Source organism: Enterocloster sp. HCN-30185, from assembly GCF_037890305.1.
GTDB lineage: Bacteria > Bacillota > Clostridia > Lachnospirales > Lachnospiraceae > Enterocloster.
Map to the genome: position 1 here is coordinate 346,029 of NZ_JBBKBT010000001.1, position 57,671 is coordinate 403,699.

Below are 57,671 nucleotides of genomic sequence, written 5' to 3' on the forward strand. Positions count from 1 at the left end.
TTCTCTCAGAATCCGGGGGATTTTGTCCGCAGCAGGAATACATACCTCACGCTCTTTCGTCAGCCGCTCTACATCTTCGGGATACCGCTCTTGTGGAAAGGAAAGCGCCGTCAAAGCATCCTCTGAAGCTGTAAGAGTCAAAGCACCTACAGGGGACTCATACACTGTCTGATAAATGATTCTTCCTTTGTCATCCATCCGCTCAAATTCTCCTGCTCTCCCAGATCATACCGTTTTTCGTGCCGCTCCCGCCATCTGTCCGATCAATCCCGGCCCAGAGTCCGGTCCGCCTTCAGGCAAAGAAAAAGGAGCCCTGCGGCTCCCTTCCCTTCTTATCACCTGCAGGCAGATTACTTTACTGCGATTGCCTCGATCTCACATAAAACTCCCTTTGGAAGAGTCTTTACTGCTACGCAGCTTCTTGCCGGCTTGGAGGTAAAATACTTTGCATATACTTCATTAAATGCTGCAAAGTCGCCCATATCTGCTAAAAAGCAGGTGGTCTTGAATACCTTATCGAAGCCGCTGCCTGCTGCCTCCAGGATAGCGCCTACGTTCTTACAGCTCTGCTCTGCCTGAGCGGCAATGCCGTCTGCTACTGTACCGTCTGCCGGATTTACAGGAATCTGTCCGGAAGTATAGATTACCCCATTTACCTCAAATGCCTGAGAATAAGGTCCGATTGCACCTGGTGCGTTCTTTGTGTCAATTACGTTCATTCCGAAAACCTCCTAATACCTTAATAAGGCCTATTATAGCCGACTTTTATACATTATGCAATGTTTTATTCTTAATGCAGATCCTATGTTTATGCATCACTTACAGAGGACAACAGAGACAGCAGATATTCCTTCGTATTCCTCACCGGATCCTCCAGCACCAGTTCCAGAAACTGCTGCAGCCGGGTTCCAACCTCTTTTCCGGGCTTCATCCCCGCCTTTATAAGATCATTCCCCGTAACTGCCAGCATTTTAAGGCTTATGCAGTCGCCATCCCGGCGGATCTCATCTCTGAGACAGCAAAGTGCTCTCAGGCACTCCGCCGCAGGCGGACACTCCTCAGCCAGACACAGCTTTACTCTAAGGAGATCGTCAAACAGCTCCGGCTCCATCCGGCTCATAGCCCGGCGCAGTCCGGTTTTTATCCTGTCATTATGCTTGGAAAGCTCTTTTTTTAAATAACCAGCCTGTATAGCTGCACCGTCTTTATCGGACTGTATACTGTCCTCTGTCGGCTCCCCGCACAGGGAAACTTTAATCCACTGAACCAGAGTCTTTACCCTGTAAATAGTATCATTATCCAGCTTCAGCGCCTTAAGCACCAAAACAGCCTCTTTAGGCTCGCATTTCCGCATAAAAACCGCCCAGCGCAGTGATTTTTCCGCCGGAACAGAGGACGGTATGTGAAAGCAGGAGCCGCCGGAAATCTCCGGGATCCGGTGAAAGGTCTCTGATACCCAGGGGCTGATCCCTGTCTCGTAAACCTGCCGGATGCGTCCGGGAAGGGGGCTTATAAGAAGCTTTGTAAGCTCCACCTGAACCCGCTCCCGGCTTACATGGACCAGATTGGAAGCAATTTTTTTTATGGCATTTTCCGTATGCTCCTCAATTTCAAACCCAAGCTGGGCGGAAAAACGGATGGCTCTTAAAATGCGCAGAGCGTCCTCTGTAAAGCGCTCCTCTGCCGCTCCCACACAGCGGATCACACCATCCTCCAGATCCTTCCGGCCTCCAAAGGCATCCACAAGACCGCGATCCCGGTTATAAGCCATAGCATTGATGGTAAAATCCCGGCGCTTTAAGTCCTCAATGAGATCCGGCGTAAAGGTCACGCTGTCCGGATGACGGCCATCAGTATAATCGCCGTCAATCCGGAAGGTAGTAACCTCGTAGCCTTCCTTTCCCATCATTACAGTCACCGTGCCGTGCTGGATTCCTGTATCCACGGTTCTGCGGAATACAGCCTTGACCTCCTCCGGTTTTGCACTGGTGGTAATATCCCAGTCTCCCGGCTCCCGTCCCAGAAGCATATCCCGTACGCAGCCGCCTACCAGATACGCCTCATATCCATGCTCACAAAGCTTTTCTACAATCTCCTGTGCAGCAGCGGGAATCTGTATTTTCATCAATATGCCCGTCCCCAGTAAACCATCTTTTTCGCCGGCTTGCCGCAGCATACGCAGTGGTCGGAGAGATTCTCCTGCTCAAAGGGCATACATCTGGAGGTAGCGCCTGTCTCTTCCTTAATCTTATCCTCACACTCACGGCAGCCGCACCACATAGCCTTTACAAAACCTGGCTTATTGTTAATGGTATCCACAAACTCATCCCATTCTGTAGCAGTATAGGTATGAGCCTCTCTGTGAGCTCTGGCCTTTTCCAGCATATCCTTCTGAATGGTTTCAAGCAGTTCACCGGCCTTTGCCTCCAGCTCGTCCAGGCAAACAACTGTCTTTTCGTGGGTATCTCTGCGCACCAGAACGGCCTGATTCTGCTCCATATCCTTAGGACCGATCTCCACACGCAGAGGAATACCTCGCATCTCGCAGTCTGCAAACTTCCAGCCGGGGCTCTTGTCCGTATCATCTACCTTTACAGCATAGCCGGACTTCACCAGCCGGTCTCTCAGCTCAAACGCCTTGTCTAAAACGCCTTCCTTCTTCTGCTGGATCGGTACAACCATGATCTGTACTGGAGCAATTCTCGGAGGCAGAACCAGGCCGTTGTCATCGCCATGTACCATGATAATAGCGCCGATCATACGGGTTGTCATACCCCAGGAAGTCTGGTAAACGTGCTTTAAGGTATTGTCCTTATCTGCAAACTGGATGCCGAAGGCCTTTGCAAAACCGTCGCCAAAGTTATGGCTGGTACCGGACTGCAGTGCCTTTCCGTCATGCATCAGAGACTCGATGGTATAGGTAGCCTCTGCGCCTGCAAACTTCTCCTTGTCTGTTTTCTGTCCCTTTACAACAGGGATCGCCAGAACCTGCTCGCAGAAGTCAGCGTACACATTTAACATCTGTACGGTTCTCTCCTCTGCCTCTTCCGCTGTGGCATGAGCCGTATGGCCCTCCTGCCATAAGAACTCTCTGGAGCGCAGGAACGGACGGGTTGTCTTCTCCCAACGGACAACAGAGCACCACTGGTTGTAAACTCTCGGAAGATCTCTGTAGGAGTGAATGTCCTTTGCGTAAAAATCACAGAATAACGTCTCAGAGGTAGGTCTTACACACATACGCTCCTGAAGAGGCTCCAATCCACCGTGTGTCACCCATGCAACCTCAGGCGCAAAGCCTTCTACATGATCCTTCTCCTTCTGAAGAAGGCTTTCCGGAATAAATACAGGCATATATACGTTCTGCACGCCTGTTTCCTTAAATCTGCGGTCCAGCTCCTTCTGGATATTCTCCCAGATCGCATAGCCCGCAGGCTTGATTACCATACAGCCCTTTACGCTTGCATAATCGCAGAGTTCTGCTTTCTTTACCACATCCGTATACCACTGGGCGAAATCCACGTCCATGGATGTGATGGCTTCTACCATTTTTTTGTTGTCTGCCATGATGATTCTCCTTTTCTTTTCTATATAACAAAAAAGCCATCCAATCCCATGCATCTATGCGCTCTGCAAGGGACCGAACAGCTCGGCGGTACCACCCTGATTAGTCTTTATGACTCTCTCTTTTATCCATTAACGCCGGATCTGCGCTGTATTCATCATACAGGGCTCCAGGGCCGGTTGGGTCCGGGCTTTCGTAAGGAACTTCCACCTTTTGTTCCTCTCTCTGCAACGTGCTCCGGGCTTACTATTCCCCTTCTTAGCCTTTCTCATGTATCTATGTCGCATCATGGAAAGTATGTCTTTCGTCATTGTAAATTCTACGACGGATTGTGTGGTTTGTCAACATGGATATTTTCCCGACGCTTGAAAAAATATGCCGCAGATACCAGATGAATCCGGCTCCTGCGGCATATCGCTGTTCATTTATGTTACAACACATTTCTTAAAGCAGATTATTAACGATACCATGGTACAATCTGAATACGAAGCTCAGAACCACCATCATAGTAGAAATCTCCTACTTCCTTTAACTTATAGCCTTCCGGTACATTGGTCAGCTCGCTGGAATTTACATTTCCCTTTCCGTCTACAAGACCCGCTGCCCAGATCTCTCCGTTCGCCCATACATGGTTTTCTTCCTCGCATACATACACTACATTTACCATTCCACCAAGTTTCTGCTCCGGTACAATCTGAACCCGAAGCTCTGCGCCGCCGTCATAGTAGAAATCTCCTACTTCCTTTAACTTATAGCCTTCCGGTACATTGGTCAGCTCGCTGGAGTTTACATTTCCCTTTCCATCTACAAGGCCCGCTGCCCAGATCTCTCCGTTCGCCCATACATGGTTCTCTTCCTCGCATACATACACTACGTTTACCATTCCGCCATACTTATGCTCTGGCACAATCTGAATACGGAGTTCTGCGCCGCCGTCGTAGTAGAAGTCTCCTACTTCCTTTAACTTATAGCCTTCCGGCACATTGGTCAGCTCGCTGGAGTTTACATTTCCCTTTCCATCTACAAGGCCCGCTGCCCAGATAACGCCATTGGCCCAGACGGTATTATCCTCCTCACAGAAGTAAACTACATTTACTGCTCCGCCTGCTGCCGGACGGTGCTCGCTGTTATTACCACCTCCATGATTCCCATTTCCATGACCGTGTCCGCCTTCCCAACGATCGTCATCATCGTCATCGTCCCAACGGTCATCATCCCAGCGATCATCGTCGTCATCGTCATCGTCCCAGCGATCGTCATCATCCCAACGATCTTCCCATCTGTCCTCCCAATCCTCTCCATGGTGAGGTCTTGCCTGAGCTTCTACACTGCCGAACTGGGTTCCTGCCATCACGAATGCTGCTGCAAATAATAAACCGGTTAAATTACGTTTTCTCATATAGGAAACCTCCTTTTATACATATTGTTTGTTTTATCTGTTTTTTATGAGCAGATTATAGCTAATTTTTCACCATGAATCAATAGATTTTAAAAAAAGTAAGAAAACGTATAGGAAATGTAAACAAGACAGAAAAATGTAAGAAACCGTTATGAAACTGTTACTTTTTCTGCATGTCCTTTCCCTGATGCAGTGACAGAAAGCAGTTTTCTTCATGCCCCCATACAACGCCAACCGCCTGCAGATAGGCATATACAACTGTAGTTCCCACAAACTTCATTCCGCGCTTTTTAAGATCTTCTGAAATCCGGTCAGACAAAGCAGAGTTTGTCTTGCCTGTCTCGCAGATTACCTTTCCCTCTGTCCAGTGCCACAGATAACAGTCAAAGCTTCCGTACTCTGCCTGAATCTTTCTAAATATACGGGCATTGGTGACAGCGGCAATTATTTTCAGAGAATTACGCACAATTCCCGCATTTTCTTTCAGTTCCTGAAGCTTCTCCTCTCCATACCCGCAGACAGTTTCCAGCTCAAACTCATCAAATGCCTGTTTGAAGGCCTCTCTCTTATTTAAAATGCATTCCCAGGAAAGCCCTGCCTGAAAACACTCCAAAACCAGCATTTCAAACAGCTTTCTGTCATCATGAACCGAGCGTCCCCATTCCTCATCATGGTAGCGGATATACCGCTCATTCTTTGGATTGGCCCAGCAGCACCTGCATTTTCCATCCTTCCATTTCACCCTGTCTTCCTCCTGTATAACAGAAAATGCTCCCGAAAGCCCCATACAGGGATTCCGGGAGTACATTTTCCTCTCATCATTTCACCTTTATTTTCTCAGAATAGTTACAGAATCTTTTCACCGCAGGCATATTTTCCATATACCTCCCGTTCGTCGCCCAGATAGATCACTCGCTCCAGACGCTGCTTCACCGTCAGCGGTTGGGGATGGATCAGGCGGCTGTCGTCAATGATAACCGCATCAAATTCATATCCCGGCTCAAAGCTTCCTGTCTTTCCAAAGAACGCTCCGCCGCCCTTGGAAGCCATATAAAAGACCTCCTCTGCGGTAAGAGGCTTTAAGGAGTCATCCTGCAGCCTCCATCTTAATTTGGATGCCTGGATGGCCTGAGACATGGCGGTAAAGAGATTTTCTGTAGAACCTCCTGCCACGTCGCTTCCAAGACCCACATGAAGGCCCTCCTCCAGATACCGCCGCACCGGTGCGACGCCGGAAGAGAGATTGGTATTGGATTCCGGACAATGGGCCACAAATACGCCTTTCTCCTTCATAAGAGCCATTTCCTCTTTTCCGGAATAAACGCAGTGAGCCATTACAGTGGGGCAGTCTCCTCCGAACAGTCCAAACTTATCATAAGCATCGCCATAAAATTCAGACCAGGGACAAAGCTCCTTCACCCAGGCAATTTCCCCCGGATTTTCTGATAGATGAGACTGCATCGGAAGATGGGTTTCCGTCTGAATCTCTTTTAAAAGCTCCATCAGCTCATCTGTACAGCTGGGAGTAAAACGCGGAGTCAGAATCGGTCTGGTATTCTTATACTTCCGGTCAGCTACGGCCTTCAGCCACTCCCTGGTAGCCTGAGCGGAAGCCTCAGCTGATGGCTCACATAGATAATCCGGGCTGTTGCGATCCATATTTACCTTTCCAACCATGGTGTGAAGCCCGGCCTCCTCTAAAAGATCCATCAGAATCAGCGTGGCCTCATTGTGAATGGTCCCGAAAATGCAGGCCCGCACGGTAGCGCTCTTTTTCAACTGCTCTGCAAACATTTCATAGGCCTTTTTGGCATACTCCGCATCCTTATATTTGGACTCCTCCGGAAATGTATTTGTTTCCAGCCACTCCAACAGCTCCATGTCCATTCCAAGGCTGCGGAATGTATACTGAGGAGCATGGATATGGAGATCCGTCAGTCCGGGGATAATCAGGCGGTCCTCCATATCCTCCACGGGTATGCCCTTTAATTCCTCCGGAAGCACCGAATACACATCCCGAACCCGGCCTTCTTCACATACCAGCCAGCCCTGTTCCATCACTTCAAATCGGGTTCGCTCCTTTGTATAAATGATATTTCCCTTCAGTGCAAATGTTTTCTGTTCCATAGATTCCATCCTCCTTACAATTCCCTTTTATCTAAGGGTCATAAATGCATAGCGGAACACAAATACCACAGCGATCAGTCCTGTCAGTACTTCTACCTCCTTCGGTCTTCTTGCAAGGATCTTCAGAATGCAGTATGTAATAAGCCCCATTGCAATCCCGTTTGCAATTGAATAGGTAAAAGGCATAAATACAACGGTACAGAAAGCCGGAAGTCCGTTTGTCATATCCGAAAAATCAACATCCTTGATATTGCTCAGCATCAGAACGCCCACAAAGATCAGAGCCGGTGCAGTTGCCGCTGCCGGCACAATGCTTACAACCGGGGCAAAAATAATGGCTCCAAGGAAAAGAGCTGCTGTTACCAGGCTGGTCATTCCAGTCCGTCCTCCTGCTGCAATGCCTGCGCTGGATTCCACTACAGTCGTTACGGTAGAAGTACCCACTAATGCTCCTGCTGCTGTGGAAATCGCATCCGCCATCAGTGCTTCCTGCATATGAATCACTTCTCCGTTCTCGTCGATCAGGCCGGACTGGCGTCCTGCTCCCATAAGTGTTCCCATTGAGTCAAACATATTTACCAGTGAAAAGCTGAGTACCAGCATAATAATAGTAAAAATGGCATCTGTAACGCTCTTTCCCTCAAACAGGCCTGCCACATCCATTTTAAACAGAGAAACCTCACCAAAATCTCTGAATTTTGCAGCCAGATCCAGGTCAAAGGCAGACAGCTTTGTCACTCCCAGAGGGATTCCTACCACTGTGGCTGCTACAATTCCCCAGAGAATCGAACCCTTTACATTCTTTGTGTGAAGAACTCCTATGACAATCAGTCCGATCAAAGCCACCAGAGCGCCGCAGATCAGCTGTGTATCCACGCCATTTCTCCACTGGGCAAAATCAACCATGCTTACAAGCGTAGAGGGATTGCTTACAACCAGCCCCGCATTCTTTAATCCCACAATGGTGATAAACAGGCCGATTCCCGGCGTGATCGCCATTTTAATCGGCTCCGGTATGGCCCGGATAATCGCCTGGCGCAGTCCCACTGCCGTGATTACGATAAACAGTACGCCTGAAATAAATACAATTGTCAATGTCTGATGATAAGTATACCCCATTCCCAGCACAACCGTATAGGCAAAAAATGCATTCAGCCCCATACCGGGAGCCTGAGCTAAAGGCACCTTGGCATATACCGCACACAGAATCGTACCAATAAAAGCGCCGATGCAGGTTCCAATAAATACGCCGTTGGAGATTTTAGAGGCCATATCCATGTCTCCCCCGATGACAAATGGATCAGCCAGGATCTGAGGATTCAGGATCAGGATATACGCCACCGTGATAAAGGTGGTGATCCCTGCCAAAACCTCTGTGCGCATATTAGAGCCGCTTTGTGAAATCCCAAAAAACCATTCGAAAAAACCTTCCCTTTTTTCCAATGTTATGTCCTCTCTTTCACATTTTTCTTCATCAGCAGCCAGTCTGCGTGCGTTCTGCCTCATCCCTCCTTTCTCTACAGATAATCTCTGCTTGTGTAACCCACTGAATTTCATAGGATGCTCTTTCCTATGAACTAAAAAAGGTTCCGCCAACGCGGAACCTAAATCTGCTCATATCTGCCCCAAAGACCGCGCACAGCTGCATGGCGGCCGCCCAAAACCAGCCCCATGAAACTATGTAGTCAACTATTTACGGCAGTTGGTAGAAACTCTGGACCAATCTCCAGGATATACATAAAAAATCTGCTTTTATGAAGTTACTTTCATTATAAGCATTCCCATTTTATTTGTCTATCCTAAAAAGTATCGAAAAACCAAGCTCTTTTATAGGTACTTTATACAAAAACTTTTGTGGTACCTTTTATTTTTTGTATTTTCTAAGTGTTTATAAATACTCCCCATTGCTTCGGATTACATCCTGATACCAGTAAAAGGATTTCTTTTTCTGTCTCTTAAGACTTCCTTTTCCTTCATCATCTCTGTCTACATAAACAAACCCATATCGTTTGCTCATCTCCCCTGTAGATGCAGACACCAGGTCAATACAGCTCCAGACAATATAGCCCATAAGCTCTACTCCGTCTTCCATTGCCAGCTTCATCGCCTCAATGTGCTTTTTCAGATAGTCGATCCGGTAATCATCCTCAACCGTTCCTTCCGGTGTGAGCACATCTCTTGCGCCAAGACCATTTTCTACAATAAAAAGCGGTTTCTGATAGCGGTCATAAAGCTGATTCATTGTGATCCGAAGACCAAGAGGGTCAATGGCCCATCCCCACTGGCTTGTTTTCAGCCAGGGGTTTTTCACGGATTTCACCACATTTCCCTCATTTGACGTCTTATCCGCCATATCCGCAGCCACACAGCGGCTGGAATAATAGCTGAAGGACATAAAATCAACTGTATTTTTTAAGATATCCGAATCTTCCGGCTCCATATTCAGACAGATACCCTTTTCCCTGAAAAGCTTTTTGGCATAGCTGGGATAATGTCCGCGAACCTGCACATCAATGAAAAACAGATTTTCCTGTTCTTTTTTTACAGACTCCCATACATCCTCCGGATTACAGGAATACGGATAAAAGCTTCCTCCGGCCAGCATACAGCCCACTTTATTTTCTGGATCTGTTTCATGGGCTGCTTTTGTGACAAGAGCGCTTGCTACAAGCATATGGTGAGCCGCCTGATAAATAACCTGATTTCTGTTTTCTCCCTCTGCAAAGGCAATTCCTGCCCCTGAAAACGGACTGTGCAGCACAATATTGATTTCATTAAATGTAAGCCAGTATTTTACCAGTCCCTTTAATTCCCTGAAGCATGTTTTTGCATACCGTACAAAGCAGCCGATCACCTCTCTGCTTCTCCAGGAGCCATATTTCCGGATCAGGCCATACGGCACATCAAAATGGCACAGCGTAACCAGAGGCTCCATCCCATATCTGCGGCATTCCTTAAACAGGTCTTTATAAAAAGCGATTCCTTCCGGATTGGGGAATGCCTCATCTCCCTCAGGAAACAGTCTGGACCAGGAAATAGAGGTGCGGAATACCTTAAGTCCCAATTCCCCCATTAAGGCCAGATCCTCTTTATAATGATGATAAAAATCAATCGCCTCATGGCTGGGATAAAAGGCATCTGTCTGCAGCTCAGGATCAGAAACCTTTCCCAGCTTCACATCCATACGACTGGAACCGTGGGGGATCAGGTCGATATTGCTGATCCCACGGCCTCCTTCCCGATAAGCTCCTTCTGCCTGATTGGCAGAAATGGCTCCTCCCCATAAAAAATTCTCCGGTACTCTGAAATCACTCAATGTTATTTCTCCTCTTCTGGAATATCCTCAAAACCGATCACCAGTGTCAGCACAAAGGACAGGACAATGGATAAAATGGTGATGCCTGCAATCCACGCAATACTTCTTCCCGGATTCGCCGGATCGATAAACTGTACTCCGGTGAGAACGCTGGGCGATACCATGGAACGGCTGGCAAGCCCTCCGATTCCGGCCAGACAGCCACAAACAAAGCCTGTGATCAGAGAAGCCAGAAGAGGACGCTTTAAGCGCACTGCAACGCCATAGAGAGCAGGCTCTGTAGTTCCTGCGATCAGAGCAGAAGATGCTGCCGCAAGAGCCGTCTGTCGAAGCTCACTGTTCTTTGTTTTTAATGCAACTGCAAGAGATACGCCGCCCAGTGAAAGATTTGCTCCGATCTCAGAGGGCATTACTGTACCCTCCATTCCCGTCTCGGAAATAGTCTGTAAAATAGTTGGCGTAAATACACGGTGCATACCGGTAATTACAAGGAGCGGCCAGATCGCGCCCATGATTCCTACTGCCACAAAGCCAAGCTTGTCCTGAACTGCGAAAACGAATGAGGAAATGCCTTCTCCTACATATATACCTGCCGGCCCAATGATTAAAATAGCAATGGGAGCCGCAATCAGAAGAATCAGCATGGGCTTTAAGAAGTTCTTTGTCACAGCCGGAGTGATCTTATCAACGCCCCGCTCAATATAGGACAGGATCCATGTCATACAGATTGACGGGATAACGGTATAGGTATACTTTACGGAAGCAATGGGGATTCCCATAAAATGAGCCGCTGTATCGCCTACTGTAACTGCCTCCATCATGCTTCTGAAATCCGGATGGATCAGAACTCCTGCAATGGAAATTGCCAGAAACATATCCGTCTTAAATTTCTTTGCTGCGGACGCTGCTACCAGCATCGGAAGGAAGTAGAATGCTCCGTCGCCAATGGTATTGATCAGCTTATAGGTTTCTGAATCAGCAGACAGGATACCTGCCATTCCAAGGAGCATAACCAGAAGCTTTACCATGGAGCCGCCGATGATAGCCGGAATCAGCGGGGACATGGTTCCCACAATCGCATCCAGAATGTTATTTCCCACTTTTTTCAGTGTCAGAGGTTCTTTCTTCTCACCTTTGGCAATTTCACTCTGCTCGCCAAAATTTCCCAGTTTTAAAACCTCCTGATAAGCGGTTCCTACATGGTTGCCGATGATGATCTGGTACTGTCCTCCCTGTTTTACCAGACCCATAACACCGTCAATTGCTTTTACTGCCTCATCATCTGCCAGTGTTTCATCCTTTAACACAAAGCGGAGACGGGTCATACAGTGAGTAACGTTTGCAATGTTGTCGATCCCACCAATCTGCTCTACGATTTTTCTGGAAATAACCGTATAATCTTTTGCCATTTTCTTTTCCCCCTTAAGGATTTTGATAGATACATTATACGAAGGGAATCATCTACTGTCATCGCTTTCAGGGCCTAAAAAAACAAGTGACACCTTTAATCACTTGTTTTTTATATGTAACAGGATGTTTTATCAAATAGCTCCTGGCCCTTTAGAGGTATAGCGGTACAGCTTCTTGCCCAGACGTTCCACAATACTCACCGCCGGGATCTGGGTTGTAACATCATAATCACCCAGCCGCATATAGCTGACATAATATGCAATATTATGATCAGACAGCTTTGCTATGGTGCAGTTTTCCGTATTCGTGATGCTGAGGATCCGGCAGTTCTGCTCCTTAAACCGCATAACATGCCGGATGGTATCTCCGGATTCCCCCGATACAGAAAATACGATCACAAGACTGTCCTTTAAAAAACTGCTCTCTGTAGGATAGTGCGGTTCATCAATATACAGGCAGAATTTACCCATACTTGAAAAATACCGCGCTCCATATTTTGCCACGATCCCCGACATACCGCTGCCTACCAGAAAAACATGGTTTGCATGAAAAATAACCTCTGCCAGCATTTCCAGCTTATCTTCAAACTCCTGCGCTGCGGTTTTTTTAAGAAAGTCAACGACTTCTGAAATATCATCCCTTACGTTTGCCTGATCCTTCCTGGTCTGACAATCCCGAAGCTGCAGCTTAAATTCTGAATAGCCGCTGCATCCCATTTTTTTACAAAACCGCAGAATGGTAGACGTTGAAACATGTACCTCATCAGCCAGCTCCCGAATCCTCATATATTTCACCTTTTCAGGATCTTTTACAACATATTCATAGACCATTCTCTCCAGATCATTTAAGGCTTTTACCTGCTCCACATCAAACATTTTCATGTCCTCTCCCATCATTTCTAACACCAGTCTATCAGCCAAAGCTTCTGCCTGTCAAGTAAGTTTCCCTCTGTCTGCTCCTCCTTCCCATATCTCTGTCAGATCCTCGATCAAAAGCAGTCCCAGAGGCCCTAAAATAAATCCCAAAATACCAAATAATTCCATTCCCACATACACTGCCGCCAGTGTTTCCAGAGGAGATAAGCCAACCTCACTGCCCATATACTTCGCTTCCAGATACTGGCGCGCAAAGTAACAGGCCAGATAGAGAGCCGAAAGGATCAAAGCATCCTTCCACTGTCCTCCCAGCACGCACAAAAAAGCCCAGGGCAGAAGGACAGCCCCTGCTCCCAAAAGAGGCAGGGCGTCCAGAAGAGCTATGGCTGTGCCTGCCAAAACAGCATATGGATTTCCCATCCAGATCATGGCTCCTATACTCAAACCACAGGTTAAAAGAAGGATGATGCCCTGGCTTTTAAACCATGCCTTCCCAGTCTGTACCAGGCGGCTCCCGATAAGATTAAACTCTCTGCGAAACAAGGACTGATCCCGCCTGTGCCGAAGCTCTTCCATCTCCTGAAGACTCAGGACGGCCGCCAGAAAGGAAACCAGGCAAACGAGAGTCAGACGTATAAAAAAAGCCGCTGCAGGCAGGGAATTTGTCATAAGAAAAGGCATCAGGCTTTCTTTCGCCTTCTCCCCCAATGTGGCTGTCATTTCAGCTGCTGTTTCAAACAGACAGCCGGACTTTAAGCCTGCTGCCCGTTCCATTTTCATACAGTATTCCGCCATCCGGCTGTCAAAATCCATGATCCACAGGGGCAGACGGACTGCCAGAAGCTGCAGTTCCCGGCACAGGCGCAGGATTCCCTGCCAGACCAAAATCCCCAGACCGCCAAATATAATCCCTATTTCTGCTGCTCCGATCAATCCAGAGGGAATTTTCCATGTTTTTCCAAATGCAGAAAACTGAAAACGATACCGGATAAAACGGACCGAAGGGCGCAGGATCAAGGCCAGCGTATAGCCAATGAAAAAAGGAGCCACAAGAGGCAGCAGGTACTTTAAACCTGCATAGACCAATCCTGTGGTTCCTGTTATGATTAAAAATTTCTTCAGTTTTTTACCGGGCTTTTCCATGGACTCACCTGTTTTTTGATTTGTACTTCCTTTGTACACTCCTAGTATGAGCCTTTGGAAAAATAATATTCATAAAACATATATTTTCTTTTTTTAAGACAGATCCCGGCACAACTCTCCCAGATATGCCGTCACTGCTCTGAGACAGCCGTCCACTCCTACGAGTCCGCTGTCTACGCACAGATGATAATTCTGCGCCTTTCCCCAGGTATTTCCAGTATAATACTGATAATAATCCTTCCGCTTCCGGTCTACCTCACGGATCCGGCGCTCCATTTCCTTTTCATCCGATCCCGGCTCCAGCTCCATCATACGGCGGATCCTGTTTTTCATCTTTGCATAAACAAAAATATTGATGCTGTCCTCCAATACCATATCAGCACACCGGCCGACAATAATACAGGGGCCATGGGATGCCAGACGGCGGATCACATTCGACTGCGCCACGAAAATCTGATCCGACATGGGAACCTGGTAAATGTCAGAAAATGCATGATAAAAATTCCGATCCAGGGGATCTTCCACCACAATATGCTCGTCATACCTGCGAAATGCTTCTTCCGCAATATTGATATCGTCGGCAGCCATGGAAATCAGTTCCTTATCATAAAAAGGAATCCCCAGCGCATCTGCCAGCTTTACCCCCAGCTCGCGTCCACCGCTTCCAAATTCACGGCTTACTGTAATTACTTTATTCATAACGTCCACCGTCCCTTCTCCTTTGTCTGTGCCTGTATGGATCCATAAGAGCCATCCGGTTATGGGGCTATTATAGCATACCTTACCGTCATTCCACAAGGATGAACCGGACGTGATTTTTCCTTATCTCCCCTCAGCCACAATCCGGTCGATCATATCCACATAATCGCTGCAGTATTTTCCGTACATAGGCATAACCGCAGCCTGAAAGCGGGACTTTTCTTCTTTGGAAAGCTCTGTTATGATACAGCCTGCTTCACGGATATTCTGCTCAGACTGCGCCTCACGCTCCTTCCACAGAGAACGCTCATACCTTGCGGATTCTTTGGCACACTGGGTAATAATGGTTCTGTACTCCTCAGGCAGCTTATCCCAGGTGGACTGGGCCGCCAGCTGCAGCTCCGGCACTCGGGTATGCTCATCGATGGTGTAATACCTGGCTACCTCATAATGCCTTGTGGACTCATAAGAGGGCCAGTTATTTTCCGCTCCGTCGATTTCCCCGGTCTGAAGGCCGGAATAAACTTCCCCGTAAGCCATCTGCTTCGGCACGGCTCCCAGCGCACGGATGCTGTCGCTCATAAGCTCCGACTCCTGAACACGGATGGTAAGCCCCTTCATATCCTCCAGCTTCTCTATGGGACGGACCGAATTGTAAAAATTTCTGGCTCCTGCGTCATACCAGGAAAGAGCTACCAGACTGGAGCCCTCAAAGGAACCTAAAAAGCTGTCCCCGATTTCCCCTTCCAGCACCTTCCACATATGCTCCGCACCTGTATACAGATAGGGAAGCTGAAGGACATTCAATTCCGGCACAAATTCCGATAAAGGCGACAGAGACACACGGGCAAAATCAACGCCGCCGAACTGAAGCTGCTCGATCACCGTTCTCTCATCCCCCAGAATCCCCTCGGCATTGATCAGGATTTCCACCTTTCCTCCGGTTCTCTGCTTTACCAGTTCTGCAAATCTGTAAGCTCCCTGAGTAGTAGGATAGTCCTCTGCCTGATTTTCCGCATAGGTCAGCACAAACTCTGGTACATTTTCTTCCCCGGCCCCCTTCTCTCTGCTTTGGCACCCCCATACCGAGGCGGACAACGCCAGGATCAGGCCGGCAGCCAGGATGTTTCTCTTCCCTTTCACTGCTTCCTCCTTACTTTTTTCCATGATTCATACGGGCAGTGATAAACGAATAGACCGCTTCACGGTCTCCTCCCAGCACCCGATCCGTAAGCACATATCCATGGGTCGTATCGGAAAAGATCACCAGCATATCCGGTTTCTTTGAAATACGGCGGATCTTGTCCCATACAATATCCGTATGAGCCGTTCCCACAGTCACATGGATCCCCTTGCCGTCAATCATGATATGAGTATCCTCTTTAATCGCTGAAGCAATCTTTTTGGAACGTCTCCAGATCGCCAGGGGCTGAAGCACGGTAAACAGACTGCAGCCTAAGATCAGCATGGCCCGGTAGCCCCATCCCGCTCCTCCCCATTTTACATAGGTAAGGATAAATAAAGCCGCTGTAAATATCAGATTGCACACGCCTACCATAGATCCATACGTATAGTACATAGACAGACGCCAGTATTCTCCATTGCTGAGACGATAGGTATATTGATACATAAGCCTTCCTCCGAAGTGATTTTTAAAGCCGTCCTGATAAAGCATCAGAACGGCTTCATGATTGTTAATTATAAATGATTTCTGCTGTTATGCCAATACCTGAGGCAGCCACAGGCTGATTGCCGGTACAAATGTGATCAGAAGCAGCGTAATGATCATGCACAGGTAGAATGGAAGGGTAGCTTTTACAACCTTCTCCATTGGCAGCTTTGCAATGGCGGAACCGATGAAAAGAACGGAACCAACCGGAGGAGTCAGAAGGCCGATACCGCAGTTTAATACTACCATGATACCGAACTGAATGGGATCGATACCGATAGAGGTTGCGATCGGCAGAAGGATAGGAGTTGCGATCAGGATGATCGGAGCCATATCCATGATACAGCCTAAAACCAGAAGGATCAGGTTTAACAGCAGTGCCAGTACGATCGGATTATTGGTAAAGTTTGTAATGGCTGCTGCTGCCAGCTGAGGCACATGGAGCTGTGTCAGGCAGTAACCGAAAATACTGGAGGTTGCGATCAGGATCAGTACGATGGACAGTGTGTCGATGCAGTCGCCTAAAACTCTCCATACGCCCTTCCAGTCAAGTCCCTTGTAGATAAATACACTTACAAGAAGACTGTAGATAACAGCGATCGCTGCGGACTCAGTAGCTGTGAACACACCGCCTACTACGCCTACTACAACGATCAGAACGGCTGCCAGAGCCCAGAAGGAAACGCTGAACTGCTTTAACAGCACCTTCATGCTGAACTTGTCGCCCTTTGGATAATTGCGCTTTACAGAAATAATGTAAGAGCCGATCATCAGGGAAGCAGCTAACAGAGCGCCCGGAATATATCCTGCTAAGAACAGGCTTCCTACGGAAATACCGCCGGCTGTGGTAGCGTAGATAACCATGTTGTGGCTTGGAGGTACTAAAAGTCCCTCACAGGAAGATGTAATCGTAACTGCAGTGGAGAAATCTCCGTCATAGCCCTGGTCAACCATCATAGGGATCAGGATGGAACCTAAGGAAGCTGTATCTGCAGATGCAGAACCGGAAATACCGCCGAAGAAATAGGAAGCAACGATGTTTACCATTGCCATACCGCCGCGCATCCAGCCCACGCAGGCATTTGCCAGAGCGATCAGCTTTTCGGAAATACCGCCGGAGCCCATAAGGCATCCCATGGTGATAAAGAACGGAACAGCCATCAGGCTGAAGGAACTGATTCCCTTTACCATCTGCTGGCAGATCGTAGTCAGGTTATGTCCCTGAGCTACCAGACAGAATACGGAAGAAAGAGCAACCGCATAAGCGATGGGGAAACGCAGGAAGATCATCAGGAAAAAGCTTCCAAGTAAAACTAAAATTGCAAATGTATTCGCATCCATTATTTTGCTTCCTCCTTTACAAAGATCTTTTTCACATGATTGTAAAGAGCCTCAATCTCAAACACAACCATAGCCACTCCGGCTAAAGGAACCGGGAAGTACATCCAGAATCTGGATACCTTTGGCATACTTACATAAGTACCCTTGGAACCAATGCCGGTTGCATATTTCCAGCCCACTGTAATCATGATCACAGCCAGTACCAGTACGGCAACATCAGCAAGGATATCAAGGAAAGTTACGACCTTTTTCGGTAAGTAATTGTCAAATGCGGTCATACGGATATGAGCGCCCCTGCGGATCGCCAGTGCTGCAGAAAGCACTGCCATATAGGACATACAGGTAAGAACTACTTCTTCACTCCAGGCCGGGTCGGGAATAAAGGAAACGTAACGGCCGACAACAGACATGGATGTGATCACAATATCCGCAACCAGAAGCAGCTTGCAGATCAGCAGTACAACCTTGTATACCAGGTCATACGCCGGTTTGATCTTGTCGATTTTGTTGAAAATCTCTGGCATTTCAGATTTTCCCCCTTTTCTTTATTGTGTATTCGGATGTCTGTTAACAACATTTTAACAGGTTCCGTGATACCAAAACAGGACACAGAAAATACCCAAAACTCTCTGTGTCCTGCCAGTTACAAATTTACTGCAAGATTACTCCATATCAAGGAGCTGCTGATACAGTTCAGCCTGATCGGAAGTGTTGGACTCGATTACATCCTTACAAGCCTCTTTCCATGGAGCCTTATCCTCAACCTCAACAACGGTCACGCCGTCAGCCTTAAGCTGCTCCAGAACCTCATTCTCTTTGTTCTCAGAATTTTTACGGTTGTTAGCAGAAGCGTACTCGCCTGCCTCCATCAGGATAGCCTGCTGATCCTCAGTCAGTCCGTTCCATGCCTCGTCTGTGATAACAACCTGAACAGCGCCCAGAGTATGTCCATCCAGCATCAGGTAAGGTGCAACCTCAGGGAATGCATTGGAAGCATAGTTTGCGATCGGCTGCTCAGCAGCGTCAACAACACCTGTCTGCAGTGCGGAGTACAGCTCGTTCATGGAAACAACAGTTGCGTTAGCGCCCAGTCCGGCTACCATACCTGTCATAACAGGGTCATTGGAAACACGGATCTTTAAGCCCTTTAAGTCTTCAAGTGTGTTAGCCTCTTCCTTAAAGAAGAAGTGACGGAAGCCTTCCTCACCGTAGAACAGACCTCTTACGCCCAGGCCCTGCTCAACCGGCTCTGCTAAGAACTCATCAGCCAGATCGCTGGTTGCGAAGTTCCAGAAATGCTCACGGTCAGCAAATGTATAAGGAATGGAAAGAAGCAGAGACTTCTTTGCGCCGTAGCCATTTAATGCGAATGCGGAAATACGGGACATATCAATGGTACCGCCGCCGCCTAACATGGTATCCAGAACGTCATTCTCAGAACCCAGAACGCCGCTGGCCTGTACGTCGATTGTCATCTTTCCATCGGAAAGCTCTTCAACCTTTTCCTTGAAATCGGTAGCCATCTGGCCAACGATCGTATCCAGTGGGTTAACCTCTGCGTATACCAGAGTTACCTCAGGCATATTTGCAGTGTCATACTTGCCGGAAGCTGCTGCCTCTGCCTTGGTCTCACCCTCTGCCGCCTCAGTCTTCTCTTCTGCCTTGGTCTCCTCCTTTGCAGCCTCAGTTGCAGCCGGAGCAGCTGTCGTAGTCTCTGGTGTCTTCAGACCGCAGCCTGCCAGAGTACCTGCAGCCATTGCTGCGCAAAGTGCTGTGCTTAACCATCTTTTCTTCATGTTACACATCCTCCTCTTAATACATCATTCACGTTTTTGATATATATCTTAACGCTTTATTTATGTTGATTTCATTATATAAGGAAAAGCGCACAATGAACATGGTAAATTTTTGCGAATCGTAGTATAATTTTAACTTTCTTTATATTTTCTTTATATTTTTCCTTATCACCCATTCCGATACTCCGTCGGACTCTGTCCGGTGATCCTCTTAAATACCTTTGTAAAGTAATTGGAATCACTGTAGCCTACCGCTTTTCCCACATCCTTTATATTAAAAGTGGGCTGCTCCAAAAGCTTTTTTGCCTCAGCAATGCGGTACTCGGTGAGATAAGCAGTAAAATTCTGGTCAAAGTACTGTTTAAAAAGCTTGCAGAAATAGGGCTCTGAGTAGTTCATCCTCCGTGCCAGCTCCTGCATGGAAATGTCATACATATAATTTTCTTCAATAAACGAGCGGATCATGGCCCCTACACGGCTCATGTGATCATTATCATCCTCCGGCTGAACCGGATCTTCTTCAAAATCAGCTTCCTCCGATTCATTTTGAAAGAACTGTTCCATCTCCTTCCTCTGCCCCTGCTCTTCTACCATGCGCATGGCCTCCTCGATCACAAGCATAAGCTCATTTTCATCATATGGCTTAAGCACATAATCAATGGCCCTTACAGAAATAGCTTTCTTTGCATAGGAAAATTCATCAAAAGCTGTAAGGAAAACGATCACACAATCCTTATCTTTTTCCCTGATCTTCTCTGCTGCCTGGATCCCGTTGATCCCCGGCATCTCTATATCTAAAACAGCAATCTGGATCTTCTCCTTTTCATACAGCTCCAGTGCCTGTCTGCCGTTTTCTGCCTGATAGATCTCACACTGGCCTTCCAGATTTTTATTGAGCATTTTATACAGTACAGCCCGCTCTATCATTTCATCATCCGCTATCAACATTCGGTACATTATTTATCCCCCCTGTTATGCTTTTCCTGAGGAATGAACATCTGAATCACCGTGCCCCGTCCTTCTATGCTGGCGATCCGGAATTCTCCCTGTTTGTACATCATGTGGATACGCTTGTAAATATTTCCCAGTCCTATTCCAATCCTGGAGGTCCGGCGCTCCTTCATGGCCTCCGTGACCTCTGCCAGACGCTCCTCAGACATTCCGAGTCCCGTATCGGCTACAGAAATAACAAGCCTGTTTCCCTGTTCCCAAATCCTTACGTGAACTCTTCCGCCCTGTTCCTTCTTTGACAAACCATGAACCATGGCATTTTCCACCACAGGCTGCAGCGTAAAGGCCGGAATCATAGCCTGCTCTGCATCAACCTTAAGATCACAGCTGTAGAGAATACGGCTTCCAAAACGCATCTGCTGAATATACATATAATCCTGCACCACCTTCAGTTCCCTGGCAAGGGTTACGATCTGCTCTGAGGTCTTTAAGTTATACCGGAACAGGCTGCCCATGCTGCTGATCATCCGCTCTGTCGTAACCGCCTCCTCCAGCTTTGCCATGCATGCGATCATATTCAGAGTATTAAAGAGGAAATGGGGATTGATCTGACTTTTCAGCAGCTCCAGCCTGGCTCCGCTAAGCTGCTTTTCCATCTCTACCCTTTCGATCTCTTCCCTGTGGAGCAGTTCGGACATACGGTGATTCTCCTTTAATGTATCAATATACCCCTTTGTAGACCGTTTCATTTTGTTAAATGCCCGCACCAGTTCGCCCATTTCATCCCGGTTTTCTACAGAGGGATCTTCTCCGGTAAAATCATTTTTGGCGATTTTTCTGGCGCACTGGGCCAGAAGGACTGCCGGAGATACCAGCGCGTTGGAGAGGATTTTGGTTAAAAACATCACAAAACCCATAAAGACGGCGGAAATAGCCAGAATCAGATAGGGCATGTTATAAAATACAGGTACTTTTTCCTGATAACTGTCATTTCCTTCTTTTAAAGTGACCTGCACCAGACGTCTGGCATAGGTCTGAAGATATTCCTGCATCTTGTACACCCGGTACAGCCGTTCCACAAAATCGCTTTCCCTTACCTGTGTCTCAGCAAGCTCATCCCGATAGGCCTGATAGGTTTCATAACCATTTAAAATACTCCAGGTGCGGGCGTAGCGCTCTGTGCCAATCCGGGCATAGTCAAAGGGAAGGGAGCGGAGACAGCGCTCTGTACGGACGCAGGACAGAACATACTGATCTCTCGTATCAGGTGTGGCATCGCGGATATAATCCGCAAAGGACTCAATCTCAAGATCCAGTGCCTCCTGAAAATCATGGCAGCGGGAATTGTCATTTAAAATGGTATTGAAGCCTCCCAGCGAGAAGTTCATAATACAAATACTGAACGTAGCCGAAAGAGCCATGATCAAAATGACCATGGCTGCAAAAATACCGATCTTCTTTTTGATGGAAATCGTTAACCATATATTACGAAGCATAGATCTGTATTATAATCTGCGTTTCCTTTCTGTCTGTATCCTCGGCCCCTCCTGTGTTTTACGACTCAGTGCGTTTGAAAGATTGAGCCGTCTTTTGGGTTCTTTCCCGGCTCTTTGCCTCCACTATCTTTTTAGGTTCCTCTTTTGTAGTAGAAAGTTTTTTAGGTTCTTCCCTGGCTGTAGCCAGCTTCTTCGGCTCCTCTTTCACCACGGCTGTCTTTCTTCCGCCGGTCTCTGGCTCCTTCTTTGCGGCAGCCTCCTTAACAGAGCTTTTTGCAGCCCTCCCGGCCTTCTTTTTGCCAGCTTCCGGCGTACAGGAAAATACCAGAAAGCTCATTGGCGGGATATTGCATTCGATGGAGTTCTCTCTGTCATCCCATGGAATCTTCTTCGAGCTCTTTGCGCGGGCGTTGATCCTGCCCTGACCGCCGAATTCCCTGGCGTCACTGTTGAAGATTTCCTTATATTTGCCTGCAAACGGTACTCCCAGACGGAATTTCTCATGCTCCACATTATCAAAGTTGCAGATAAAGAGCAGCGTTTCCTTTCCGTCTTTGCTTCTGCGTACATATAAAACCATGCTTTCTTCATGATAGCTGCAGTTGATCCACTCAAATCCACTGGGGTCAAAGTCCTCCTCGTAAAGAGCCGGATGCTCCAGAACCATGTGGTTTAATGCCCTTACATAGCTCTGCATATTTTTGTGAAGAGGATACTGCAAAAGTTCCCATTCCAGAGAAGCATTTTCATTCCACTCGTCAATCTGGCCAAAGTCCTGTCCCATAAAGAGCAGCTTCTTGCCCGGATGGGACATCATAAAGCCGTACGCAGCGCGCAGATTTTCTGCTTTCTTTTCCAGAGTTTCTCCTGGCATTTTCCCCATCATGGAGCCTTTTCCGTGAACCACCTCGTCATGGGAAAATACCAGGACAAAGTTTTCACTGTAGGCATAGAGCATGGAAAAGGTAAGCCCGCCGTAATTATTTTTCCGGAAATAGGGATCGCAGCGCATATAGTTGGTGAAGTCATTCATCCAGCCCATATTCCACTTGTAGTCAAAGCCAAGACCGCCGTCCTTTGGATTGCCGGTGATCATGGGCCATGCTGTGGACTCCTCTGCGATCAGCACAGCGCCGTCTTTGCGTCCCTTAAATACGCTGTTTAAATGCTTTAAGAATTCTACGGCTTCCAGATTTTCATTTCCGCCGTACATATTGGCTACCCACTCGCCGTCATTTTTGCCGTAGTCCAGATACAGCATGGAAGCAACTGCATCCATTCGGATACCGTCTGCGTGATATTTTTCAGCCCAGAATAAGGCGTTTGCGATCAGGAAATTGGATACGCCGGGACGGCCGTAATTGTAAATCAGAGTTCCCCAGTGGGGGTGAGAACCCTGTCTGGGATCTGCGTGTTCATATACACAGGTACCGTCAAAGCAGGCCATGCCATAGGCATCTCTGGGGAAATGAGCCGGTACCCAGTCAAGGATCACCCCGATGCCGTTTTCATGCATATAATCCATAAAATACATGAAATCATCCGGGGTTCCGTATCGGCTGGTGGGCGCATAATACCCTGTCACCTGATATCCCCAGGAAGCGTCTAAGGGATGCTCCATCACCGGCATCAGTTCCACATGGGTATATCCCATATCCTTTACATAATCAGCCAGCTTTACAGCCAATTCCCGGTAATTATAGAACTCAGACCCGGCAATCACATTTCCATTTTCATCCTCTGCAAACGCCTTGCGGATCCAGGAGCCCAGATGAACTTCGTAGATATTAAACGGCTTGTCCTTTGTATCAGAAGCGGCCCTTTTTTTCATCCACTCCTGATCCTTCCACTGATAGTTTCCAATATCCCACACAATGGAGGCATTATTGGGGCGCAGCTCTGCATAGTTGGCATAGGGATCACATTTTAACATGGGTTCCCCGGCCCGCGTTTTCACCTCATACTTATAAAGGCAGCCTGGTTTTAAGCCGGGAATGAACAGCTCAAATACACTTGCATCTCCCTCCCCCAGCTTCCTCATCTGATGGCGTCTGCCGTCCCAGAGGTTAAAATCTCCTACCACGCTGACTCTCATGGCACAAGGGGCCCATACGGAAAAATATACACCCTCCACACCGTCTATTGTCATGGGATGAGCACCCATTTTCTCATAGATGTTATAGAAAATTCCCGCTTCAAACTTCTTGAGCTCCCGCTCCGTATACTGAGGGCCAAAGGCGTAAGGATCTGTAACTTCTTCCTCCGCCCCATTATCATAGGTCACTAAAAGCGTATAGGCTGTTTTCGTCTTTCTGGGAATGAGGACTGCAAAAAAGCCTGCTTCATCTGCCAGCTCCATATCATATGTCTTTCCCGTATTGGAAAGTTTTACCTTTACAGCCGAAGCCGTAGGAAACAGAGCCTGGATCAAAAGCCCCTTTTCTGTTATGTGAGATCCCAGAAGTCTGTGAGGATCTGCAGACTCCGAATAAGTCAGCTCCTCAATTCCCGCCCAATCCATCAAATCGTATAATACCTGTTCCATAAATACAGCTTCCCCCTTCTGCCGGCTACAATGTCTGAGCCCGTTCTGAAATATTTTGCCTGAAATTGATCACATCATGCTCATACTCCTCTTCCATCAGAGGAGAAGCAATCATAAAATCCGCGCTTGCTTTATTGTTTGCAATGGGAATGTCATAAACCTGTGCGATCCGAAGAAGCGCCTTCACATCCGGATCGTGAGGCTGGGCCGTGAGAGGATCGGAAAAGAAAATCACAAAATCAATCTTTCCTTCCACAATCTTGGCTCCGATCTGCTGGTCGCCGCCTAAGGGCCCGCTGTTGTATCCCTTTACCGAAAGGCCCGTATACTCTGTAATCATCCTGGCTGTGGTGCCTGTCCCGCACAGAAAATGCTTTGACAGTGCTTCCTTATGCTCCAGACACCAGTCCATCAGTTCATGCTTTTTCTGGTCGTGTGCAATCAACGCAATGTTTTTCTGTTTTCCAATGGTCATTGATAAGTAATCCATTTTCCCGGCCTCCTTTTATGCTGTGCCTGTTTCTTTTCTACTCTGAAACCCGGTTTACCAGGGTTCCTATTCCCTCAATGGAGCACTCCACCACATCCCCGGGCTTTAAAAAACGGGGCGGATCAAAGCCCATTCCCACACCGGCCGGCGTTCCTGTAGCGATAATGGTGCCTGCCTTCAGGGTCATTCCGGCAGAAAGCTCGCTTACCACATGGTCAATGCCAAATATCATAAGCTCTGTACTGCTGTCCTGGCGAAGCTCTCCGTTTACCCTGGACTGAATGGAAAACCTGGGCGGATAGGGAAATTCCTCCGCGGTAACAATACAAGGTCCCATGGGAAGAAATCCATCCAGGCTTTTGCCGAAATACCACTGCTTATGACGGGTCTGAAGGGTTCTGGCGCTCACATCATTGATCACCGTATAACCGAAAATATAATTTTTCACCTCGGAGACAGGCACATTTTTTGCGTCCTTTCCAATAATAACCGCCAGTTCAGCTTCGTAATCCAAATCCTGCACTAACTCCTTATGACTGGGGATTTCAGCGCCTGTACCCGTAGCTTCGCTGACCCGTTTTGAGAAATATACGGCAAAGGGGCGCTCTCCGCCAAAGGCCTCCTTCTTATAGCGGGCCGATTCCTCTGCATGGGCCATATAATTGATGCCCAGGCAGATCACATCCTGCACAGGATGAGGAATAGGCGCAAGAAGGATAGCCTCCTCTGCGGGAACTGCCCCTTTGATTTTATAAGGATCCTGTCCTGACACATACTCCAGAAGCTGCTTTTCAGACTCACTGATGCCCTCGATCAGCTCCTGCATGGTTTTATAATCCATATCCAGAGAGCGCAACGGATAGATCCATGTTCCATCCCTGTTTATAACGCCCAGTCTTCTCTTATGTTCAATCTCATATGTAACAAATTTCATTGACGGCCTCCTGTATTCTGCACTCACTTATTGTCTACTGTACCACATTTTTCCGATTTTTTCTACTTTTCGGCTCTGATTTCTATTTTTTCAGTCTCTTACTGCTGCGCATCCCTGAAAATCCTTCCCAGCTGTATCACCACTGTAGGAAGAAATGCAGCCATTCCTACAGCCGCCGCCTGAACCGGCATGAGATCGGATGCGGCAAAAAACATCTGCAGCCCCGGCACAAAAAGAACCGCTGCCAAAAGAATGCTCCCAAGCATAAATGCCGCCAGACTGCCCGGATTGCTGAGAAGGCCAAGCTGTATGATCGAATAGCTGCTGCGGCAGTTAAAGCCGTGAAACAGACGCGCCAGTGTAAGCGCAGAAAATGCCATGGTACAGGCCAGAGCTTCTCCCCCCTGTCTCATTCCCAGGCTCCAGGCCCACATGGTTGCTCCCGCCATCAGGCCGCCCTGAAAAAAGATCTGTCCGACAAAGCCAGGAGTCAAAATCCCTTCCTTCGGGTCTCTGGGCGGTTTCTTAAGCAGTCCATCCTCTGCCGGCTCCATCCCAATGGCGATTGCCGGGAGAGAATCGGTGATCAGGTTGATAAACAGCAGATGAACCGGAGCAAAGGGAAGGGGAAGCCCCAAAAGCGAAGTGTAAAGGACGCACAGAATCCCTGCCATATTTCCGGACAAAAGAAACTGGATGGCATTTTTAATATTGCGGTATACGTTTCTTCCATTGGCAGCAGCCTTGATAATCGTAGCAAAATTGTCATCCGCCAGAATCATGGAGGCGGCATCCTTTGACACCTCTGTTCCTCCCAGACCCATAGCAATGCCGATATCTGCTTTTTTCAGGGCGGGAGCATCATTTACCCCGTCGCCCGTCATGGCTACGATATGCCCCCGGTTCTGCCATGCTTTTACAATGCGTATTTTATGCTCCGGAGATACGCGGGCATAAACAGAAATCTGCGGCAGCTTTTTTTCCAGTTCTTCTTCTGTCATCTGATCCAGCCGGGCTCCTGTAAGCGCCAGATCTCCGGGCAAAAAAATGCCGATCCGGCCTGCTACAGCCATTGCCGTTGTCCGGTGATCTCCTGTGATCATCACCGTGCGTATTCCGGCCTGACGGGCCGCAGCCACTGCCGGGCGTGACTCCGGCCGGGGCGGATCCATCATTGCCGCAAGCCCCAGAAACACAAGGTCTGTTTCCGGATCCTCCTGCCATTTGACTCCGAACCGGCAGGCAAATGCCAAAATCCTGAGCCCCCGTAAGGACCATTCCTGATTCTGATTTAAAATCGCCGCCCGGTCGGAAGCAGAAAGCTGTCGTGACGGAACAAGATCTGCTCCGGCAGGATTTATGATCCGTGTGCAACGCTCCAGCAGCACATCCGGAGCACCCTTAACAAACATGATTTCTTCCCCCTGCACCTCATGGATGGTCGTCATTCTCTTTCTTGCAGAATCAAAGGGAATCTCCCCTTTTCTTGGACAGCACAGGCGCAGCTGTTCCGGGACTGCTCCGGCAGCCTGAACCATATGAAACAGGGCCAGCTCCACCGGATCCCCCTCCTTATCCCCAGCAGATGGAGATGTATTATTATTTAAAGCGGCTGCCATTAAAAAGAGCTTCGCATCCTTTTTTCCTGATCCCGCATACTCTTTCAGCTGATCCGTCTCCATTTCTCTTCCATTGATGTAGACCGCCTCTGTTTCCATACGGTTCTGAGTCAGTGTTCCCGTCTTATCAGAGCAGATCACAGATACGCAGCCAAGGCTTTCCACTGCCTTTAAATCCTTGATGATCGCGTGCTCCCTTGCCATTTTCTGGGTTCCCATGGCCTGGACAATGGTGACAATGGAGCTTAATGCTTCCGGGATTGCCGCCACAGCCAGAGCCACGGCAAACATCAACGCGTCCAGTACAGGTTCCTTCCGGTAAACACTGAGTCCAAAAACCAAAACACAGATTCCCATGATGCCAAGCGCCAGATGACCGGAAAAATGGTCCAGGCTAATCTGCAGGGGTGTTTTCTGTACCTCTGCCCGGTTCATCAAAGAAGCGATCGAACCGATCTCCGTATTCATTCCTGTGGCTGTAACTACTGCGGCAGCCCGCCCGGAGGTAACCAGAGAACCGGAAAATACCATATTGACCTGATCTCCGGGAGACAGCCGCTCTCCTTCCGTTCTCAGACACCCGGTATGTTTTTCTGCGCTGAGCGATTCTCCGGTAAGAGAGCTTTCATTCACCGTAAGTCCATAAACTTCCAGCAGCCGGCCATCTGCCGGTACCAGGCTTCCGGCCTCTAAAATCATCAGGTCTCCCGGCACTACGTTCGAGGAAGGAATGGTAACCGACTGTCCCTCTCTCACTACCCTGGCCTCAGGAGAGGACAGCTTTTGAAGGCTTTCCAGGGATTTTTCCGCCTTCCTGTGCTGGATCGTTCCCAACAGGGCATTTAAAAACAAAACCGTAAAAATAACCAGAGCGCTCTCCGGATCTCCTGTAGCCATGGATATCCCGGCAGCGATCATTAAGATCACTACCAGAAGATCCTTAAACTGACTTAGAAAAATCTGCCACCAGGGTACAGCCTCCCGCTCATATAGAACATTTTCCCCATATTTTTCCAGCCTGGAATGGGCCTCTGCATCGGTCAGCCCCCGGCGGCAGGAGGAAAGCTCCCTTAAAACCTCTTCCTCTGATCTGCTGTACCATTCTGTCATTCCGGCTCCCCCTTTTATACTCTGGATCTGTAAAAACCGCAACGAAAAATGCTCCCGGGACCATCCTTGAGCGGCCCCGGAAGCATCCGGTCTGTACACTCTGTTTAATTTATGAAAAAGGGAGGTCTGTTATGACATTAGCCAAATATCATGCCAAATACGACCTTCATCCCCTCGGATATGGAGGATTTTTCAATGTATTCCTCTCTGGTATGAGCGCCTTTGCCCCGGTAGCAGCCCGCGCAGACGCTGGGGATTCCCAACGACATGGGGATATTGCAGTCTGTGGAACCGGAGCCTGTCTGGGGGCGCTGCCCTGTAACCTGCGCTGCAGCCATGCAGGCCCGCTCTAAAAGAGTCCTCTGGCGCTCCGGGTCAATGCTGCCGGAGCAGGGACGAATCCCTAAAACCTCCGTTTCGATCTCCATCCCCTGCGCTCTGGCCTGTTCGATCACTTTATCAAACTGATCCTGCATATAGTCCAGATGTTCCCTCCGGTCTGAACGGAACTCATAAAGCATATGAGCCTCCTGAGCAATGGTATTAACCGATGTTCCGCCCTGGATCTGGCCTACATTAAAAGTCGTTTTTCCCTGCTTAGGAATCTGGATCCGGTACAGCGCTCCAATGATGCCTGCCAGCCTTTCAATGGCATTTTCCCGGCCGAAATCATTAAAGGAGTGTCCTCCTTTCGTGCGCACTGTGACCTTAAATCGCTTAGATCCCACAGCCTGGTCTACGATCTTATCCAGCTGGCTGTCAAAGGTACAAAAAGCTGTGATCCGACCGGCATAATCCTCGCATATGTTCCGGACGCCCTTTAGATTTCCCAGCCCTTCTTCCCCGGAATTGCATACAAACAAAAGCCCCGGGCGGTCAGAGGGATACACCTCCTCAAGGCGCCCTTCCCGGATGGACTCTGCCAGATACTTTGCCCCAAGGAGCAGGCAGACAAGACAGGCTGTATCATCCCCAATGCCCGGACAGAAGATACGGTCTCCTTCCTCTTTTAAAGGCAGCTCCTCCTCATCAGGAAATACCACATCCGTATGGGCCATATAGACCTCCAGGCCATTTTTTTCACGGATCACGGCCGGCCAGACAACATTTAATGCCTCATCTATATATACCCCTTCTGCCCCCTGCTCTTTTAACCACCGGGAACAGAATTCCGCCCGTTTTTCCTCATGGTTTGAGGGCGCAGGAATCCTGGCAATAGTTCTTAAAAGTTCCAGGGCCTCCTCCTCATGTTCTCTGATAAACACTTTCATTGACTCACTGAGCATCTTTTTTTCCTTCTTTCTCCCGGACCGTTTTTTCAGGCAGAACCTCCGGGTTCTCCATAAATACACAGACTGCCCGCGCTCCGATCATAACCTTTTTCTGATCCTTTAATACAGGGCCTTTTCCCTCCGGCCAGAAACCGTTTACACTGTCCTCGGCTGTATTGAAAACCATCTGCCATGCCCTTCCTTTGGGGAGATTCGGCAGCGCAAATTCATGTGGCTCCCAGTGCATATTATAGGCTGTATAAAAGCTGGTTTTTTCTGTATCCTCTGAATAATCGCCGCAGTAAAATGCGCCGAACTGACGGCTGCACCGATCAAATTCCGGCTGCCATGCCTTCTCTCCGTGATAGGACAGATCCGGCAGTCCCAGCCCCCGGTAATCCATCAGTCTGGGTTCTTTCGCCATATGGAACAAATCATGGGACTTTCTGAATGAGATCACCTGTTTTACAAAGGCAAATAGATCCTTATTACGCCGTATAAGCCCCCAGTTCAGCCAGGAAATTTCATTGTCCTGACAGTAGGAATTGTTATTTCCCTGTTTGGTCTGCCCAAACTCATCACCAGATAGAAGAAGGGGCGTTCCCTGGCTTAAAAACAGAAGAAGCAGGGCATTCTTTAACTGACGAAGCCGCAGACTGAGAACTTTTTTCTTTCTCACCGGCCCCTCTGCCCCGCAGTTCCAGGACTGATTCTGGTCTGAGCCGTCCTGATTATCTTCCCCATTGTCCTCATTATGCTTTTCGTTATAGGAAACCATGTCCATCATGGTAAAGCCGTTTACATTTGCCATGTAATTGATGACTCCCATATGATCCGGATTGTGGCAGATATGGTAGGACAGCGCACTTAACATCCCCTCATCGCCCTTTAAAAAGCGTCTCATATCCATCATAAAGCCGGAATTATACTCACAGATGCGGCGGGAATCCCCCTCCTTCCAGCCTTCTCCCCACAGCTTTAAATTCTTTAAATAAGGGTCTTCCGCCAGCAGGGAAAGAGGTGCAAAACCTACCAGATGAACGCCGTCTACATGGTATTCCATCGCCCAGAAGCGCACCACATCCAGCACATATCCCGGCGCTTCACTTCCGTCAAAATACAGTTCGATCACCAGTTCAATCCCTGCATGGTGAAGAGCCTTTACCATCCGTTTAAACTCTGCCGACGGATCCCCGGATGAACAATAGGAGGCCTTGGGAGCAAAATAAAAGCCGCTGCAGTAGCCCCAGTAATTAAGCTTTACAGGCTCTGTATGAGAATGCCTTTCTTCCTGATCTTCTCTCCGCATCCCCTGGGGAAGACCGAAAATTTCGGATTTTTCCGGAAAGATAATTTCATTAAATTCCACCGGAGGCATCATTTCCAACGTGGTAATCCCCAGCTCTTTAAGATAGGAAATCTTTTCAATTACTCCTTCAAAGGTTCCCCTCTTTTCTGGACTCAGACCAGAAGAAGCATGCTTTGTAAAACCTCTGGGATGGATCTTGTAAATGATGCAGTCCTGAGCAGGAACAGCCGGAAGACGGTCATCTTCCCAGTCAAAATCCGCACCTTTTTTCGGAAATACTGTATGGATCCCGCCTGTTCCCCGTTCTTTATGGCCCCAGCGTCCGCAGCCTGCAAACTGCCGTCCAAAAGGATCTGCTGCCTCCTTTCCATCCTCCTCAAAGGCGTATTCCAGACCCTCAAACTCTCCCTTTACGGTCATAAAGTGTACATTTCCCATCCGTCCCTCATGGGGGAAGGGGATTCTGGCGACAGGCTGCCTGCTCCCTTTTTTGAAGAGAAGCAGCCCGCAGCTTTCTGCCTCCGAAATAAAACACACATCAAAGCCATCCCCATTCGCCGCCACACCAGGCGGATAGATCCGGCTTTTGTCTGCCACCGCAATATAATCCTGTTTCATCTATATACCGCCTTTCACTGAATTCATACTCTACTGCTCTGCAATCTTTGCAGCCAGCTCTTCCAGATACATCCACCGCTCCATCTTCTCCTCTAAAGCGGCTTCCGCCTCCTCCTTCTCTGCCATGAGCTGGTTCAATTTTACAAAATCATGGGCTGAAGCCTGGATTTCCTGTTCCAGAGAGGAAATCCTCTCCTCCAGGTCTGCCATCTCACCTTCGATGGTTTCATAGTCCCTCTGCTCCTTATAGCTGAATTTCAGCTTCTGGGGGCCGCGGGTGCGCTGGGTTTTTCCGTTTGTACGGACTTCGGTTTTCCCTTCCTGTCCGCCTCCCGGCTGTCCTCCTTCTGCTTCTGCCCTTTTTAGGCAGGCATTCTGATAATCCGTATACCCGCCTTCATACTGCTGTACCCTTCCATCGCCCTCAAAGGCAAACATCCTGTTTACAACGCGGTCCAGGAAATACCGGTCATGGGATACGGTAATCACAATCCCCGGGAAGGTGTCCAGATAATCCTCCAGGATCACCAGCGTCTGAATGTCCAGGTCATTGGTAGGCTCGTCCAGAAGGATCACATTGGGCGCTTCCATCAGGATACGGAGCAGGTACAGCCTGCGCTTCTCCCCTCCGGAGAGCTTTCCGATCACCGTATACTGAACACTGGACGGAAATAAAAACCGCTCCAGCATCTGGCTGGCGCTGATGCTTCCATCTTTTGTTTTCACATATTCTGCAGCGTTTTTAATATAATCAATGACGCGCAGGCTCTCGTCCATGGCTTCATTTTCCTGGGAAAAATAACCCAGCTTTACCGTCTGTCCGATTTCTGTTGTACCGGAATCCGGCTGTACCCAGCCTGCAATGATCTTCATCAGAGTAGACTTTCCGCTTCCGTTGGGGCCGATAATTCCCACACGGTCATTTTTCAGGAAAATATAGGTGAAATCCTTTAAGAGCACCTTATCTCCGTAGGACTTGGAAATATCCTTCAGCTCTACCGTAGTCCGTCCCAGACGGCTGGCAATGGACTCTAACTGTACATTTCTGTCATACTGGGGCCCCTCCTGGTCACGCAACGCCTCATAGCGCTGGATATGGGCCTTCTGCTTGGTTGAACGGGCTCTGGCCCCTCTCTGCATCCAGGCAATCTCTGTCCTTAAAATGGACTGGCGCTTGCGCTCTGTGGCCTCTGCCATCTCTATCCGCTCTGCTTTAAGTTCCAGGTATTTTTCGTATCCTCCCTGATAGCTGTAGAGCTTTCCCTTGTCCAGCTCCACGATCCGGCTGGTCACACTGTCCAGAAAATACCGGTCATGGGTGATCATCAAAAGAGCGCCCTTAAAGGCCTTTAAATATGCCTCCAGCCACTCTGCCATGCCGCTGTCCAGATGGTTGGTCGGCTCGTCCAGGATCAGCAGGTCTGCCGTACTTAAAAGAACGCTGGCTAAAGCCACCCTTTTTCTCTGACCGCCGGAAAGGGTATCTATCTTTGCCTCGCAGTCCGGCACCTCCAGACGGTTTAACATAGAGCGGGCCGCTGCCTTTAACTCCTCCTTTGAGGAAAAATGAGGCTCATTTTCATTTTCACGCACAATGGCCTCCAGCACGGTTTCTCCATCCTGAAATTCCGGGATCTGGGGCAGATACCGGATATACAGGCTGCGTCCCTTCACCACCGAACCCTCATCCGGCTCCTCCAAGCCTGCCGCAATCCGAAGGAGCGTGGACTTTCCGGTTCCGTTGATTCCGATCAGGCCGACCTTTTCCCCCTCATTGATGGAAAATGCCGTATCGTCAAACAGCAGACGTTCGGTATATGATTTCGTTAAATGCTCAATGGTAAGAAGATTCATGGATCCGTTTCCTTTCCCTCATTTGCTATTCAATCACCAGTTCTACCGGACAATGGTCCGAGCCAAATACCTCTGTATGGATTCCTGCGCTTACCAGACGGTCCTTTAAGGCCTCGCTGGTACAGAAATAGTCGATGCGCCACCCGGCATTCTTCTCTCTGGCCTTAAAACGGTAGGACCACCAGGAATACACGCCCTCTGTATCCGGATTAAAATAACGCCAGGTATCAATAAAGCCGGCATCCAGAAGCTCTGTAAATTTTCCCCGCTCCTCATCGGTAAAACCGGCATTTTTCCGGTTAGTTTTGGGATTTTTCAGGTCAATCTCTTTGTGGGCCACATTCAGATCCCCGCAGAAAATCACCGGCTTTTTCTCCTCCAGCTGCTTCAGATAGGCTAAAAATGCTGCTTCCCATTCCATGCGGTAATCCAGCCTTGCAAGGCCGTCCTGAGAATTGGGAGTATAGCAGGTGACAACGTAATAATCGCCAAATTCAGCCGTGATCACACGGCCCTCATGGTCATGCTCCTCAATCCCCAGTCCGTATGATACAGAAACCGGCTCCTCCTTACAGAATAAAGCCGTTCCGGAATACCCCTTCTTCTCTGCATAATTCCAATACTGAAAATACCCCGGAAGCTCAAGGTCAATCTGTCCCTCCTGAAGCTTGCTCTCCTGAATACAGAATACATCTGCATCCGCCTCCTTAAAAAAGTCCAGGAACCCTTTTCCCACACAGGCCCGCAGGCCGTTTACATTCCATGAAATCAGTTTTTTCATACAGAACTCCTTTCCTGATCCAAAAAGCCCTACTGCGGATACTCCAGTCTGGATTCCGGATAGCTGTCAATCTGTTCCAGCACCTTTAAGTATCTTGCAGCCAGATACTTTGCCATCCCCAGATTCATATCCAGATAATTGCCGCAGTCCCTTGCAGAAGCCCCAGGCACCTCACCCTCAAAATCCCGGATAAAGGCAAATAGCTCCACCATCAGAGGCAGAATCTCCCTTGAAGCCAGATTGCCTGCCAGAAGCAGATAAAAACCGGTACGGCAGCCCATAGGACCAAAGTAAATGGTACGGCTTCCATACTCCTTATGGTTTCTTAAAAAGGTAGCTGCCAGATGCTCAATGGTATGCATCTCCGCCGTATTCATCACCGGTTCCTCATTGGGAGAGGTCATACGCAGGTCAAAGGTCGTAATCACCTGATTCCCTACCTGATCCTTTCTTGAAACATATACCCCCGGCTGAAGCCGGATATGGTCGATGGTAAAACTTGCAATTTTTTCCATTTTGAATCTTCTCCTTTTCTTCATTGTCTCGCTGCCTGCGGTGTGCACTGCACACCACAAACCGCCTCTTCTTCCATCCGAAAAGGCAGGACCCTTTGTCCAGATCCTGCCTCCGTCTTGTGCCAAAACGCACCTTATAATCAATCATCCTGCTCGTCGCTTTCAGCAACGGTAAATGTAAATCTCTTTCTAGCCATCTCATCGCTTTCCAGATACTCATCATATGTGGTGATCTTGTCAATGAGCTTTCCATTGATGATTTCCATGATGCGGTTGGCTGTTGTCTGTACGATCTGATGGTCACGGGAGGAGAAGATCATCACACCCGGGAACTTGATCATACCACGGTTTAACGCATCAATAGACTCCATATCCAGGTGGTCTGTAGGCTCGTCAAGCATCAGTACATTTGCACCGGAAATCATCAGCTTGGACAGCATACAGCGAACCTTCTCGCCTCCAGAAAGAACCTTTACCTTCTTTACACCATCCTCGCCCGCAAAAAGCATACGGCCCAGGAAACCACGCACATATGTTACATCCTTTTCAGGAGAATACTGGGTCAGCCACTCTACGATAGTATCGTCATTTGCAAACTCAGCGGAGTTGTCCTTGGGAAAATAAGACTGGGTAGTTGTCAGACCCCACTTATAGCTTCCCTCGTCGGGTTCCATCTCACCTGCAAGAATCTTAAAGAGAACGGTCTTTGCACGCTCGTTTGGCCCTACCAGAGCAACCTTGTCCTCTCTTCCCAGAATAAAGGAAATGTCGTCAAGAATCTTCTCGCCGTCAATGGTCTTGCTTAAATGCTCTACGGTCAGAACCTCATTTCCGATCTCACGGGAGGGACGGAAGTCAATGTAAGGATACTTTCTGCTGGATGGCTTAATATCGTCCAGCTCGATCTTTTCCAGGGCGCGCTTACGGGAGGTTGCCTGCTTGGACTTGGAAGCATTTGCAGAGAAACGCTGGATGAACTCCTGCAGCTCCTTAATTTTCTCTTCCTTCTTCCGGTTGGCTTCCTTCATCTGCTTGATGATCAGCTGGCTGGACTCTACCCAGAAATCGTAGTTTCCGGCATACAGCTGAATCTTGCCATAGTCGATATCTGCAATCTGTGTGCAGACCTTATTTAAGAAATAACGGTCATGGGATACCACGATAACGGTATTTTCAAAGTTAATCAGAAACTCTTCCAGCCATGCAATGGCGTCCAGATCCAGGTGGTTGGTAGGCTCGTCCAGAAGCAGGATGTCAGGATTTCCGAATAATGCCTGTGCAAGAAGCACCTTTACCTTCTGTGCGCCCAGAAGATTTCCCATCTGGGAATAGTGGAGCTCAGGGCCGATGCCAAGGCCGTTTAACAGGCTCTCTGCATCAGACTCTGCTTCCCAGCCGTTCATGGTGGCAAACTCGCCTTCCAGCTCTGCCGCCTTGATGCCGTCCTCGTCTGTGAAGTCCTCCTTCATGTAGATGGCTTCTTTTTCCTTCATAATCTGGTACAGTCTGGCATTTCCCATGATAACCGTATCAAGCACTGTATACTCGTCATATTTGAAATGATCCTGCTGTAAGAAGGAAAGTCTCTGTCCCGGTGTAATGGCAATCTCACCGCTGGTCGGCTCTAACTGGCCGGACAGAATCTTTAAAAATGTAGACTTTCCCGCACCGTTTGCACCGATCAGTCCATAGCAGTTACCCTCGGTGAATTTGATATTCACTTCCTCAAACAATGCCTTCTTGCCTACGCGAAGGGAGATATTATTTGCACTAATCATGTCTCTTACCTTTCTTTGGAATCTTATTTTTATCGTTCCTCGTCAAAAGAGGGGTCAGAATCTGGCCCCTCTTTTTATGTTTCTCTCAATATCAGATTGTACAGGGAAAACAGGGTTTTTGCAAGGGGATTTTCGGAAAAAATAGGACATTTTGCATCTCCCTACTGTCCCTTCACAATCTCCACTGGAAAATTCATCCCCTCAGAGGTCACATACGTCACCCGGACCGGATCTCCGCTGTCCTCTGACAGCGCACCGTCCTCTATGGGGCAGTTATCCTTTAAAAAGCTCAGTTCTCTTCCGTCCGCTGTTTTCATCGCAAAGGAACTCATGGCATTAGCCGTGGTGGTTCCTTCCTCTGTGGAAATCGTCCACTCTTCCTGCTCCGGCAGGGCCACTACCAGATCCGCATCCTCCAGTTTTCCAAGCGGCTCGCCAATATAGGCAATGGCAATCTGGATATCCTCTGCAATCTCCGTCTCTACATCCCGGATATCGCTTAGGGAAATCTCATACTCTTTCCCATCATCTGCCAGAAGCGTAAAGGCAGAACCATCTTCTTTTTCCTCAATCACTGTTCCCTGAAGCATATGATAGCGCCCGGCTTCTGCTGGTTCCTCTGTCTGTGCCGGGGTTGTCTCTGTCTCAGAGGATGCCTCCGATTCTGTGGCTGTCTCTGTCTGCGGAACCGATGAAGACGGCATCTCATCCTGATTTTTGCTGCATCCCGAAGCAAGAAGAACTCCTGCCATCACTGCCACAGCTGTCATATATACCTGTTTTCTCATATTTTTACCTCCGATCTTCCGTCAAAAAACAAAATTTCCATACTTTTACCCAGATGTTACCATCCCTGTCTGAAAAATACAAGAAGTTTTCCCTTACAGTTTCTTAATATTATGCACGGAACGCGCCTATTCCTCAACAAAAACAGACAGCGCCGGAGGATGCTTTTCTCCTCAGGCACTGCCTGCCATTTATTTTCTCTATCAAATCGTTCCATATCTCCCCAGAAAGCTCTGCGTCCGCTCATTATCTGAGGAAAATACCTCCTCTGGTGTTCCCTCTTCCACGATCACCCCTCCGGCCATAAAGACGACCCTGTGGGAAATATCTCTGGCAAAGGCCATCTCATGTGTTACGATCACCATGGCAATATGGAGATCTGCCAGGGAGCGGATCACCTTCAACACCTCTCCCGTAAGCTCCGGATCGAGAGCTGAGGTAGGCTCATCAAAAAACAGGATCCTGGGCTTTAAGGCCAGGGCTCTTGCGATAGCAACCCTCTGGCACTGACCGCCGGAAAGCTGGTATGGATAGGCGTCTTCTTTATCTTCAAGTCCCATCTTTTTTAACAGCTCTCTGGCTTCTGAATAGACCTCCTCCTTATTGCGCTTCTGTACATGGATCGGCGCATCTGTGATATTTTTCATCACCGAAAAATGAGGAAACAGATTAAAATTCTGAAATACCAGACCATACTGGCTGCGGATTTCCTTTAATTCTGCAGGAGATGCATACTGAATGGAACCGGAATCATTTCCCCATACCGCCTTTTTTCCCAAATAAACCACCTCGCCCCGATCCATGGTTTCCAGCATGGTGGCACAGCGCAGGAGGGTTGATTTGCCGGAGCCTGAAGGGCCGATGATGGAAACGATCTCCCCGTCCTCCACGCTCATTGATATATCCTTTAATACCTTCAGATCGCCGAAGGACTTTTCCACATGATTTAATTCCAAAAGCTTCATTTTCCACATCCTCCTGTTTCTAACGGTAATACTCCAGCTTTTTTTCCATCCATTCCATGGTGCAGGCCACAATCAGATTGAAGATGTAATAGAAAAGGCCGGCTGCCACAAAGGGAATCATACTGGTCTGAGAGGATGCCAGCGCCTTTGCAACTGAAAACATCTCCACTACGCTTAGGGTAAACGCCAGCGACGTGTCTTTTACCAAGGTAATCACCTCATTGGTAATCGAGGGGAGGATCCGCTTGATCACCTGAGGCAGAATGATCTTAAAAAAGGTCTGGAACCGGCTGTAGCCCAGGATATAGGCCGCCTCATACTGTCCCTGAGGCATGGACTGAATGCCGCTGCGGTAAATTTCCGCAAAATAGGCGGCATAGTTAATCACAAACCCGATAAAGGTAGCCCAAAGACGGTAGCCGCTTCCTACACGGATGCCGAAAAGATAGTAAGGGCCAAAATAAACCACCATGAGCTGCAGCATCAGGGGCGTTCCCCTCATAATAGAAATGTAAACCTTAACCAGATTTCTGAGGAAACCGTTTTTCGTCATACGGCCAAAAGCCACTATGAGACCCAAAGGCAGAGAAAATACAAGCGTAACCACAAATATCTGTATGCTGGTTCCCATGCCTCCTGCTAACTGTGCAACCATCTGGGAAAGTGTCATTTTACCCATTTTAAACTACCTGCTTTCATTTTCCAATTGTCGTAATGTCCTTGCCAAACCATTTTTCAGAGATGGTCTTTAAGGTGCCGTCCGCAGCCATCTCCTCCAATGCGCCCTGGACTTTATCCTTTAACTCTGTGTTTCCCTTCTTAAAGCCGATCGCATACTCCTCTGCCGCCAGCGAATCCTCCAGTATAACAAAATCTGCGTTTCTCTGGCTGATCTGATATCCGGCCACAACTACATCCATGGCAATGGCGTCTACTGCGCCCTGCTCCAGATCCATAAAGGCTGTGTTGTAATCTGCGGTAGTAAGAAGCTGTGCAAAGGTGGCTGTCAGATCAGGAACCTCCTTTAAGGCTGCTTCCGCGGAGGAATCCACCTGACACTCCACTACCTTTCCTGCAAGGTCTGCCTGGCTTTTAATTCCGGAATCCCCTGCCACTACAAACACCTGAGAATTTTCCATGTAGGGCTCGCTCCATGTATATCCGTCCTCCCGGCCGGTCATGGTAAAGCCATTCCAGATACAGTCAATATTTCCCGACTCCAGTTCCATATCCTTTGCATCCCATGCGATAGGCTGGGGCTTATACTCCAGACCCAGGCGCTTTGCAGCCTCCTGTGCCAGCTCCAGGTCAAAGCCTGTATACTCGCCATCATCTCCCATAAATCCCATCGGCGGGAAATCCTGATCAAATCCCACGATCAGGGTACCGCCTTCTGCCTTTGTTTCTCCTTCTGCTTCAGCGGCTTTTTCTGTGGTCTCTGCTGCCTCTGTTTTTGCTTCTGTGGATTCAGCCTTTGTCTCAGCCGGTGCAGATACGGCTCCACCGGAGCAGGCTGCCAGTGACATGGTCATTATAGATACAAGTGCGGCACATACAACTCTTTTTTTCATAATCGTTTCCTCCTCGATGGCGAGCCTTTGGCTTCCTGCTTTGAATCTCCATAAATCGTGTCGGCTCTTATTTGCTAATGTGTTATCATATTAGCATACTAAAGTGTTTTTGTAAAGGGGAAAATGAAAATTATTTCCTCTTCCGTACTTCCGAAGTTATTTTCCCGCAGCCTTTCCATGGTGGTGGAAGTGTGGTATCATGGTTTTTAGAAGAATGGAGTGAACGTAATGAAAATAGTAAGTCCTAAAACATTTATCGTTTCATTACTGCTTGGAATACTTGTTCTCTATAAAGTGTTGTCCATTGATGGCTTTACCGACATACTGTGGATTATCCTGATGGGATATTGGACCATAAGGGGAATGGAGGTTGCATTTTCACAGGAGTCGGCTGTTTTAATCTTTGCAGCGGGCTATGCAGTGTGGATTGCTCTGTATATTTCAAAGCATAAGAAAAAAGCGGTTGAAACCGGAAGTTGGGAAACTGGAAAATTAAATGCCGATAATGAACGGGCATGGAAGCTCTCAGATCTTTGTCATAATGTTATATATTTTATTGCCGCTGTGTTTCTGATCTTTTATTTTATTTTCGGGGATCCGATGATTTATATAAATAATTACAGGCTGAGGACAGCATTAGTGAAGGAATGGTAAGCCTGATATTTATGAATCACAGCAGAGTCGTTTCCAGTGTATGCAGATATCCTTCGTCTACAGGGTATTCATTAAATCTTGCTGTTAATGCTGCTTCTGATTTTGATCAATATGATAACTATTCAAGGATAGATTATGGAGATTTAATCGAGTTTGAAGTAACCCTGGAAGATGGAATTGTTAATCTGACAGCTGCTAAACCGGATATTTAGAGGGATCCGCTGCGTATGAACCGTGGTAAAAATTTAAGGATGAGGGAATGAAATGAACGAATGGAATAAAGCTCAGGCAGGCTATTTATATGACGCCAACTATGACAGGGAAGTTGTGGAAAACAGAACGAAATGCGCTGATCTGTGCTATAAATTTAATCAGTGCAAACCATCGGATACAAAAAAACAGGCGGAAATTATAAAGAAAATAATTGGATGTATTAAAGGAGACTTTGTAATTACAGCGCCCTTTTACTGCGACTATGGGAGCAATATAACGATTGGGAATAATTTCTACACAAATCACAACTGCACAATATTGGATGGGGCTAAGGTTACCTTTGGCGATAACGTATTTATTGCTCCTAATGTTGTTTTTTCAACAGCTGGTCATGCCATAGATGCAGGGCAAAGAGCAAAGGGACTGGAAATCGCACTTCCAATTACTGTCGGTGACAATGTATGGATTGGTGCAAATGTATCTGTGCTGCCGGGAGTTTCGATCGGAAGCAATACAATAATAGGTGCTGGAAGCGTTGTGAATAAAGATATACCTGATGGAGTAATTGCCGCAGGCGTTCCCTGCAGGGTAATTCGCAGAATAACGGAGAAAGACAAGCAAAAATATCCAGAGTATATAGAAATATAGCGAATTTTCTGGTTTACGGAATTGGGAATTGACTGGGCTGAAAGCTAAAATAGAAACAGGAAAGTCGAAAGTTGTAAGGTGACAGTGAAAATGAAATGTACAGTATTTTATGAGAGTTGGCAGCTGAAATGCTGTGGTAAAGCTTTTTCTATAGGTGATATAGTGAAGTGGTTCGTTTATAAAATAGAACGTGAACAGATACTTGCCCCTGTAGACCTCGGAACGATTGACTATTGTTATGAAGCTCATGATGAAAATTGGGAAAAATTATTTGTTCGAAAGGCTTTGAAAAGAAAATCGAAGATATGAGAGCAACAGGGTATATTGTTGAGTTAAATGAATGTTCAATCAGACATTCCAAACAGGAAGAAGTTACATTCAAATAGATTCCGTTTTTGAAGCTGCCTTTTGGGTGCAGTATAGTCTGTAATATCTTAGCGTTTCTTGATGTTATTATGTGGTATGATTTATAAGTAAAAAACAACAAATTGGAATTTTCACATATAAAATGGGAGTGGACAAAATGAGAATAAGTGGCATAAAGTTTAGAGAGACTTTATTAAGTCAAATGAAGGACTATCTGGATGGAAGAATCACGAAAGAAGAATATTACAATCAAGCAGAACCCTTTTATACTGAATACGCAAATACTTATGAAAATCCACTGTTTCACAAGTGCTTTATGGATAAAGTTCCAGACGCTTGTTTGCTTTATATTGATGAGCCTGGGCTTACTCCAGAAATAAAAGAATCGAGATTCCATGAAGCATTGCAGGAAGCGTATGTGACCTTGGAGAAACTGTGATGTGGCGTAGAGATTTTAATATAGTTGATTAAAATAATAAGGGACAGATGATACAAGAGGACATCATATTCCAGCTTATCAAATAATCAATCAAAGGAGAAAACCGTATGCCCAAACACATTTTAGTAATCTCTACAAGCCCAAGAAAAGGCGGCAACTCAGAGACTCTTGCAAATGAATTTATCCGAGGAGCAGAGGAGTCAGGAAATCAGGTAGAAAAGATATGTTTATACGATAAAACCATCAGCTTCTGCAAAGGCTGTCTGACCTGCCTGAAAACCAGAACATGTATTATCCATGATGATGCAGAAATCATTGCACAGAAAATGAAAACAGCAGATGTGCTGGTATTTGCCACTCCGGTTTACTATTATGAAATGAGCGGACAGATGAAGACCATGCTGGACCGCGCAAATCCGCTGTATGATTCTGATTATCAGTTCCGGGATGTTTATCTTTTGGCAGCGGCCGCGGAGGATGAGGATACCGCAGTTGAGGGAGCCGTACACGGACTTTCCGGTTGGATTGCCTGCTTCCCCAAATCCCGTCTGGCAGGAGTCGTATTCGGCGGCGGCGTTGGTGCAGTTGGTGAAATTGCAGGAAATCCAGTTCTTGAAAAGGCCTATGAAATGGGAAAAGCAGTCTGCTAAAATCTATGGAATATACATAGAAAAATGGATGCCGCAAAGTCCGGGCGGCATCCTCTTTTTCTTATATAGTGGTATTTATGCTAATCCTGATATACTACCTTTCCCTCACAGATGGTATACTTCACCTTTCCTGTCATAGTCCGGCCCAAAAATGGGGTGTTGGATGCCTTTGATGCAAACTGATCTGCCGTCCATGTTTCATTTTCATCAAAAATAACAAGATCCGCAGGTGCGCCCTCGCAGATCCGGCCACAGTCCAGCTTGTATAATCTGGCCGGGTTTAAGCTCATCTTTTCCATCAGGTCCAGCAGGTTCAAATGGCCAGGCTTCACCAGTTGTTCAATTCCCAGAGAAAGGGCTGTTTCCAGCCCGATAATGCCGCTGGGAGCTTCTGTAAGGGGCTTATCCTTCTCCTCCTTACTGTGAGGCGCATGGTCTGTAGCGATCAGGTCAATGGTTCCGTCCTTTAAGCCGGCAATCAGCATCTGGCGATCCAATTCCGTACGCAGAGGAGGATTCATCTTCGCAAGAGTTCCGTGTTCCAGCACTGCTTCCTCGGTAAGCGTAAAGTGATGAGGCGTTACCTCAGCCCACACATCTGCCCCCAGCTTCTTTGCCAGACGCACCAGCTCTACGGAATAGCCAGAGCTGATATGCTGAACATCGATCCTGGCTCCTGTTTCCAGAGCGATCATACAGTCTCTTGCTACCAGGGAATCCTCTGCCAGAGAAGGGGAACCATAAATCCCAAGCTGATCGGATACAGCGCCATGGTTGATGCCGTTTTCACGGATAAATGATTTATCTTCCTCATGGAAGCTGATTACTGTATCCAGTCTGGCGGCCTCCTCCATAGCCTTAAGCACAAAGGGGCCGTCCATTAAGGGGATTCCGTCATCGGTAAAGCCGGCGGCTCCTGCAGCCAGCAGGCCCTCCATATCGGTCAGTTCTTCGCCCTTAAATCCCTTTGACACAGCGGCACAGCTGAGTACATGGATTCCTGTCTTTTTCCCCTCTTCAAGAACATAGCGCAGCGTTTCCTCATTATCAACTAACGGCTTTGTATTTGCCATACATACTACAGTAGTAAAGCCTCCTTTGGCAGCTGCAGCCGCTCCTGTATGAATATCCTCTTTATAGGTCAGGCCCGGATCTCTGAAATGGACATGAACATCCACCAGACCCGGAGCCGTCACCAGACCCGTTCCATCGATTATCTGTTCATATTCCGCTTCTGTTCTTCCTCCCAGCGTATCCGGAGGGCAGATTTCTCTGATGATTCCATCCTCAATCACAAGATCTGCTCTGCTGTCTGTCTTTCCCGCCGGATCCAGTACCCGGCTTCCCTTGATAAGTATCATATAACTGTTTCTTCCTTTCTTTTCCGCAATTTATACTATAACTGAAAGCTTTCCCCCTGACAACGAATTTCCATAATCTTTTCTGCATAGTCAGCTGCACAGGGCAGAGTCTTAAAACGCTCTGTCACGCCAAAATCTCCCCAGAAATGCATGGGAAACACAATATCAGCTCCCACCATATGCATAAAATCATCCATTCCCAGATAAAAGTCCTTTCCCTGCCGGGGATCCAGCAGCATAAAAGCCACATCAATATGATTTCCAGCTATTTTCAGAAGTTCACTGTGAAATGCTTCGCTCATTCGGAAGTTATATTCCTCCGGTTCACCCTCCCAGACCCAGTTATTCAGATCTCCTGCGTGATAAAGAACCTTTCCCTCTGCTTCAATCAGAAAGGCTACTCCCTCATCTGTAGATTTAAATGCTTTGACCGTTACAGGCACCTTTTCTCCTGTCTCCTTCTGAAAAGAAAATTCCTCTCCCGGCCCCAAAAAACTGGTCCGACACAAAAATTCCTCCGGAACTCTTTTTCTCCAGATATCGTCCGAAAGGACAAACCAGATTTTGGGATGATTCTCTGCCAGATCAAAAATTCCAGGCGAGAAATGATCTCCATGACGATGGCTGGCAAACACAATCAGCAGCTGATCTTGTCGGATTTCAGGGATCTCTCCCTCAAAATAATCAAAGAGCAACGCAATCTGCTCCATTTCCACCAGAAAACTGCTGTGGTGGATATAGGTAATCTTCATATTCTGCCTTCTCCTTTCGGATTATTTCACATAAAAACGCGGAATGTGTCTCATTACAAGCCTACCGCAACACACATTCCGCGTCAATACTTTATTACAGTTCCTTTCCGCACTCCGTACACATGCCGGCTACTGCCGCCATAGCTGCCTCATCCTTCTTTACCATTTCATAAAGCCGGTAACCGCCGCTTAAATTCCAGGTCTTAAACCCAGCCTGATCCAGAATTCTCTGGGCCAGATAACCTCTTAAGCCGATCTGGCAGGTGATATATATATCCTTTTCCCGATCAAGCTCACCCATGCGTTCTCTTAAGGAATCCAGAGGAATATTGATAAACCCTGGTATCATACCTCTCTGGCACTCTTCCGGGGTACGCACATCCAGGCGCACTGCATCTTCCGGGATCTGATCCAGATCTTCCACATAGAACGGTTTCATAAGGCTCTCTATTACGTTTCCAATTACATATCCAGCCATATTTACCGGATCCTTTGCTGATGAGAATGGCGGAGCATACGCTAACTCCATCTCCTGCAGATCAAAGCCTGTAAGGCCAAAGCGAACTGCATTTGCCATATCATCAATACGTTTGTCTACACCCTTTCCGCCTACAATCTGTGCACCCAGAATACGGCCTGTATCCGGCTCAAACAAGGTCTTTACTGTCATCATCTCACCGCCGGGATAATATCCAGCCTGAGAAGCAGAAGTGGTGATTACCTTACAGAAAGCACGTCCCTGAGCCTGCAGGTTTTCTTCCTTTTCACCTGTCACAGCCACCGTAAGACCGAAAAATTTCATGATGGAGGTACCCTGACTGCCCCTATAAGCCGTTTTTCTTCCACAGAGATTATCTCCAACAATACGCCCCTGCTTATTGGCCGGGGAAGCCAGAGGAATCAGGACCTGTTTTTCGCTTACGATATGACGTACACTGGCTGCATCACCCAGAGCATAGACATCAGGCGCACTGGTTTCCATGTAGGAATTTACCAGGATTTCCCCTCTGGCTCCCAATTCAATTCCGCTGTCCTTTAAAAATCCGGTATCAGGACGTACTCCTATACTTAAGATAACCATATCAGCCGGGATTTTCCTTCCGTCCTTTAAGATTACTCCATCCTTGTCCATAGCAGTACAGGTCTGGCCCAGATAGAGGTCAATTCCCTGCGCGCGGATATAATTATGCACCTGATGAGCCATATCCATATCAATGGGGGGCATCACATGAGAAGCACCCTCTACAACTGTTACATGCACACCTCGTTCTGCAAGATTTTCTGCCATTTCCAGACCGATAAAGCCTGCTCCGATCACCGCACAGCTTCTGGGCGCAGTTTCCTTTATGTGGTCGTAGATACGATAGGTATCGGGAATATTTCTCAGGGTAAATACCTTATTTTCCTCGATTCCGGGAATTGCAGGACGGATGGGAGCTGCACCGGGAGACAGCACCAGACGGTCATAGCTTTCCTTATAGGTTTCCTCCCCATGACGTACTGTTACCGTCTTACCTGCTGTATCTACCGCTGTAACCTCACTCTCTGTCCTCACGTCCACATTAAATCTCTGATGAAAACGCTCCGGTGTCTGCAGCTGCAAAGCCCCCTTATCTGTGATCACTCCTCCCACATAGTAAGGAAGGCCACAGTTTGCATAGGAAATATACTGCCCCCGTTCAAACATGATAATCTGTGCGTTTTCATCATTTCTGCGAAGTCTGGCTGCTGTGCCTGCTCCTCCTGCCACGCCTCCTACGATCAATACCTTCATATAGAATACCTCCTTTTTTATTTTTTCTCCAAAAGCCGTCTCACGTCTGCCTCCTGTTCATCAAACAACAGTTCTTTATTATAATGGTAATACCGCTCGCACTCATATTCCTTTAAAAACTCTATGCTGCAAGAACCTGTATTTAATGAGGTAATAAAAATAACCATCTCCTGACCATTTCCAAAGGCCGTTTCCATAAAGTCAAATGCGTGTTCCAATGCTTTCGCGCAGGCCTCCTTCTGATTCTCATAGCTGTCGCTGCGCTCCATAAACTGCTCTCTGGTCCACTGCCAGGCCGCTTCTGCCTCATTTAAAGAAGCTCCCTTCATCTCCTGAACCCAGCTTTCTAACCGGGCAGCCACTCTGCGGTACCGCCTGTCCTCTCTCCGGTCTGACAGCCCGCTGTCCTTTCTGTGGATTCTGGTAAGCTCTGTCTCTTCCGCCACACTGGCCAGACGCACAGCCGGGACTACATCCTGAGAACAATCCAACTCCCATTTAAATTCCTTTAAACGGGCCATCAAAAGTTCCATTTCCGCCTTATTTTCATAAAGCTCCCGGAAACCGTCCGTCAGCTTTGCAAGGAGCAGATCCACAACGCTGAGGCGCTCATCAAAAGGCGCCCGCTCCAGCCTTGTACATACCTCTTCCCGGATCACTCCTTTTAAGATTTCCTCTACCTGATACTCATTCTGATATTTATAATACAGTTCCAGGTAATTGGCAAAATCCTTTGCAACCGCCGGATGCTGGAGATACTGCCCTACCACTTCCCGGTCTGCCCTTTTATCCAGATGTTCATAGACTGTAATGAGCTGTGACAGATCTTCCCAGCCTCTGGGCGTAACAAACCGCTTTCCATCCACGGTGGTCTCTACCTGGCAGAAATACTGGGGACGGATGTCCAGATAGGATAAAACGGCCGGATGGATATTCTGCGCATAGGCATATTCCTTCCATACCTTCAGATCCGGCTCTACGGTAATTTTTTTGATTCGATCCAGTGTTACCACGTCAAATTCCCGGACAGATTTATTGTACTCCGGCGGGTTTCCCGCTGCCACGATGATCCATCCCTCCGGTATCTTATGGGTTCCGAAGGTTTTGCACTGAAGAAACTGCAGCATGGCAGGAGCCAATGTCTCCGATACGCAGTTGATCTCGTCGATAAAAAGGATCCCTTCCTTAAGCCCTGTATCGCGGATCCTGTCATACACCGAAGCCACAATTTCGCTCATTGTGTACTCCGTCACCGCATATTCCTTTCCTCCGTAAACCTTATGTTCAATAAACGGAAGACCCACGGCGCTCTGCCTTGTATGGTGGGTAATGGTATAGGCAACCAGACCCAAACCGCATTCTCTGGCAATCTGCTCCATGATCTGGGTTTTTCCCACTCCCGGCGGGCCGATCAAAAGCACCGGCCGCTGGCGGATGGAGGGGATCACATATTCTCCGCAGTCATCCTTTAAAAGATAGGCTGCTGCGGTATCCTTTATCTCTTCCTTGGCTCGTTTAATATTCACTCTCTGTCCTTCTTTCTCTTCGAATCTCCCCCCGAAATCTCCATAAGCTGCTCCTCCTCCAGAACCACCTTCATTGCCCAGGCAGGCACTGATTCATCGGAATATAAATGTTCAATAAATACAAAGGCAGCATCATAAACCGGAGCCTGAACCGGATAGATTCCTTTTCCATCCGTAAAGTAGATCAGTCCCCGAAGCCTGTCTACCTCTCTTTTGGCCCGAAGCTCATTTACATATTCAAAGGCCGGGCGGAAATCCGTTCCTCCAAAGCCAGTGATCTGAAAATGCTCCATATAAGCCTTTAGATCCTCTGCACATTCAATCAGCACATCCGACTGCACCTTATCGTCACACTGCAAAATATGAATCCGTATCTTTCTGAAATAAGTATCTGACTCAGAAAGCACATCATATGTCTCCTCTAAAAACCTCTGAACCAGTTCCCCGGAACAGGACATACTGGTGTCAATAACAATCACAAAATCCTCAATCCGAAATACCTCTTTTGTTTCCAGAGGCTCGATCAAAGGCATATTTCCATAAAGGGACATTCCATAGGAATAAAAAACCGGATCAAAAGAGTCCGGATCCACCTCAATTTCCTCTTTAAGCACAGAAAAACGCCGGAGAAACTGACGGTAATCGTACCGCTCCCTGTTTTCTGCCTGAAGCATATCCTGAAGACTTTCATTTTCCTGTGACTCATCCCGAGAACCCATGGTTTCCATCTGAGTCTGCATTTTTTCCCGTTTATCATTCCACTGGTTCTGGCGTGTAATGGCCTGACGGGAATTTTCATCCTGTTCCCAGAGATCATGGTCGTCCACCTTAAATTCTGCCTGAAGCTGTCCCAGTCTCCGTTCAGAAAGCTCCATCCGGCTTAAGGCCCGGTAAATGCGCTCTGCCGTAAGAACCTTACTGCCGGTTCTTCCCTGTTTGGGAATACCATCTCTGCCATCCAGCCTTTCTGTCTGAATTTTGTTTTTCTCCTCCGGCTCCTCCATCTGCCGTTTCAGGCGCAGGTAGGTTTCGCGGCGAAGAGGGCTTTGAGGCACATGGACGCATTTCTGGTACAGGCCGTCGATCACCGCTTCCATCGCAATATCGCAGGCCAGATCCCACAGCTCCTTCTTTCGCCCCTTTCTTGTATACATATGGCAGAACAGGCAGTGAAACACCATATGCAGATAGGCACGGTTGACGCATACACGGCCCTTTTTATAGAGGTTTAAAAGAAATTCCGGATCATAAAAGATCACCGCCCCATCTGTGGATATACCATTCCGGCCCCAAGCTGCCTCAAACCCCAAGCTGCTTAAGGACACATCCAGAAAGTGCATATTTACATACAGCTCGCTTCTGGCCTGATACAAGATCCGGGTACAGATTCCAACCGTATCCAGTTCCTGAAGCTGTCTCTCTCTTACGGGATCAATCATAAAGAACCTTCTCCATCAGACGCTCCGGCCTCCATCTGCGGCGCCTGGGCCTGCTCTGTCATCAGCCGGTGCTCTTCCTTAAGTTCCTCATACAGCTTATAAAAGCTCCATCCGCAGTTGTGCTCCGTCACAATGGCTTTTAAAGCGATCTTAGGCACCCCGGCTTTTCTTAACTGGTATAACAGGGTGTCGATCCGGCTGCTGGTAAAATCCTTCATCACCAGCATCTGTTCCGGGATCACAGGAAGAGGAGCGCTCGCGTTCTCCTGCTCCTGAAAGCCCGGCATGCCGGCCAGACAGCCTATGGTTTCCATGACCTGTTCCGGTTTTACATTGCGGATTTTCACACCCATACGCACCAGAACGCTCTTCATCATCATTTCATGCTTTTTCATTCCGGGATCATTCGTCCCATAATATAATACAAGCTCCACTGTCTTTCTCCTTTCCTGAGTTTCCTCATTTTACGCTGTGCTCTGGCAGTTGGTGTACAGGGCGACTTTGGAGGTCATTAGAAAATCTTAGAGGATTAAATTTTTCGTTAAGAGTCATATCAAACCTGTTTGAGCGCAGCGAGTTTTTGATATGGCTCTTGTTTTTAGAAAAATTTCAGCCTCTTAGTTTTTCTTATGACCGGAAACCGGAGCCCAGAACACCAGACTCCAGAGCACGGTGTAAAATGAGGAAACTCAAACCTTCGATTTATTTAAACAGCTCCTCACTGTCCAGCATCAGCGTAAAGGGACCGTCATTTAAAAGCTCCACCTTCATATCAGCGCCAAACTGCCCTTTTTCCACCACGTCCGCCTGTTCCCGGCACCGGGCCAGAAAGTGCTCGTAGAGCTTTTCCGCCATCTGAGGTGCTCCTGCCTTTACAAAGCTGGGGCGGTTGCCCTTGCGGCAGTCTGCATAAAGGGTAAACTGGCTGATTACAAGAAGCTCTCCGCCCACATCCGCCAGACTTAAATTGGTTTTTCCATTCTCATCCTCAAAAATACGCAGGCGGCAAATTTTGTCTGCCATCTTTTCCGTCAGCTCTCTGGTATCCCCATCAGCCACGCCCAGAAGAATCAGAAGGCCTTTTCCAATTCTTCCCAAAAGTTCTCCGTCTACTGTAACACTTGCCTGGGTCACTCTCTGAACGACTGCTCTCATTTTCTCTCGTCCTCCTGTGTGTGATACATTCTCATCCTCTCCTGCACTTCTCCCGCGTTTTGCAAAGCACCGAAAAAAGAAAGAGCCAGCCGGTTCCATAAGGCCGCCGGCTGGCGCAGGTTTTATTTTTTCTCCCGAAACTCCGGGCTATTCTTCCTGCTGGTTTTTCGCAAAAGCTATGATGGCCTCATTTAATGAAAACATCTTTTTATCCAGCATATCTACCATATCCGCACAGTCTTTTAATTCCATCAGAAGGTTCTCCGGAGCGTTTCCTTCAAACTTATAAGCAATTTTGTGCTCTAAACTGGCCCAGAAATCCATGGCAACGGAGCGGATCTGGATCTCCACCTTTGTTTCCACGGCTCCATCTGAAAGGTAAACCGGCACAGTTACTACCATATGGTAGCTCTTATATCCGTTGGGCTTTGGATATTTGATATAGTCCTTTACATGAAGAACCGTAACATCTCTCTGCCCTGCAATAATCTGGGCGATCTGATAAATATCGGATGTAAAGGAGCAGATAATGCGGATACCCGCAATATCGCTCAGATACTCCTGCATATTTTCAATGCTTACCTCACGCCCGTCCTTTTTCAGTTTATTTACAATACTGTCCGCTGTCTTCAGCCTTGATTTAATATGCTCAATCGGATTGTAATCATACCTGTTTATGAACTCATTATTTAGGATTTCAATCTTTGTATTCATCTTTTTTAAGGCTGAATCATAGAGAAACATCACAGAACGCCACTGGTCGATCTGTTCGTTCGTTTTGGGGATATTGATCATTCCTATCCCTTCCTCTCCTACAGCTTCAGTCCCTTTAACAGATCCCCCAGGCCTGTAGTGGCTGAAGCGGTCTCTTTATAATTGAATGTTTCATGCTCTTCACGCGCAGTCTCCTGCTCGGCCAGAACCTTCATGCTCAGGCTGATCTTTCCGTCTGCAATGGAAAGGATCTTTACCTTTACGGTCTGTCCTTCCTTGAGAACAGCTCCCGGATGCTTGATGCGCTGGGTACTGATCTGAGAAATATGCACAAGTCCGTCTACGCCCTCTGCCAGCTTCACAAAAGCGCCGTAATCCTTTAAGCTGTCTACGGTACCCTCTACTACATCACCCGGCTTAAACTGAGCCAGACGCTCTTTGCGGGCCTCTTCCCTCTTCTGGCGTTCCACCTGACGGCCAGACAGAACCAGTCTCTTCTTTTCCGGATCTACTGTAATGATCACAGCCTCCACATGCTTGCCCTGCCAGTCCTCCAGCTTTTCTACATAATCCGCTGACAGCTGAGACGCCGGGATAAATGCTCTTACCTCATCTACAAAGGCAACAACCCCGCCCTTTACAGCCTCGGAAATCTTTACCTTGAGAACGGTCTTATCCTCCATCATCTGAGCAAACTCAGCCCACTTCTGTCCTTCAGCGCTGTCGTCCTCCGGCATATCTCTTCTCTGATCCAGAGCCGCATAGGAAGCCTCCAGTTCAGCCGCATAATCCTCCATGGTTTCAACAGGCTCCTCTGCCTTAACCTCTGTCTCCAATTCCTTATTCATGTCTTCGCTCATGTTCTTCTCCTCACCTTCCGCTTTTCATTCCCTGTCTCAGTCTGTTTTGATCCTTTCAGACTGTCTGGATATTCAGCTTTTTACATTATATCAGCAAACCACCTGATATTTCTATACTTTTTCAGAAAAATTATTCCTGTTTTTTATTTTTGCTGTTTTTTCCTTTGTACCGGAAAGTTTCCTGTGCTATATTTTAGGAAGAACACTTGCATTTATTTCATAAGGAGGATATTTTCATGATCGATCTTTTAGATCTTCATACACATACCATCGCCAGCGGCCATGCCTACAACACGCTTTATGAAATGGCCCAGTCCGCTGCCGAAAAAGGACTGGCCCTTTACGGCTGTTCCGAACACGCTCCCGCTATGCCCGGAAGCTGCCACAAATTCTATTTCAGTAATTTTGACGTGATCCCCAGAGTGATCCGTGGAATCCCGGTTTTAATGGGAACCGAGCTGAACATTCTTGATCATACAGGACGAGTAGACTTAGAGGATCATTACCTGAAAAAAATAGATTACGCGATTGCCAGCCTCCACACCCCCTGTATCGACAATCACGGCACTGTATCCGACTATACAAATGCCTATCTGGGCGTCATGGAGAACCCTCTGATCCACATCATCGGCCATCCCGATGATTCCCGCCTGCCTGCCGACTGGACCGCAGTAGCTGCTGCGGCTGCAAAGCATCATAAACTCCTGGAACTCAACAGCCACTCTCTTGCTCCCAACTCTTCCAGAAAAGGTGCCAGAGAAAATTATGAACAGCTGCTGACTGCCTGTATGCGCTATGGGACCTCTATCATTATAGACAGCGACGCACACTGTGAAAATGATGTGGGAAACCACGAAATGGCCCACAGGCTTTTAGCTGATCTCCATTTTCCCGAGGAACTGGTAGTAAATACCTCTCTCTCAAAAGCCGCAGCCTTTATCCCGTCTCTGGACCGGCTTTTAAAGGAAGAACCGGAGCTTTTTTATAACGCATTATCTCATCCTCAGGGAGGAAACAACCGAACATGATCAACTTTTTAAATCTGGAATACTTTCTGGCAGCTGCCGAAGAGCTGAATTTTACGCGGGCCGCCAAACGGCTCTATATTTCCCAGCAGTCCTTAAGCAATCACATTTCCAATATGGAAAAGGAATTTGACGTTGTCCTTTTTAACCGCACCTCCCCGCTGACTTTGACCTATGCGGGGCAGGCCCTAAAGGTTCGGGCCAGAGAACTTTTGGATTTAAAGGATGAAACCTACCGGGAAATCGCTGATATCAAGGATTTCTCCACCGGCCAGCTTTCCATCGGCGTTTCGCACACAAGAGGCCGTTTTATCCTGCCGGAAATCCTTCCTACCTACCAGTCTGAATTTCCGGGCATCGAACTTCATCTGATCGAAGGCAATTCAAGCGAACTGGCAAATGACCTCCTCCATGGAACCATCGACCTGATGATCGATCTGCTTCCCTTTACGGCAGAAAATGTAGACACCGTACCCATCTGCCAGGAGGAGATCCTTCTGGTGGTTCCGGATGAAGTCCTGAAAAAAGCCCATCCCGATGGGTGGGATGAGCTTCGCAAAAAGATGGAGCAGGGCGCCGATGTACGTCTCCTTGAAAACTGCCCCTTTGTACTTTTAAATAAGGGAAATCGGGTGCGCACCATTGCAGATGAAATTTTTGAAGATGCTCAGGTAACTCCCCATATCGTTCTGGAGACGGAAAACATAGAAACGGCACTTGCACTCAGCGTCAAGGGAATGGGGATCACCTTTTATCCCCGGATGTTCATGTCCCCGGATCATGCCGCAAATACCAACAAAAATCCCCTGACCCATCAGACGGGGCTGAATCTCTATCCATTAAACTACTCCCGGGCCCACGGCACTCTGGGGCTGGGCTACCACAAGGGACACTATATGTCCAGGGCAACCCATGAGTTTATCAGGATTGCGTTGGAGAGGATTCCTTACAAGAATGACTGAAGCTGATGTTTTTATCTGTTTTGCCTTGACATCAAAAGCAGAACTCCTTATAATATAAACAGTAATTATTATCATTATTATATTAGAAGGAGACGCCTATGAAAGTTTTAAAGTATAGCCGTCAGAGGGAAGCCATCAAAGCCAGCTTGATGAACCGGTGCGATCATCCAACGGCAGACGCCCTATACGCCAGCATTCGGGAGGAATTTCCCAATATCAGCCTGGGAACCGTTTATCGGAACTTAAATCTGCTGGTGGAGACGGGCGAGATCCGTAAATTAAGCTGCGGAAGCGGAGCAGACCACTATGACGGCGATGTATCGCCCCACTACCATTTTGTATGCAGAGAATGCGGCCATGTCTATGATATGGATATTCAGGAAATGGATGAATTAAATGCAGCAGTCCAGAGCCATGCGCCGGGACATATTGATTCTCATTCCATTCTGTTTTTTGGCCAATGCCAGTCCTGTATGGATATGGAAAATCCAAAAAAAGATCAAAAAACTATTGACAAAACAGCATAAATCATTTATATTGATATCAGTAATCATTACTATTATCGATTCGCAATGTTAACAGGGTTCCGGGGCATCCCCGGTTCCCACACACTATATAATAAAGGAGATCAAGACTATGAAGAAATGGGTTTGTACAGTTTGCGGTTACGTTTATGAGGGTGAGCAGGCTCCTGAGAAATGTCCTCAGTGCGGCGTTCCTGCTTCCAAGTTCAAGGAGCAGGCTGCTGATCAGATGGCTTGGGCTTGCGAGCATGAGGTTGGCGTTGCTCAGGGTTCCCCTGAGGATATCATGGCTGATTTAAGAGCTAACTTTGAGGGCGAGTGCTCTGAGGTTGGTATGTACCTGGCTATGTCCAGAGTCGCTCACAGAGAGGGCTATCCTGAGATCGGCCTGTACTGGGAGAAGGCTGCTCTGGAAGAGGCTGAGCATGCTGCTAAGTTTGCTGAACTCTTAGGCGAGGTTGTTACAAGCTCCACTAAGAAGAACCTGGAGATGAGAGTTGCTGCTGAGAACGGCGCTACTGCCGGCAAGTTCGACCTGGCTAAGAGAGCTAAGGCTGCTAACCTGGATGCAATCCATGACACTGTTCATGAGATGGCTAAGGATGAGGCTCGTCACGGAAAGGCATTTGAAGGTCTGTTAAAGAGATACTTTGGCTAATTAAAATTCGATAAACCTGATATCTGAGAGGGAAAGGATTCGTCTTTTCCCTCTTTCTTCATTTTCCAGCATCCATGCTGTATACTGTTATTTCCCTCCTCTTCGCCTTCCATCACCTGATAGACAAACGTTCTGTTTGGGGTTACAATAGAATTGGTGGATCGTGATATATGCGTTTTCACTGAACATATCATTTTTCAGCGCCTCATCACTCCTTTATGGCGCTACAGGAGGTTTTTTGTGAGTCACTCAAGTACAACCCATCGGGATTCCTGGAAGTCCAACTGGGGGTTCGTCCTGGCCTGCATCGGCTCTGCAGTAGGCATGGGCAATATCTGGATGTTCCCCACCAGGGTCTCAAAGTACGGAGGCGGCACCTTCTTGCTGCCCTATTTTCTTTTTGTAATCATCATTGGTCTTTCCGGCGTCATCGGTGAAATGGCATTCGGGCGGGCCACCCGTTCCGGCCCCATCGGAGCCTTTGGCCAGGCCATAGCAAGCCGCGGAAAAAATCCCAAGATCGGACAGGCGATCGGCTATCTTCCCGTGATCGGATCTCTGGCTCTGGCGATTGGTTATTCTGTCATCGTTGGCTGGATCCTCAAATACGCTGCAGGTTCCCTTACCGGCTCGGTGCTGGCCCAAGCAGATATTGAAGGCTTCGGACAAGCCTTTGGGCAGATGGCAGCTCCCTTTGGCAATAACTTCTGGCAGACTGTAGGCATCGTAATAACCTTTATCATCATGGTCTGTGGTATTTCAGGAGGGATTGAAAAAATCAATAAGGTTATTATGCCCCTGTTCTTTTTCCTGTTTTTGGGGCTGGCTGTATATATGGCTTTCCAGCCGGGAGCGGCAGAAGGATATCGTTACATCTTTCGTATTGAACCGGAAGGACTGGCAGATCCCATGACCTGGGTTTTTGCCCTTGGACAGGCATTTTTCTCCCTGTCTCTGGCAGGAAACGGCACTCTGATCTACGGCTCCTATTTAAAAGACAGCGAGGATGTTACCAGTGCAGCCAGAAAGGTGGCTTTTTTTGACACCATGGCAGCTCTTCTTGCAGCCCTTGTTATCATTCCCGCCATGGCTACCACCGGTTCTCAATTAAATGAAGGCGGTCCCGGACTTATCTTTATTTATCTGCCCAACCTGTTTAAATCCATGCCCGGAAGCCGCATCCTGGTAATCGTTTTCTTTACAGCCGTATTTTTTGCCGGTATTTCATCCATTATCAACCTGTTTGAAGCTCCTATTGCCACTTTGGAACAGCATTTTAAACTGAGCCGCCGTGTATCTGTCACTATTGCTGCGTCGCTGGCTCTCGCAGTAGGCCTTTGCATCCAGGGAATCGTATCCGGCTGGATGGACTTCGTTTCTATCTATATCTGTCCATTGGGCGCCGGCCTGGCAGGAATCATGTTTTTCTGGGTATATGGCAGCGATTTTGCAAAAAAAGAAGCGGAAAAGGGCCGCCCAAAACCCCTTGGTCCCTGGTTCCGCTTTATGACCGCCTATGTCTTCTGCGGACTTACCATCGCAGTATTTATACTGGGAATTATCTTCGGAGGCATTGGCTGATACAAAAGAGAGGTATCTAAAATGAATCAATTTCCATCACAGGGACAGACGGGATCAGCTTCCAATGTCCCTGCAAATCCCCTGGGCACTCTGCCTATTAACCAGCTTTTAGCCCGCTTTGCCATTCCCAGCATCATAGCCATGCTGGTCAGTGCCCTGTATAATATCGTAGATCAGTTTTTTATCGGCCGCAGTGTGGGAATGCTTGGAAATGCTGCTACCAATGTTGCATTTCCTCTAACCATCACCTGTACCGCCCTTTCCCTGATGTTTGGCATCGGCGGCGCAGCTAACTTTAATCTTTCCATGGGCCATGGCGAACGGGAAGATGCTGCCCGTTATGCGGGAAATGCTGTTTTTATGCTGTTTTTTACAGGATTGATCCTCTGCCTGGGAGTACGCTTATTTTTAAAGCCTCTCATGATAGCCTTTGGAGCCAC

General features: G+C 47.8%; 54 protein-coding genes and 1 riboswitch (2 of these 55 cut by a window edge). Of the genes, 11 read left to right on the forward strand and 43 right to left on the reverse strand.

Going from position 1 to position 57,671, the window contains the following annotated elements:
- From WKT10_RS01600 to WKT10_RS01765, 34 genes are all read right to left on the reverse strand, one after another.
- A protein-coding gene (locus WKT10_RS01600; protein WP_066545291.1) for a methylated-DNA--[protein]-cysteine S-methyltransferase crosses the window boundary here: on the reverse strand, positions 1–180 show its start. The gene continues 378 nt to the left of window position 1, outside the view; only the first 180 of its 558 coding nucleotides appear in the window; it begins with the start codon at positions 178–180; the stop codon falls past the left edge of the window.
- Between the two features lie 170 nt (positions 181–350).
- A complete protein-coding gene (locus tag WKT10_RS01605) occupies positions 351–719 on the reverse strand; it encodes a RidA family protein (RefSeq protein ID WP_066544793.1) in 369 nt (122 codons plus the stop codon).
- 89 nt (positions 720–808) lie between these two features.
- Positions 809–2,125 carry a CCA tRNA nucleotidyltransferase gene (locus tag WKT10_RS01610; RefSeq protein ID WP_340275013.1) on the reverse strand — a complete coding sequence of 439 codons (1,317 nt, stop codon included), beginning with the start codon at positions 2,123–2,125 and terminating at the stop codon, positions 809–811.
- The gene (proS, locus tag WKT10_RS01615; protein ID WP_066544797.1) at positions 2,125–3,564 is read right to left on the reverse strand and encodes a proline--tRNA ligase; all 1,440 of its coding nucleotides are present in this window, start codon (positions 3,562–3,564) and stop codon (positions 2,125–2,127) included. Before proS ends, WKT10_RS01610 begins: the two co-directional genes overlap by 1 nt.
- Positions 3,565–4,019: 455 nt before the next feature.
- Positions 4,020–4,961 (reverse strand): hypothetical protein, encoded by a 942-nt coding sequence (locus WKT10_RS01620; RefSeq protein ID WP_340275015.1) that lies wholly within the window; start codon positions 4,959–4,961, stop codon positions 4,020–4,022.
- Positions 4,962–5,121: 160 nt separating this feature from the next.
- Positions 5,122–5,703, reverse strand: coding sequence for a DNA-3-methyladenine glycosylase I (locus tag WKT10_RS01625; RefSeq protein WP_066545296.1), 582 nt, complete (start codon positions 5,701–5,703; stop codon positions 5,122–5,124).
- 104 nt (positions 5,704–5,807) lie between these two features.
- The gene (locus WKT10_RS01630; protein WP_340275017.1) at positions 5,808–7,088 is read right to left on the reverse strand and encodes an amidohydrolase family protein; all 1,281 of its coding nucleotides are present in this window, start codon (positions 7,086–7,088) and stop codon (positions 5,808–5,810) included.
- Positions 7,089–7,115: 27 nt separating this feature from the next.
- Positions 7,116–8,471: an NCS2 family permease gene (locus tag WKT10_RS01635; RefSeq protein WP_445292985.1), complete on the reverse strand. Its 1,356-nt coding sequence runs from the start codon at positions 8,469–8,471 to the stop codon at positions 7,116–7,118.
- Between the two features lie 279 nt (positions 8,472–8,750).
- Positions 8,751–8,847: riboswitch (purine riboswitch) on the reverse strand.
- A gap of 129 nt (positions 8,848–8,976) precedes the next feature.
- Complete coding sequence (gene ascB / locus WKT10_RS01640; protein WP_337434150.1) at positions 8,977–10,404, reverse strand: 6-phospho-beta-glucosidase; 1,428 nt, start codon at positions 10,402–10,404, stop codon at positions 8,977–8,979.
- Between the two features lie 2 nt (positions 10,405–10,406).
- Positions 10,407–11,813 carry a PTS cellobiose/arbutin/salicin transporter subunit IIBC gene (ascF, locus tag WKT10_RS01645; protein WP_337933839.1) on the reverse strand — a complete coding sequence of 469 codons (1,407 nt, stop codon included), beginning with the start codon at positions 11,811–11,813 and terminating at the stop codon, positions 10,407–10,409.
- Between the two features lie 132 nt (positions 11,814–11,945).
- Positions 11,946–12,695: a MurR/RpiR family transcriptional regulator gene (locus tag WKT10_RS01650; protein WP_340275021.1), complete on the reverse strand. Its 750-nt coding sequence runs from the start codon at positions 12,693–12,695 to the stop codon at positions 11,946–11,948.
- A 51-nt stretch (positions 12,696–12,746) separates the two neighbouring features.
- Positions 12,747–13,832: an AI-2E family transporter gene (locus WKT10_RS01655; RefSeq protein WP_340275023.1), complete on the reverse strand. Its 1,086-nt coding sequence runs from the start codon at positions 13,830–13,832 to the stop codon at positions 12,747–12,749.
- Positions 13,833–13,925: 93 nt separating this feature from the next.
- Entirely contained in the window at positions 13,926–14,531 is a 606-nt protein-coding gene (locus WKT10_RS01660; RefSeq protein ID WP_066545300.1) for a cytidylate kinase-like family protein, read from the reverse strand.
- 123 nt (positions 14,532–14,654) lie between these two features.
- Entirely contained in the window at positions 14,655–15,629 is a 975-nt protein-coding gene (locus WKT10_RS01665; RefSeq protein ID WP_334302643.1) for a TRAP transporter substrate-binding protein, read from the reverse strand.
- Between the two features lie 55 nt (positions 15,630–15,684).
- The gene (locus WKT10_RS01670; RefSeq protein ID WP_242962942.1) at positions 15,685–16,161 is read right to left on the reverse strand and encodes a YcxB family protein; all 477 of its coding nucleotides are present in this window, start codon (positions 16,159–16,161) and stop codon (positions 15,685–15,687) included.
- Positions 16,162–16,248: 87 nt separating this feature from the next.
- Entirely contained in the window at positions 16,249–17,541 is a 1,293-nt protein-coding gene (locus WKT10_RS01675) for a TRAP transporter large permease (RefSeq protein WP_340275025.1), read from the reverse strand.
- Positions 17,541–18,065 (reverse strand): TRAP transporter small permease, encoded by a 525-nt coding sequence (locus WKT10_RS01680; protein ID WP_337434154.1) that lies wholly within the window; start codon positions 18,063–18,065, stop codon positions 17,541–17,543. Before WKT10_RS01680 ends, WKT10_RS01675 begins: the two co-directional genes overlap by 1 nt.
- 138 nt (positions 18,066–18,203) lie before the next feature.
- Complete coding sequence (locus WKT10_RS01685; RefSeq protein ID WP_340275028.1) at positions 18,204–19,337, reverse strand: TRAP transporter substrate-binding protein; 1,134 nt, start codon at positions 19,335–19,337, stop codon at positions 18,204–18,206.
- A gap of 168 nt (positions 19,338–19,505) precedes the next feature.
- Positions 19,506–20,294 carry a response regulator transcription factor gene (locus tag WKT10_RS01690; RefSeq protein WP_337434156.1) on the reverse strand — a complete coding sequence of 263 codons (789 nt, stop codon included), beginning with the start codon at positions 20,292–20,294 and terminating at the stop codon, positions 19,506–19,508.
- Positions 20,294–21,784 (reverse strand): sensor histidine kinase, encoded by a 1,491-nt coding sequence (locus WKT10_RS01695; protein ID WP_340275030.1) that lies wholly within the window; start codon positions 21,782–21,784, stop codon positions 20,294–20,296. Before WKT10_RS01695 ends, WKT10_RS01690 begins: the two co-directional genes overlap by 1 nt.
- 58 nt (positions 21,785–21,842) lie before the next feature.
- Positions 21,843–24,329: a 1,4-alpha-glucan branching protein GlgB gene (gene glgB, locus WKT10_RS01700; RefSeq protein ID WP_340275032.1), complete on the reverse strand. Its 2,487-nt coding sequence runs from the start codon at positions 24,327–24,329 to the stop codon at positions 21,843–21,845.
- A gap of 25 nt (positions 24,330–24,354) precedes the next feature.
- Positions 24,355–24,819: a methylglyoxal synthase gene (locus WKT10_RS01705; RefSeq protein WP_066544843.1), complete on the reverse strand. Its 465-nt coding sequence runs from the start codon at positions 24,817–24,819 to the stop codon at positions 24,355–24,357.
- A gap of 37 nt (positions 24,820–24,856) precedes the next feature.
- On the reverse strand, positions 24,857–25,753 hold the full coding sequence (locus WKT10_RS01710; RefSeq protein WP_340275034.1) for a fumarylacetoacetate hydrolase family protein: 897 nt from the start codon (positions 25,751–25,753) through the stop codon (positions 24,857–24,859).
- Between the two features lie 98 nt (positions 25,754–25,851).
- Positions 25,852–28,482 carry a cation-translocating P-type ATPase gene (locus WKT10_RS01715; protein ID WP_340275036.1) on the reverse strand — a complete coding sequence of 877 codons (2,631 nt, stop codon included), beginning with the start codon at positions 28,480–28,482 and terminating at the stop codon, positions 25,852–25,854.
- 137 nt (positions 28,483–28,619) lie between these two features.
- Positions 28,620–29,768 (reverse strand): M20/M25/M40 family metallo-hydrolase, encoded by a 1,149-nt coding sequence (locus WKT10_RS01720; RefSeq protein ID WP_445292984.1) that lies wholly within the window; start codon positions 29,766–29,768, stop codon positions 28,620–28,622.
- Positions 29,758–31,680, reverse strand: coding sequence for an alpha-amylase (locus WKT10_RS01725; RefSeq protein WP_340275038.1), 1,923 nt, complete (start codon positions 31,678–31,680; stop codon positions 29,758–29,760). The genes WKT10_RS01720 and WKT10_RS01725 overlap by 11 nt, the downstream gene beginning before the upstream one ends.
- A 30-nt stretch (positions 31,681–31,710) precedes the next feature.
- Positions 31,711–33,534 (reverse strand): ABC-F family ATP-binding cassette domain-containing protein, encoded by a 1,824-nt coding sequence (locus WKT10_RS01730; protein ID WP_340275040.1) that lies wholly within the window; start codon positions 33,532–33,534, stop codon positions 31,711–31,713.
- Positions 33,535–33,559: 25 nt separating this feature from the next.
- On the reverse strand, positions 33,560–34,315 hold the full coding sequence (locus tag WKT10_RS01735; RefSeq protein WP_340275042.1) for an exodeoxyribonuclease III: 756 nt from the start codon (positions 34,313–34,315) through the stop codon (positions 33,560–33,562).
- Between the two features lie 29 nt (positions 34,316–34,344).
- Positions 34,345–34,830 carry an S-ribosylhomocysteine lyase gene (locus tag WKT10_RS01740; protein WP_066544852.1) on the reverse strand — a complete coding sequence of 162 codons (486 nt, stop codon included), beginning with the start codon at positions 34,828–34,830 and terminating at the stop codon, positions 34,345–34,347.
- 140 nt (positions 34,831–34,970) lie between these two features.
- Complete coding sequence (locus WKT10_RS01745) at positions 34,971–36,608, reverse strand: ABC-F family ATP-binding cassette domain-containing protein (RefSeq protein ID WP_296036514.1); 1,638 nt, start codon at positions 36,606–36,608, stop codon at positions 34,971–34,973.
- Positions 36,609–36,769: 161 nt separating this feature from the next.
- Complete coding sequence (locus WKT10_RS01750; RefSeq protein WP_066544855.1) at positions 36,770–37,396, reverse strand: hypothetical protein; 627 nt, start codon at positions 37,394–37,396, stop codon at positions 36,770–36,772.
- 201 nt (positions 37,397–37,597) lie between these two features.
- Positions 37,598–38,359 carry an amino acid ABC transporter ATP-binding protein gene (locus WKT10_RS01755; RefSeq protein WP_066544856.1) on the reverse strand — a complete coding sequence of 254 codons (762 nt, stop codon included), beginning with the start codon at positions 38,357–38,359 and terminating at the stop codon, positions 37,598–37,600.
- A 19-nt stretch (positions 38,360–38,378) separates the two neighbouring features.
- Positions 38,379–39,038: an amino acid ABC transporter permease gene (locus tag WKT10_RS01760; RefSeq protein WP_066544862.1), complete on the reverse strand. Its 660-nt coding sequence runs from the start codon at positions 39,036–39,038 to the stop codon at positions 38,379–38,381.
- Positions 39,039–39,054: 16 nt separating this feature from the next.
- Positions 39,055–39,930, reverse strand: coding sequence for an amino acid ABC transporter substrate-binding protein (locus tag WKT10_RS01765; RefSeq protein WP_340275051.1), 876 nt, complete (start codon positions 39,928–39,930; stop codon positions 39,055–39,057).
- A 228-nt stretch (positions 39,931–40,158) separates the two neighbouring features.
- On the opposite strand from WKT10_RS01765, the gene WKT10_RS01770 reads away from it, so the two are divergent.
- The 5 genes from WKT10_RS01770 (at position 40,159) to WKT10_RS01790 (ending at position 42,900) form a co-directional block, all read left to right on the forward strand.
- Positions 40,159–40,584, forward strand: a complete 426-nt coding sequence (locus WKT10_RS01770; RefSeq protein ID WP_066544869.1) for a hypothetical protein — start codon at positions 40,159–40,161, stop codon at positions 40,582–40,584.
- Positions 40,585–40,848: 264 nt separating this feature from the next.
- On the forward strand, positions 40,849–41,445 hold the full coding sequence (locus tag WKT10_RS01775; RefSeq protein ID WP_340275054.1) for a sugar O-acetyltransferase: 597 nt from the start codon (positions 40,849–40,851) through the stop codon (positions 41,443–41,445).
- Between the two features lie 90 nt (positions 41,446–41,535).
- A complete protein-coding gene (locus tag WKT10_RS01780) occupies positions 41,536–41,754 on the forward strand; it encodes a DUF6578 domain-containing protein (RefSeq protein WP_340275056.1) in 219 nt (72 codons plus the stop codon).
- 214 nt (positions 41,755–41,968) lie between these two features.
- Positions 41,969–42,250: a hypothetical protein gene (locus tag WKT10_RS01785; RefSeq protein ID WP_066544881.1), complete on the forward strand. Its 282-nt coding sequence runs from the start codon at positions 41,969–41,971 to the stop codon at positions 42,248–42,250.
- Between the two features lie 107 nt (positions 42,251–42,357).
- Positions 42,358–42,900 (forward strand): flavodoxin family protein, encoded by a 543-nt coding sequence (locus tag WKT10_RS01790; protein ID WP_340275058.1) that lies wholly within the window; start codon positions 42,358–42,360, stop codon positions 42,898–42,900.
- Positions 42,901–42,980: 80 nt separating this feature from the next.
- Here WKT10_RS01790 and WKT10_RS01795 read toward each other — a convergent pair whose 3' ends face one another.
- The 9 genes from WKT10_RS01795 to WKT10_RS01835 form a co-directional block, all read right to left on the reverse strand.
- On the reverse strand, positions 42,981–44,261 hold the full coding sequence (locus WKT10_RS01795) for a dihydroorotase (protein WP_340275060.1): 1,281 nt from the start codon (positions 44,259–44,261) through the stop codon (positions 42,981–42,983).
- A 35-nt stretch (positions 44,262–44,296) separates the two neighbouring features.
- A complete protein-coding gene (locus WKT10_RS01800; RefSeq protein ID WP_066544883.1) occupies positions 44,297–45,013 on the reverse strand; it encodes an MBL fold metallo-hydrolase in 717 nt (238 codons plus the stop codon).
- A gap of 94 nt (positions 45,014–45,107) precedes the next feature.
- Positions 45,108–46,787 (reverse strand): FAD-dependent oxidoreductase, encoded by a 1,680-nt coding sequence (locus WKT10_RS01805; protein ID WP_340275065.1) that lies wholly within the window; start codon positions 46,785–46,787, stop codon positions 45,108–45,110.
- Positions 46,788–46,804: 17 nt separating this feature from the next.
- Positions 46,805–48,313: an AAA family ATPase gene (locus tag WKT10_RS01810; RefSeq protein ID WP_340275067.1), complete on the reverse strand. Its 1,509-nt coding sequence runs from the start codon at positions 48,311–48,313 to the stop codon at positions 46,805–46,807.
- Entirely contained in the window at positions 48,310–49,752 is a 1,443-nt protein-coding gene (locus WKT10_RS01815; protein ID WP_340275069.1) for a vWA domain-containing protein, read from the reverse strand. The genes WKT10_RS01810 and WKT10_RS01815 overlap by 4 nt, the downstream gene beginning before the upstream one ends.
- A complete protein-coding gene (locus WKT10_RS01820) occupies positions 49,749–50,147 on the reverse strand; it encodes a DUF3783 domain-containing protein (RefSeq protein ID WP_337933846.1) in 399 nt (132 codons plus the stop codon). The genes WKT10_RS01815 and WKT10_RS01820 overlap by 4 nt, the downstream gene beginning before the upstream one ends.
- A 307-nt stretch (positions 50,148–50,454) precedes the next feature.
- Complete coding sequence (gene dtd / locus WKT10_RS01825; RefSeq protein ID WP_296036542.1) at positions 50,455–50,907, reverse strand: D-aminoacyl-tRNA deacylase; 453 nt, start codon at positions 50,905–50,907, stop codon at positions 50,455–50,457.
- 147 nt (positions 50,908–51,054) lie between these two features.
- On the reverse strand, positions 51,055–51,702 hold the full coding sequence (locus tag WKT10_RS01830; protein ID WP_296036545.1) for a GTP pyrophosphokinase: 648 nt from the start codon (positions 51,700–51,702) through the stop codon (positions 51,055–51,057).
- Positions 51,703–51,719: 17 nt separating this feature from the next.
- Entirely contained in the window at positions 51,720–52,481 is a 762-nt protein-coding gene (locus tag WKT10_RS01835; protein ID WP_066544902.1) for a S1 RNA-binding domain-containing protein, read from the reverse strand.
- A gap of 236 nt (positions 52,482–52,717) precedes the next feature.
- On the opposite strand from WKT10_RS01835, the gene WKT10_RS01840 reads away from it, so the two are divergent.
- The 6 genes from WKT10_RS01840 to WKT10_RS01865 form a co-directional block, all read left to right on the forward strand.
- The gene (locus WKT10_RS01840; protein ID WP_337434177.1) at positions 52,718–53,509 is read left to right on the forward strand and encodes a phosphatase; all 792 of its coding nucleotides are present in this window, start codon (positions 52,718–52,720) and stop codon (positions 53,507–53,509) included.
- Positions 53,506–54,468, forward strand: coding sequence for a LysR family transcriptional regulator (locus tag WKT10_RS01845; protein ID WP_317438639.1), 963 nt, complete (start codon positions 53,506–53,508; stop codon positions 54,466–54,468). The genes WKT10_RS01840 and WKT10_RS01845 overlap by 4 nt, the downstream gene beginning before the upstream one ends.
- A 98-nt stretch (positions 54,469–54,566) precedes the next feature.
- Positions 54,567–54,995, forward strand: coding sequence for a Fur family transcriptional regulator (locus WKT10_RS01850; protein ID WP_066544904.1), 429 nt, complete (start codon positions 54,567–54,569; stop codon positions 54,993–54,995).
- Positions 54,996–55,104: 109 nt separating this feature from the next.
- Positions 55,105–55,650, forward strand: coding sequence for an NADH peroxidase (locus tag WKT10_RS01855; protein WP_066544923.1), 546 nt, complete (start codon positions 55,105–55,107; stop codon positions 55,648–55,650).
- Positions 55,651–55,890: 240 nt separating this feature from the next.
- Positions 55,891–57,231, forward strand: a complete 1,341-nt coding sequence (locus WKT10_RS01860; protein ID WP_066544916.1) for a sodium-dependent transporter — start codon at positions 55,891–55,893, stop codon at positions 57,229–57,231.
- A 21-nt stretch (positions 57,232–57,252) separates the two neighbouring features.
- Positions 57,253–57,671, forward strand: partial view of an MATE family efflux transporter gene (locus WKT10_RS01865; RefSeq protein WP_340275076.1) — the 5' end (the start) only. 997 nt of this gene lie beyond the right edge of the window; the window shows 419 of its 1,416 coding nt (coding positions 1–419); it begins with the start codon at positions 57,253–57,255; its stop codon lies beyond the right edge, outside the window.

Bases quoted from the DNA above. Each gene is read 5' to 3' on its own strand.
- WKT10_RS01605 (WP_066544793.1), bottom strand. From the start codon at position 719: ATGAACGTAATTGACACAAAGAACGCACCAGGTGCAATCGGACCTTAT.
- WKT10_RS01610 (WP_340275013.1), bottom strand. From the start codon at position 2,125: ATGAAAATACAGATTCCCGCTGCTGCACAGGAGATTGTAGAAAAGCTT.
- proS (WP_066544797.1), bottom strand. From the start codon at position 3,564: ATGGCAGACAACAAAAAAATGGTAGAAGCCATCACATCCATGGACGTG.
- WKT10_RS01620 (WP_340275015.1), bottom strand. From the start codon at position 4,961: ATGAGAAAACGTAATTTAACCGGTTTATTATTTGCAGCAGCATTCGTG.
- WKT10_RS01630 (WP_340275017.1), bottom strand. From the start codon at position 7,088: ATGGAACAGAAAACATTTGCACTGAAGGGAAATATCATTTATACAAAG.
- WKT10_RS01635 (WP_445292985.1), bottom strand. From the start codon at position 8,471: ATGCGCACAGAGGTTTTGGCAGGGATCACCACCTTTATCACGGTGGCG.
- ascF (WP_337933839.1), bottom strand. From the start codon at position 11,813: ATGGCAAAAGATTATACGGTTATTTCCAGAAAAATCGTAGAGCAGATT.
- WKT10_RS01650 (WP_340275021.1), bottom strand. From the start codon at position 12,695: ATGAAAATGTTTGATGTGGAGCAGGTAAAAGCCTTAAATGATCTGGAG.
- WKT10_RS01655 (WP_340275023.1), bottom strand. From the start codon at position 13,832: ATGGAAAAGCCCGGTAAAAAACTGAAGAAATTTTTAATCATAACAGGA.
- WKT10_RS01660 (WP_066545300.1), bottom strand. From the start codon at position 14,531: ATGAATAAAGTAATTACAGTAAGCCGTGAATTTGGAAGCGGTGGACGC.
- WKT10_RS01670 (WP_242962942.1), bottom strand. From the start codon at position 16,161: ATGTATCAATATACCTATCGTCTCAGCAATGGAGAATACTGGCGTCTG.
- WKT10_RS01675 (WP_340275025.1), bottom strand. From the start codon at position 17,541: ATGGATGCGAATACATTTGCAATTTTAGTTTTACTTGGAAGCTTTTTC.
- WKT10_RS01680 (WP_337434154.1), bottom strand. From the start codon at position 18,065: ATGCCAGAGATTTTCAACAAAATCGACAAGATCAAACCGGCGTATGAC.
- WKT10_RS01685 (WP_340275028.1), bottom strand. From the start codon at position 19,337: ATGAAGAAAAGATGGTTAAGCACAGCACTTTGCGCAGCAATGGCTGCA.
- WKT10_RS01690 (WP_337434156.1), bottom strand. From the start codon at position 20,294: ATGTACCGAATGTTGATAGCGGATGATGAAATGATAGAGCGGGCTGTA.
- WKT10_RS01695 (WP_340275030.1), bottom strand. From the start codon at position 21,784: ATGCTTCGTAATATATGGTTAACGATTTCCATCAAAAAGAAGATCGGT.
- glgB (WP_340275032.1), bottom strand. From the start codon at position 24,329: ATGGAACAGGTATTATACGATTTGATGGATTGGGCGGGAATTGAGGAG.
- WKT10_RS01705 (WP_066544843.1), bottom strand. From the start codon at position 24,819: ATGGATTACTTATCAATGACCATTGGAAAACAGAAAAACATTGCGTTG.
- WKT10_RS01710 (WP_340275034.1), bottom strand. From the start codon at position 25,753: ATGAAATTTGTTACATATGAGATTGAACATAAGAGAAGACTGGGCGTT.
- WKT10_RS01715 (WP_340275036.1), bottom strand. From the start codon at position 28,482: ATGACAGAATGGTACAGCAGATCAGAGGAAGAGGTTTTAAGGGAGCTT.
- WKT10_RS01720 (WP_445292984.1), bottom strand. From the start codon at position 29,768: ATGCTCAGTGAGTCAATGAAAGTGTTTATCAGAGAACATGAGGAGGAG.
- WKT10_RS01725 (WP_340275038.1), bottom strand. From the start codon at position 31,680: ATGAAACAGGATTATATTGCGGTGGCAGACAAAAGCCGGATCTATCCG.
- WKT10_RS01730 (WP_340275040.1), bottom strand. From the start codon at position 33,534: ATGAATCTTCTTACCATTGAGCATTTAACGAAATCATATACCGAACGT.
- WKT10_RS01735 (WP_340275042.1), bottom strand. From the start codon at position 34,315: ATGAAAAAACTGATTTCATGGAATGTAAACGGCCTGCGGGCCTGTGTG.
- WKT10_RS01740 (WP_066544852.1), bottom strand. From the start codon at position 34,830: ATGGAAAAAATTGCAAGTTTTACCATCGACCATATCCGGCTTCAGCCG.
- WKT10_RS01745 (WP_296036514.1), bottom strand. From the start codon at position 36,608: ATGATTAGTGCAAATAATATCTCCCTTCGCGTAGGCAAGAAGGCATTG.
- WKT10_RS01750 (WP_066544855.1), bottom strand. From the start codon at position 37,396: ATGAGAAAACAGGTATATATGACAGCTGTGGCAGTGATGGCAGGAGTT.
- WKT10_RS01755 (WP_066544856.1), bottom strand. From the start codon at position 38,359: ATGAAGCTTTTGGAATTAAATCATGTGGAAAAGTCCTTCGGCGATCTG.
- WKT10_RS01760 (WP_066544862.1), bottom strand. From the start codon at position 39,038: ATGGGTAAAATGACACTTTCCCAGATGGTTGCACAGTTAGCAGGAGGC.
- WKT10_RS01765 (WP_340275051.1), bottom strand. From the start codon at position 39,930: ATGAAAAAAAGAGTTGTATGTGCCGCACTTGTATCTATAATGACCATG.
- WKT10_RS01770 (WP_066544869.1), top strand. From the start codon at position 40,159: ATGAAAATAGTAAGTCCTAAAACATTTATCGTTTCATTACTGCTTGGA.
- WKT10_RS01775 (WP_340275054.1), top strand. From the start codon at position 40,849: ATGAACGAATGGAATAAAGCTCAGGCAGGCTATTTATATGACGCCAAC.
- WKT10_RS01780 (WP_340275056.1), top strand. From the start codon at position 41,536: ATGAAATGTACAGTATTTTATGAGAGTTGGCAGCTGAAATGCTGTGGT.
- WKT10_RS01785 (WP_066544881.1), top strand. From the start codon at position 41,969: ATGAGAATAAGTGGCATAAAGTTTAGAGAGACTTTATTAAGTCAAATG.
- WKT10_RS01790 (WP_340275058.1), top strand. From the start codon at position 42,358: ATGCCCAAACACATTTTAGTAATCTCTACAAGCCCAAGAAAAGGCGGC.
- WKT10_RS01795 (WP_340275060.1), bottom strand. From the start codon at position 44,261: ATGATACTTATCAAGGGAAGCCGGGTACTGGATCCGGCGGGAAAGACA.
- WKT10_RS01800 (WP_066544883.1), bottom strand. From the start codon at position 45,013: ATGAAGATTACCTATATCCACCACAGCAGTTTTCTGGTGGAAATGGAG.
- WKT10_RS01805 (WP_340275065.1), bottom strand. From the start codon at position 46,787: ATGAAGGTATTGATCGTAGGAGGCGTGGCAGGAGGAGCAGGCACAGCA.
- WKT10_RS01815 (WP_340275069.1), bottom strand. From the start codon at position 49,752: ATGATTGATCCCGTAAGAGAGAGACAGCTTCAGGAACTGGATACGGTT.
- WKT10_RS01820 (WP_337933846.1), bottom strand. From the start codon at position 50,147: ATGAAAAAGCATGAAATGATGATGAAGAGCGTTCTGGTGCGTATGGGT.
- dtd (WP_296036542.1), bottom strand. From the start codon at position 50,907: ATGAGAGCAGTCGTTCAGAGAGTGACCCAGGCAAGTGTTACAGTAGAC.
- WKT10_RS01830 (WP_296036545.1), bottom strand. From the start codon at position 51,702: ATGATCAATATCCCCAAAACGAACGAACAGATCGACCAGTGGCGTTCT.
- WKT10_RS01835 (WP_066544902.1), bottom strand. From the start codon at position 52,481: ATGAGCGAAGACATGAATAAGGAATTGGAGACAGAGGTTAAGGCAGAG.
- WKT10_RS01840 (WP_337434177.1), top strand. From the start codon at position 52,718: ATGATCGATCTTTTAGATCTTCATACACATACCATCGCCAGCGGCCAT.
- WKT10_RS01845 (WP_317438639.1), top strand. From the start codon at position 53,506: ATGATCAACTTTTTAAATCTGGAATACTTTCTGGCAGCTGCCGAAGAG.
- WKT10_RS01850 (WP_066544904.1), top strand. From the start codon at position 54,567: ATGAAAGTTTTAAAGTATAGCCGTCAGAGGGAAGCCATCAAAGCCAGC.
- WKT10_RS01855 (WP_066544923.1), top strand. From the start codon at position 55,105: ATGAAGAAATGGGTTTGTACAGTTTGCGGTTACGTTTATGAGGGTGAG.